The organism is Bifidobacterium sp. LH_424 (genome assembly GCF_056356895.1).
This window is the reverse complement of record NZ_JBKEVC010000014.1, coordinates 1-56,775: the sequence shown is the minus strand read 5'-3', so window position 1 is coordinate 56,775 and position 56,775 is coordinate 1. Positions and strand designations below refer to the sequence as shown.

The following is a 56,775-nucleotide window of genomic DNA, read 5'->3' as shown; positions in this document are numbered from 1 at the left end:
TCTCACGGCGGTGTTCAACATCGTCAACGAGTCCAGCCCCTGCGATCTCAACTTCCAGATGTTCGCGCAGACATACGTGGACCAGCTCTCCTCGCTCGACCGCCGTCTCGGCGTCTACGAGGAGGACGGCGTGGTCATGGGCTTCGTGGGCATCCTGTGCACCTGGCAGCTGCATGCGGGCGAACGCGTCGCCGAGACGAAGGAGCTCGTCGTCGCGAAGGCGCATCAGGACAAGGACATCCGCGACCAGCTGCTCGCCTGGGCGGAGAAGGTGGCCCGCGAGTTCGGCTGCGGCAAGATCACGATGTGCTCGCGCGTCGAGCACACGGACAGCCACCGCTTCTACGAGGAGAACGGCTACAAGAAGACCTACTACCGTTTCGACAAGTTCATCGAACTCGACTGACCCCGCATCCGTAGGCCCCCTCGTCAGAGGGGGCCTAATACCGACCTTCCCATAGCGGCACGCGGGAGACGAATTCGCGCCGCTCCCCTGTGACCGGGTCCGTGAATGCGAGGCGTCTCGCCACGAGCGCGAGCGGCTCGCTGAAATCATCGTAGGCGCGTTGGCGGATGCGCGGGTAGAAATCGTCGCCGGCGATCGGCAATCCGATCGCATTCATATGCACGCGCAACTGATGCGTCTTGCCGGTCCGCGGATGCAGCGTATACGTGCGCAACGCAGGGCGCGCCGACGACGTGCTCCGTGAGCGCGCCTCCGGTACCCCCAGCTCCACCACGGTCTCCGCGTTCACCGCGCCTGGCGTCTCGTACGCCTGCAGCACCCCGCGGTCCTTGACGATGCGGGAGCGCCGCCGCAGCGGGAACACGCGCGGCGGCTCCAACCGTTCGATCGTCCCGTACTGCGGCCGCGCGATCGGCGCGCACGGCGCGAGACATTCATACGTCTTCTCCGCGCGCCGCTCCTGGAACAGCATCTGGTATGCGCCGCGCAACGCAGGGTCCCTTACGAACACGACGATGCCGGCGGTCATCCGGTCGAGACGGTGCGCCGGCACGATCGCGTCGTCGCCGTACGCCTCACGCAGGCGCATCAGCGCGGTCTCGCGATACCACATGCCGCGCGGCGTGGTGGCGAGGAAATGCGGCTTGTCGACGACGATGATCCCCGCATCCTCATACACCACGTCCAGTTCGAACGGAATCCGCGGCTCCTCAATCACATACCGATGTCGCTTCGTCATCACTCCACGGTGACGGACTTGGCGAGGTTGCGCGGCTTGTCGACGTCGTAGCCCTTGAGCTTGGCCATGTCCATGGCGAACAGCTGCAGCGGGACCACGTCGACGAGCGGGCTCATCAGCGTCGGGCACTTCGGACGCCAGAACACGACGTCCGCATAATGCTCGACGTCCTTGTCGCCCTCTTCGGCCACGGCGATGATGTACGCGCCGCGCGCCTTCACCTCTTCGATGCCGGAGAGCACCTTGGCGTGCAGCACGTTGCGGCCGCGTTCCGGCGGCACGATGAACACGACCGGCTCGCCTTCGTCGACGAGCGCGATCGGGCCGTGCTTGAGCTCGCCGGCGGCGAAGCCTTCGGTGAACGTGTACGCGATCTCCTTGAGCTTCAACGCGCCTTCCATGGCGACCGGGTAGCCGACGTGGCGACCGAGGAACAGGAACGACTGCGCGTTGAGCATCTGCTTCGCGGCCTTCTCGATCGCGCCGGTCTGCGTGTCGAGCACCCACTGGATCTTGCGCGGCATGTCCTTGAGCGAGTCGATGGTCTGCTGGATCTCGTCGCGGAACATCGCGCCCTTCACCTGCGCGAGGTACAGGCCGAGCACGTAGGCGGCGGTGATCTGCGCGACGAACGCCTTGGTGGAGGCGACGGCGACCTCCGGACCGGCGTGCGTGTACAGCACGGCGTCGGATTCGCGCGGGATGGACGCGCCCTGCGTGTTGCAGATGGCGAGCACCTTGGAGCCCTGTTCGCGCGCGTGGCGCAGCGCCATGAGCGTGTCCATCGTCTCGCCGGACTGGGAGATGGCGACGACGAGCGTGCGCGGGGTGAGGATCGGGTCGCGGTAGCGGAACTCGTGCGCGAGCTCCACCTCGACGGGGATGCGCACCCAATGCTCGATCGCGTACTTGGCGACCATGCCCGCGTAGGCGGCGGTGCCGCATGCGATGACGATGATCTTGTCGATGGCCTTGAAGTCGTGTTCGTCGATGTGGATCTCGTCGAGCGTGACGTCGCCGTTCTTGTCGTAGCGGCCGAGGAGCGTGCGCTGCACGGCGGCGGGATCCTCGTGGATCTCCTTGTCCATGAACGAGTCCCATCCGCCCTTCTCGGCGGCGGAGGCGTCCCAGTCGATGGTGTAGGTCTTCGGGTTCTCGACCACGTTGCCCATGAAGTCGGTGACGATGACCTTGTCGGCGCTCACGCACACGGCCTGATCCTGGTCGACCTCCATGGCGCGCTTCGTGTACGCGACGAACGCGGCCACGTCGGAGCCGAGGAAGTTCTCGCCGTCGCCGAGGCCGACGACGAGCGGGGAGTCGTGGCGTGCGCCGACGACGATGTCCGGCTGGCGGCAGTCGGTGGCGAGGATCGTGAACGCGCCCTTGAGCATGCGGGCCATGCGCCGCACCGCCTTGAACAGGTCCGGTTTGCCTTCCTCGCGGATGATGGTGTCGACGATCTTGCCGAGCAGCTTGGCGGCGACCTCGGTGTCGGTGGCCGAGGTGAAACGGTAGCCTTCGGCCTGCAGGTCGAGGCGCAGCTGGGAGGCGTTCTCGATGATGCCGTTGTGGATGATGGCGACCTTGCCGTCCATGCTGGTGTGCGGGTGGGCGTTCACGTCGCTCGGCACGCCGTTCGTGGCCCAGCGCGTGTGGCCGATGCCGACGGTCGCCAGCGGCATCGGCTTCTTCTCGATGCTTTCGACGAGGTTGGCGAGGCGGCCCGCCTTCTTGCGCACCTCGACATGGTCCATGCCGGGCGCGGTCAGGGCCACGCCGGCCGAATCATAGCCACGGTATTCGAGTCGCTTCAGACCTTGGAGGCAGACCTCCAGCGGTTTGCCGCACGCGGTTTCGACATGTCCTGCATATCCAACGATTCCACACATAGCTCTCTACCTTACCAAGAGACGGCAACGCGACGGACCACTTCGCGCATAACGCAAGGCAGCCGCGAAACGAGCGATGGGCGCCGATATCCGCTGTATGACCGTAAAGACTTGGCCAGAGCGGCCCGGAGCGTGTCACTAAGCGGATATCGGCGCCCATCGCGGACACCTGAACTGCACGGAATGCTTACAACTACAGCACGTGCTGGAGGAAGTCCTTGAACCTCGGTTCGGTCGGATGGTCGATGATCTCGGGGCCTCCGGCCTCGACGACCACGCCGCCGTCCATGAACACGACCTGGTCGGCGACCTCGCGCGCGAATCCGATCTCGTGCGTGACGACGACCATCGTCATGCCCGCCTTGGCGAGCGAAAGCATGACGTTGAGGACCTCGCCGACGAGCTCGGGGTCGAGCGCGGACGTGGGCTCGTCGAACAGCATGATCTCCGGCTGCATGGCGAGGGCGCGCGCGATGGCGACGCGCTGCTGCTGACCGCCGGACAGTTCCGCCGGATAGTAGTTGAGGCGTTCGCCGAGTCCGACGCGCTCCAGCTCCTGGATGGCGAGCTGCTTGGCCTGCGCCTTGTTCATATGCTTGACGTGGACGGGCGCCTCCATCACGTTCTCCAGCGCGGTCATGTGCGGGAACAGGTTGAAGCGCTGGAAGACCATGCCGAGCTTGGAGCGCTGGGCGGCGATCTCCTTGTCGTTGAGGGTCTGGAGCATGTCCTGACCGTTCCTGGTCACGTGCTTGTAGCCGATGAGCTCGCCGTCGACCTCGATGGAGCCGCCGGTGATCGTCTCGAGCTGGTTGATGAGGCGCAGGAACGTGGACTTGCCGGAGCCGGAGGGGCCGAGGATCACGGTCACGGTGCCGGGCTGGACGGTCAGGTCGATGCCTTTGAGCACGTGCAGCGAGCCGAACGCCTTGTGCACCTGCGTGGCCTTGACGGCCGGCACGGCGGCGGTCGGCGTGGCGGGGATGTTCGCGGGGATGCTGGTCTGTGTCATCGTGTCTCTTCCTTCCCGCTCACGCCGTGAGCCCGCTGAACGTGGCGTCGTTGAGCTTGTCGACATTGTCCTTCGGCTCGCCTTCGGTCTTGCCGGGCAGCGGCGGCTGCTTGCCGCGCGCGCCGGCCGGGCGGGCGTCGAAGCCCTTGCCGAAGTGCTTTTCGAGACGGGACTGGATGACCATCAGGATGGACGTGATGAGCAGGTACCAGATGCAGGCCACGATGAGCAGCGGGATCGGTTTGTAGATGCGGTTGGCGATCGCGTTGGTCGCGAACTGCAGTTCCAGCGTGAACGGCACGGCGAGCACGAGGGACGTGGTCTTGAGCATGCCGATGGTCTCGTTGCCGGTGGGCGGGATGATGATGCGCATGGCCTGCGGCAGGATGATGCGGCGCATGATGAGCGTGCGGTTCATGCCGAGCGCCTGCGCCGCCTCGGTCTGGCCGGGGTCGACGGCTTCGAGGCCGGCGCGCACGATCTCGGACAGGTAGGCGGCCTCGTTGAGGGCGAGGCCGATCCATGCGGCGTTGAACGCGGTGATGACCACCGAGGAGTCGATGCTCCAGAACGAGATGTCGGTGAAGGGCACGCCGAGGCTGATCTTCGGGATGAGCACGGAGAACAGGCCCCAGAACACGAGCTGCGTGTACACAGGGGTGCCGCGGAAGAACCAGATGAAGAACCAGCTCACGCCGCGCAGCACCGGGTTGATGGATTTGCGCATGATCGCGAGGATCACCGAGAGGATGATCGCGACGACCATCGAGAGCACGGTGAGGATCAGCGTGTAGCCGATGCCTTCGAGCACGTTCTCGTTGAACAGGTACTTCCAGACGGTCGGCCAGTCCAGTCGCGGATTGGTGACGAGTCCTTGGATGAGCATCGCGGCGAGCAGCACGACGATCACGGCGGCCACGACGGGCCCCGGGCTCTTGACGGGCAGCGCCTTGATGCGGTTCGGGATGTTCAGCCCTTCGCCATCGACTTGTTTCTTTGCCATGTTCGGCTCCTTAGTGGTGCTTCGCTCAGCCTTCGACGTCCGGGTTGACCTCGGCGGTCTTCAGCGCGCCGGATTCGACGCCCCAGTGCTTGAGGATCTTGTCGTAGGTGCCGTCGTCCATCAGCTTCTGCATGGCCTTCTGCACGGCCTCGACGGTGCCCGTGTCGCCCTTCTTGATGGCGATGGCGTTCGGCACGGAGTCGAAGTCCTTGCCGAGCTGTTCAAGCTGGCCGTCGGTCTGGGCGATCGCATAGCCGACGACCGGGGAGTCGGCGAAGAACACGTCGGCCTTGCCGGTGACGACGGCGGTGGTGGCGTCGGTCTGCTGCTTGGAGGACTGGATCTCGATGTCCTTCTTGCCGTCGGCCTTGCACTGCTTGGCGGTCTCGTTGATGGCGGTCTCCTCGACGGTGCCGGTCTCGACGGCGACCTTGAGGCCGCACAGGTCCTTCTCGTCGACCTTGTTCGGGTTGCCGGTCTTGACGGCGTAGGCCATGCCGGAGGTGAAGTAGGAGACGAAGTCGACGGACTTCATGCGCTCGGGGGTGATGGTGAACGCGGCCATGCCGAGATCGTACTTGGAGCCGATGGCGGGGATGATCGTGTCGAAGTTGGAGGAGACGACCTCGGTCTTGAGGCCGAAGACGTTGCCGAGCGCGCGGGCGAGGTCCATGTCGTAGCCGATCTGCGTCTTGCCGTCGGCGTCGAGGAACTCGGCCGGGGCGTAGGACGGGTTGGTGCCGATGGTGAGCACGCCGTCCTTGGTGACGGATTCGGGCAGCAGCTTGGCGATCGCCTCGTCCTTCTTGACGCCGGAGACGTCGTAGCTGCCGATGGCGGCGGAGCTGGAGCCGCCGGTCGAGCCGTCGCCTTCGTCGGTGGTGCCGCATGCGGCGAGCGGCAGCAGCATGGCGACGCCGAGCGCGGCGGCCGTGATGGTCTTCATCCTGGTGGTGAACGACATGATGTCCTTCTTCTCTTGGTACTTCTTCTGGCGTTTCGGTCCTCGGAACGGAAAAACGGTGGCCGCCGCGATGATGCGTTCATCACGGCGGCCACTCTCCGCCCCGCCACATATGCATAAGTATACATAATCGCGTATAGATATGCAATATGATGTCGTCTCGCTGAGTCGCGATGATACCGGGCGGCTACTACGAACCGGTTAACGGCGGGGACTCAACGGCGGGATCAGCCCTCGACGTCGGTCGGGTTGATCTCGGCCTTGTCGATGGCGCCGGACTTGACACCCCAGTGGTCGAGCAGCTTCTCATACGTGCCGTCGTCCATCAGCTTCTGGATGGCCTTCTGCACGGCTTCGGCGGTGGCGGTGTCGCCCTTCTTGATGGCGACGCCCTGCTTGGCGACGCCGACGTCCTCGCCGTAGGATTCCAGCTGGTCGCCGGTCTGGCTGATCGCGTAGCCGGCGACGGGCGAGTCGGCGTAGAAGGCGACGGCCTTGCCGGTGACGACGTTGGTGGTCACGTCGGTCTGCAGCTTGTTGGAGAGGATGTCGATCTTCTTGTCGGCCGGGCACTTCTTGTCGGCGGCGGTGACCTCCTCCTCCTGCGTGGTGCCGGTCTGGACGGCGATCTTGAGGCCGCACAGGTTCGAGGAGTCGAACTTCTCGGGGTTGCCCTTCTTGACGACCCACGTGGAGCCGGCCTTGTAGTAGCTGACGAAGTCGACGGCCTGGGCGCGTTCCGGCGTGATCGTGAACGAGCTGATGCCGAGGTCGTACTTGGAGCCGACGGACGGGATGATCGAGTCGAACGTGCTGGTCACGTTCTCGGTCTTGAGGCCGAACACCTTGCCCAGCGCCTTGGTGAGGTCGACGTCGTAGCCGACCGGGGTCTTGCCATCCTCGGCGAGGAACTCGGCCGGGGCGTAGGAGGTGTCGGTGCCGACGGTGAGCACGCCGTCCTTGGTGACGGATTCGGGCAGCAGTTTGGCGATCGCCTCGTCCTTCTGGATGCCGGAGACGTCGAAGCTTTCGATCTTGGACGACGAATCGGACGAGCCGGAGCCGGACGCGGACGAGTCGGACGCGTCGGAGGTGCCGCAGGCGGCGGTGGCGAACAGCATCGCCGCGCACAACGCGGCGGCCGTGAAGGTCTTGATTCCCATGCTGGATGACATTGGATTTCCTCTCTCAGAGAATGTCGGTCGGGCGGGTATGTTTCCCGACTGATTCGCGAGAGTAGGTCCCCCATGCTACGAACCCGTAAATCTCACCCCCACGTCCCACAACGTGGACATGCGGGCTCAGTGCGAGCGCTTGTTGGCGTAGCGCATGGCGCGCAGGGCCTCGCGCTTGTCCTGCGCCTCGCGCAGCGCCTGGCGCTTGTCGAATTCGCGCTTGCCTCGCGCCAGCGCGATCTCTGCCTTGACGCGTCCGTCCTTGAAGTACAGGCTGATCGGCACGATCGTGTAGCCCTTCGCCTCGATCTGGCGGGCGAGTTTCAGGATCTCGCGTTCGTGCAGCAGCAGTTTGCGCTTGCGCTTGGGCGCGTGGTTGTTCCACGTGCCGTTCAGGTATTCGGGGATGTTCGCGCCTTCCAGCCAGATCTCGTTGCGCCGGTCGATACTGACGAACGCCTCGGCGAGCGAGGCGCGTCCCTCGCGCAGCGACTTCACCTCGGTGCCGGTGAGCACGACGCCGGCCTCGTATTTGTCCTCGATGACGTAGTCGTGACGCGCCTTCTTGTTCTGGACGATGAGCTTCGTCCCTTCCTCCTTGGCCATCGGGGACCTCCCTTCCTTGTCGTCGTTGCCCCGCGAACCACAACACGATAGCACGAAGCGCCGCCGGCCGAAGCCTGGCGGCGCTCCCCTATCGCGCAGCGCGTAGCCCGTTCGCTCCCCGCATGCGCGCGGATGCGATACGGCCCCACCAATCAGTAGTGCACGTACTGGTAGGCGCCCGCATTGGAGATGGTCTCCCATGCGGGGAAGGTGGCAAAGCCGGTGCCGCCTTCGGAGATGAGCACGGAGCCGTCGGAGTTGACGCGTTCGACGACGGCGACGTGGCCGTACTGCCAGTCGGCCGTCCAGTGGCCGCCGACGCTCTGGCCGGGCAGGAACACCATCGCGGCGCCGACGTGCGGCGTGTTGTTCACGTAGTAGCCGAGGCTCGCGCCGGTGGCCGCCCACTGGCCGCCGTTGCCCATGTACGAGCCGACCGGCAGGCTCAGCTGCGAACGGCGGATGTACGCCCACAGCGTGCACTGGCGGGCCGGGTAGGCGGAGCCGCCCACTGTGTTGCCGGTGTTGTGGCCGTAGCAGTAGCTGGAGCCTTCAGGGCAGTTGCCGGGCACGGCGTAGTCCATGCCGTTGGCGGTGCTGCCGCCTGAGTTGGAGCCGCTGTTGCTCGAGCCGCCGCCGTTGTTGGTGGTGCCGCCGGTCGTGGTGCCACCGGTCGAGCCGCCGGTCTGCTGCTGCGAGCCGGTGCCCGGCGTATAGCCGGCGTTGCTGTTGTTGTTGCTGGCTGCGGCGTTGGCCGCGGCCTGCGCCGCCAGGTCGGCCTGCATGGAGACGATCTCGGCCGCCTCCTTGGATTCCTGCGTGGTCAGGCTGCTCTTCTGCTCCTCAAGCGACTTGCGGGCGGCCGTGCCCTTCTCCTGCAGCGCCTCGAGCGACGCCTGCTTGGCGGCGGCGTCCTTGGCGGCGGATTGGGCGCTGGCGGCCTGCTTGTCGGCCTGGTCCTTGAGCTGGCTGATCTGGTCTTCGATGGCGGCCAGACGCTCCTTGCGGTTCATCGACGTGTTCATCGAGACGGCGGCGTCGTTGGCGGCGTTGGCCGCGGAACGCGTGGCCGCCGCGTCGGACTGCATCTGGTTGACGAAATCGTCGGTGGTGGTCGCGTTGGTGACGACGCTCATCACCGTGGAGGCCTGCGAGCCGTGGAAGCTGTCGCGCGCCGATTCGGCGACGGAGTCCTTCGCGTCGTCGTATTCGATGCCGGTGTCCTTGATCTTCTGCTCGAGGTCGGCCTTGTCCTTCTTGGCCGCGTTGAGGCGTTCGGTGGTGGCGTCGGCGAGGTCCTGCGCCTGCTGCGCGGCCTGCTGCGCCTTCGTGGCCGCCTCCTGGGCGGCCGGGATCTGATCGTTGGCGAGCGAGTCCAGTTCGAGGATCTGGTTGGCGAGGTCGGCGTTCACGCCGGCGAGCTTGGATTTGATGTCCGCGTGGCTGGCGACCTTCTGCTGGTACTCCTGGACGGAAACGGCCTTCGCCTCGGGCGCGTACGCCGCGGTCATGGCGATGCCGCACACCGCGGTCATCGCGGCCGACACGATGAGTCCGAGTCCTGCTTGCAACGTCTTGGAACGCTTCGACACTTCGGTCCTTCCTTCCGGATTGCTTCCGCACATTGTAACGGAGGTTGCTGAGACGGCAACCCGCCTACGCCTTGAGATAACGGCTCAGCGAGACCGCCGAGGCCACGACGGACAGCAGCACGGCGCCGGCGACGAGCGCGGGCGCGACGAGCCACACGGTGCCCTGCGTGACGAACGGCATCCAGCTGACGGACTTGGCGACGCCGTCGGTGATGAACACCTGCACGATCGCGGCGAGCGCGCCGGCGGCGAGCAGCGAGCCGACGAGCGAGGCGACCACGCCTTCGAGGATGAACGGCAGGCGGATCGTCCAGTTGGACGCGCCGACCAGTCGCATGATCTCCGTCTCGTTCTTGCGCGACGCGGCGGACATGCGGATCGTCGTGCCGGTCAGGAGGATCGCGACGACGACCATCACGACGGCGAGTACCACGGTGACGACGGTCGCCCGGTTGAGCACGGCGAACACGGGGTCGAAGATCTGCTTCTGGTCGACGACCTCCTCCACGCCGGTCTTGCCGTTGAGCACCTCGGCGACCATCTTGTACTTGGTCGGGTCCTTGAGCTTCAGCTGCAGCGAGTCCTGCATGTCGGCGGCGGTGAGCGTGCGGCCCTGGTATTCGCCGTTCGGGTACTGCTTGAGGAACGTGTTCTTGAAGAAGTCCTCACGGCTCACGTAGGAGATCTTCGAGACGTTGTCGCGCAGCTCCTGGTGGATGAAGTCCTCCAGTTCGACGATCTCCTGCTGCGTGGGGGCCTTGCCGGTCGCGCAGCTGGCCGCCTGGCTGGTGCCGTCCGGGCAGAGCCACACGATCACCTCGACCTTGTCGTACCATTCGCCCTTCGCGCGCGTCACCTGCGCCTGCATGAGCGCGGACGCGCCGATGAACACGAAGGAGATGAAGGTGACGAGCATGACCGAGACGATCATCGGCACGTTGCGCTTGAGGCTCGTCCAGGTCTCGGAAAGGATGAATCGCGCCCTCATCGGGTCTCCTCCTCGTTCGTCTTCTCATCGTCATCGTTTCGGCCGTCGGCCGCGGTTCCGGCGTCGTCGGTCACGTCACCGGTCGCGTCGTCGCCGTTCCCCGCCGTCGCGTCCGCCGCGGCCTGCGCCGTCGGCGGGACCGGCGGCGCGGGCGGCGTCAGCGGCGCGGATCCGGCGGGCGGCGCCGGCGGCTCGGTCTGTCCGGTCTGTCCGGTCTGTCCGGTCCGGTCCGTCGCCTCCGCCTGTTCCGCACGCCCGTGCCCGGCCTTCGCGGCGGGCGGCGCGGGCGGCGTCAGCAGGCTGCCGCCGGCCTGCGCCGCGGCCGCCTTGGGTTTGAACTTCGCGTCCGGATCGTCCGTCACGTCGTCGGTCGCGTCGACGGGCGCGACCACCGCGGTCGCCGCGTCGTCCGCCGGCGCGGACGCGGCGGTCCGCGCGGCGGGGGCGGGTGTCGCCGCCTCCCGCTCGCGGCGTTCCCGCTCGGCCTCCTCCTCGAGATTCAGTCCCTTGCCCCACGTGAGCGTCGTCTCGACGGGGGCGAACGCCTCGCCGTAACGTCCGGTGCGGCCGGAATGCACGGACTGGGCGAGACGGGCGATGCCCTCGTCGCCGTCCATCGCGCCGGCCGCGAGCGCGCCCGCCTCGATGGCGGCGTGTGCGTCCATGCGTTCGGTCGCGTCCGTGCTGTCCGCGCGGAACCGTTCGTCCGCGCCGATGGCGCGATGCGCCTTCGACGTGACTTCCGCGTCCGGGAAGTAGGTGGACGAATCGTAGGATCCGTGTTCCTCGTCGCGCACGATGTGACCGGTGTGCAGTTCGACGACGCGTTTGCGCATCGAGTTGACGATCTCCTCGTTGTGCGTCGCCATGACGACGGTGGTGCCGGTGCGGTTGATCGCGTCGAGCACCTCCATGATGCCGAGCGACGTGGTCGGATCGAGGTTGCCGGTCGGCTCGTCGGCGAGCAGGATCTGCGGATGGTTCACGTAGGCGCGGGCGATGGCCACGCGCTGCTGCTCGCCACCGGACAGCTCGTGCGGGTAGTTCTGCTCCTTGCCGGTGAGGCCGACGGTCTCCAGCACCTTCGGCACCATCGACTTGATGGCGGACCGGCGCGTGCCGATCACCTCGAGCGCGAACGCCACGTTCTGCCACACGGTCTTGTTGTTGAGCAGCTTGTAGTCCTGGAACACGAAGCCGATCGAACGACGGTACTGCGGAACCTGACGGTCGGAGATGCGGCGTAGGTCGTTGCCGGCCACGCGGATCTCGCCGTCCGTGGCCTCCTCCTCGCGCAGCAGCAGGCTCAGCAGCGTGGTCTTGCCGGAGCCGGACGCGCCCACGAGGAACACGAAGTCACCGCGGTCGATGTCGAGGTTGATGTCGTCGAGCGCGGGACGGGTGCCCTTCGGGTAGATCTTGCTGACATGCTCCAATGAGATGAGTGCCATTGATTCGCTTTCCTTGTGAAGCCTGGTAAGCCTTGTACGGCCTGTATGGCCGGTGCGGCCTTGCGGGGCCGGGGCCGGGTTAGGCCTCGGCCTCCTCCTTGGCGGCGCGGCGCTGCTCGTGGCGCCAGCGGATGCCCGCCTGGATGAAGCCGTCGAGGTCGCCGTCGAAGACGGCCTGGGTCTGGCTGGTCTCGTAGCCGGTGCGCAGGTCCTTGACCATCTGGTACGGGTGCAGCACGTAGGAGCGCATCTGGTCGCCCCAGCTGGCCTTGATGTCGCCGGCGAGCTCCTTCTTCTTCTTCGCCTCCTCCTCGTGGCGCAGCACGAGCAGTCGGGACTGGAGCACGGCCATGGCGGCGGCGCGGTTCTGGATCTGCGAGCGCTCGTCCTGCATCGTCACGACGAGGCCGGTGGGAAGGTGGGTGATGCGCACGGCCGAGTAGGTCGTGTTCACGCCCTGGCCGCCGGGGCCGGAGGAGCAGTACGTGTCGACGCGGATGTCGGTGTCCGGGATGTCGATGTGGTCGGTCGCCTCGACGAGCGGCACCACCTCGACGGCGGCGAAGCTGGTCTGGCGGCGGCCCTGGTTGTCGAACGGGGAGATGCGCACGAGGCGGTGCGTGCCGCCCTCGACGCTCAGACGGCCGTACGCATACGGCGCGTCCACCTGGAAGGTTGCGGACTTGATGCCCGCCTCCTCGGCGTACGAGGTGTCCATCACCTTCGCCTTGAAGCCCATGCGCTCGCAGTAGCGCAGGTACATGCGCAGCAGCATCTGCGCGAAGTCGGCCGCGTCCACGCCGCCCGCGCCGGAGCGGATCGTCACCACGGCGGAACGCTCGTCGTATTCGCCGTCGAGCAAGGTCTGGATCTCCATCGCGGCGAGGTCGTCGGCGATCGAGCCGAGCTCGGTCTTCGCCTCGTCGAGCGACTCCTGGTCCTCCTCCTCGCGGCCGAGCTCGACGAGCGTCTCGACGTCGTCGATGCGCGAGCCCGCGGAGGTGAGGCGCTTCAGCTGCGATTCGGCGGCGGAGAGCTTGCTCGTCACCTTCTGCGCGTTCTCGGGATCGTCCCACAGACCGGGGGCGGCCGCCTGCTGCTCGAGCTCGGCGATGTCCGCCTTCATGCGGTCCACGTCCAGCGCCTTGGCGATGGAGTCGTACTTGGCGCGCACGTCGGCGATCGCCTGGGAATAGTCAAATTCAGCCATCGTTGTCTACCTTATGTTTCGTACCTTTGAAAAACCTTGGGGTGCCGCCCGTCCTCGGGCCTCGTGCTCCCCTCCCCCGTCCGGCGGATGCGCGACGCGCCTTTCGCCGCATGCCCCGCGGCCGCGAACCTGCCGAGGGTGTGCGAGGCTGGACGTCACGCGGGGAACACGCGTGACGGGACGTCAAAGACCGGCGTAGATGGCGGGAACCACCAAGGAGATCAGCATGGCGGCGGCTATGACGATGCACACCGCGCGCACCATGGTGCGGCGGCGGCGCTCGCGATCGCCGCGTTCATCCTGCCGATAGTCATTCACGGTGCGCGATTGTACCCCATCGCTTGGTCAACGGCCCGGCGCGCTCGGCCGCGGGCGTAACGGGATGCGGCGCGCGCGTGAAACACCCCGTGGAACATCACGTGGGCACGGCACGCGCCCGACGAGCGCGCAGGCTAAGGTGGACATGGAAGCAACCTGTATCCCGATGTATGTAAGGAGCATTGCAGATGACTGATGAACGCACCGCGTACGGCTGGGGCCTGGCGAGCATCGACGCCGCCGGCAACACCCTGGACGTGTGGTATCCGAGCCTCGCGCTCGGCGCCGCCCCCGCCGAGGCGGACCGTCCGAACCATGATTTCGGCGTGCTCGCCCACGACGAGGCCGACGCGCGCGGCGTGCGCCGCGTGCCGGTGTTCACCGTGAGCGACCTGGACGCCCCGATCGCCAACGCCGAGGACGCCTACCTGAAGCTGCACCTGCTGAGCATGCGCCTCGCCAAGCCGAACACGCTCAACCTGGACGGCATCTTCGGCGCGCTCAACAACGTCGTGTGGACCAACTACGGCCCGTTCGCCGTCGAGGACTTCAACGCCCGCAAGGCCGACGTCGAGGCCGCCGCCACCGCGGCCGCCCAGTCGTTCGCCGCGAACGCCGGTCTGCCGGCCGCCGCCCCGGCCGCCTCGGTCAACGTGCTGGGCGTCGACAAGTTCCCGCGCATGATCGACTACGTCGTGCCGTCCGGCGTGCGCATCGGCGACGCCGACCGCGTGCGCCTGGGCGCCCACCTGTCCGAGGGCACCACCGTCATGCACGCCGGCTTCGTGAACTTCAACGCCGGCACGCTCGGCGTCTCGATGGTCGAGGGCCGCGTCTCGCAGGGCGTGGTCGTCGGAAACGGCTCCGACATCGGCGGCGGCGCCTCGATCATGGGCACCCTGTCCGGCGGCGGCAAGCTGCGCAATTCGATCGGCGAGCACTCGCTGCTCGGCGCGAACGCGGGCATCGGCATCTCCCTGGGCGACAACTGCGTCGTCGAGGCGGGCCTGTACGTGACCGCCGGCACCAAGGTCACCATCTGGGACAAGGCGAAGGCCGCCGCCGGCGAACCGCTCGAGGTCGTCAAGGGCGCGGACCTGTCCGGCAAGGACAACATCCTGTTCATCCGCAACTCGGTGAACGGCCGCATCGAGGCCCGCTACCGCAAGACCGGCATCGAACTCAACGCCAAACTCCACAAGAACTGACTCCCACTCGGCCCCCTCTGACGGGCTGAGCCGTGAAGCGGAGAGCCCGGTGGGCTCTCCGTAGGCGAAGGCGAGCGACAGCGAGCTTATGTGAGGTCAGCCGAAGGCTGTCCTTGATTGCGGTCGGGCTGTCCGCGTCAGCGGACTGGGGGAGAGACAGCGGCCGCAGGCCGCGAGGAAAGGAATCGGCCTTCGGCCGATGCGATGTTCCCGCGGCCTGCGGCTGACCTTCTATCAGCTCGCCTGTCGGCTCGCACATCGCCTACAAACGCCTCCGGCGTTTGCTTCACGACGATGTCCCGTCAGAGGGAGGCAAACCGCGTCGCCTACCGCTCTTCCAGCGGAATGTAATCACGCTTGACGGCGCCGGTGTACACCTGGCGCGGGCGGCCGATCTTGGTGGCCGGGTCGGCGAGCATCTCGCGGTACTGGGCGATCCATCCGGGGATGCGGCCCAGCGCGAACAGCGTGGTGAACATGGCCGGGTCGAATCCGATTGCCCGGTAGATCAGTCCCGTGTAGAAGTCGACGTTCGGGTAGAGGTGGCGCGAGACGAAGTAGTCGTCGTGCAGCGCGATGTCCTCGAGCTCGGTGGCCACGTCGAACAGGGCGCGTTCGTCGGCCGGCAGCTTCGACGTGTCCTCGCGGTCCATAATCTTCTCGAGATACGTCTTGGCGATGGCCGCACGCGGATCGTACGACTTGTAGACGCGGTGGCCGAGTCCGGAGATGCGGTGGCCGTCGCGCTTGGCGTCCTCGACGAACTCGCGCACCGACTTACCGGAATCGCGGATCGCCTTCAACTGACGCAGGACGGCCTCGTTCGCGCCGCCGTGCAACGGTCCGGACAGCGCGTTGACGCCGGCCGCGACCGCCGAATACAGGTTGGCGTGCGCGCTGCCGGCGATGCGCACGACCGACGTGGAGCAGTTCTGCTCGTGGTCGGCGTGGATGATGAGCAGGCGGCCGAGCGCGTGCACGTACAGCGGGTCGGATTCGAACGGCTCGTACGGCACGGCGAAGCACATGCGCAGGAAGTCGTCCACGTAGCCGCGCGCGTAGTCCGGGTACAGCATCGGCTCGTCACGGCGGCGGCGGAAGATGTACGACACGATGGTGCGCACCTTCGCCATGATGATGATCGCCGACTCGTCGAGCTGGTCGGAGTCGGTGATGTCGGTCGTGTCCGGGTAGAACGTGGCGAGCGCGTTGATCGCGGAGGCGAGCACGCTCATCGGATGCGCGGTGCGCGGGAACGAGCCCATGAACGTGCGGAAGTCCTCCCCCACCATCGTGCGATGGTTGATCGCGGAGACGAACTTCTCGTACTGCTCCTTGTTGGGCAGCTCGCCGTGGCGCAGCAGCCACGCGACCTCGAGGAAGTCGGAGTTCTCGCACAGTTGCTCGATCGGGTAGCCGCGGTAGCGCAGAATCGAGTGCTGCCCGTCGATGTACGTGATCTTCGATTCGCATTGCGCGGTGGTGAGGAAGCCGGGGTCGAGCGTCACCCAGCCGTCGTTGCGCAGTTTGGACACGACGATGCCGTCCGGCCCGGCGGTGGCCTCGACGACAGGCAGCGTGTACTTGCTATCGTCGACGTTCAGCTGTGCTGTTGCCATGGGTGACCCTTCCTGTTCGATGTTGCCGGCCACCATAGCCGCCCCATGTTTCCACAAGGCCCCATTGCCCAATACCCGGAACACAAAAGGAATGCACCCCGCAAAACGGAATGCGCACTCCTCGCGCATACCACTTTCTTTGCCCCCCCTCTCAGGGGGAGCTGTCGGCCAAAAGCCGACTGAGGGGGGTACCCCGTCCACAACCAGACGCAGCACCCCCTCAGGCCCGCTCCGCGGACCAGCTCCCCCTAAAGGGGGCGCGTACCGCGGAAGACCCGTATCGCCCTACTCCCTCGTGGTGAGGATCACCGGGCCGTTCTCGGTGATGGCGATGGTGTGCTCGCTGTGGGCGCCGCGGGAGCCGTCCTCGGAGCGCAGGGTCCAGCCGTCCTTCGGGTCCTGGTAGATCTCGTCGGTGCTCTTGAGGAACCACGGCTCGATGGCGATGACGAGGCCCGGACGCAGCTTGTAGCCGTGGCGCGCCTTGCCGTCGTTCGGCACGTGCGGATCGCCGTGCATGATGTGCCCGACGCCGTGGCCGCCGAACTCGAGGTTGATCGGGTAGCCGTATTCGCGCGCGATGTCGCCGATCGTGCTGGACACGTCGCCGAGTCGGTTGCCCGGCTGGGCCGCTTCGATGCCGGCGGCGAGCGCCTCCTCGGTGCACTTGATGAGGCGCAGGTCCTCCGGGTCCTTGTCCTTGCCGACCACGAAGCTGATGGCCGAGTCGCCCACCCAGCCGTCGACGCTGATCGCGAGGTCGAGGGAGACGAGGTCGCCGTCCTTGAGGTTGTAGTCGTAGGGCACGCCGTGGAGCACCGCGTCGTTGACGGAGGTGCAGATGTAGTGGGCGAACGGGCCGGTGCCGAAGTCGGGCGCGTAGTCCACGTAGCAGGATTCGGCGCCCTTGCGGTCGACGATCTTCTTGTGCACGAATTCGTCGATGTCGAGCAGGTTGGTGCCGACCTTCGTGTATTCCTTGAGTTCGCGCAGGATGGAGCCGACGAAGCGGCCGGCGGGCTTCATCTCCTCGATTTCGCGAGGGGTCTTCAGTTCGATCATGAGACTTCCAGAATCTTTCTACCTATGTCCGATGGGCGGAACGCCCTGTCGTCAATGGCTCTCACGATAGTGCGCCGCCTCGTCAATCCACAACCCTTCCCCTTGCGCCCCCTTCAGGGGAGCTGTTCACACCCCTCTCCCTCTGCTCCCCCTTCAGGGGGAGCTGTCGCGCAAAGCGCGACTGAGGGGGTTCACGCGCCTCCCCATTACCCAGCACACGATTTACAATGAAGAAAGACGGGAGCTCATCATGCGGATATACGATTATTATGAGACGGGCGATGGCACGCGCGTCACACATTCCGATGTCCAGCCCGACGGCAGCGTGCTCGTATTCTTCGACAACGGGGACAAGCACGCCGAAATCAAGATTCCGGACGGCACGATTCCAGCCAATACGGGATTCAGTCAACGGGAGACCAACGGATTTCTCGTCAGCACCGTCCGCGGCATGAAATCAATCATGCGCTATGCACGCGAAGGCGGTATCCAACATGCCTGGGCTGTATAGAATCCGAGGATTCCTTGTCTACTTCTGGGCGAATGAAAGCAACGAGCCGATTCACGTCCACGTCGCCAGAGGCAAGCAGTCGCCATCATCCGCGAAATTCTGGATTCTGCAGGACGGCACGGTACGAATCGCCAAGCAAAGTCCTGATATGACGACGAAGGAGCAGCAGGGAATCATCGAGTTCCTTGAATCGGTCGCTCCGGAAATCATCGTGGCTTGGCAGGAGATGTTCGGATATGTCCGATTCCATGACTGAATTGCGAAATATCGGCGACTATCGCGGCTATACACTGCTGTTCAATCCGTGCAACCGCAGAATCATCGCCGAAAGGAAAACGGACCTCGCCACAGCGTTGTTCGACTGCGAACCATTTGCCTTGGTCCATCAATGGGGGTGCTCCGCCGATGACATCCGGGCGTTGACGGACCATCTGGAAACAATCGCCCACAAGCAACTCGCGATCGCGTAGTCTTGGCCGTACAAAGCATGGCCAAGACTACGGGAGTCATCGAACTATCACCTCACCGCTTCGGGAGGCGGCCGAAGGTGAAGGCGCGCACCAGGGCGGAGACGCCCATGACCACCAAGGCGCAGCCGGCGAAGACGACGAGCCAGACGGTGGAGCTCACCGGGGACATGAGCACGACGAAGCCGGCGATGATGGAGACGATCGCGTACAGCACGGCCCATCCGGAGCTGGGCAGCCTCCACGATTCGACGAGCGCCATGAAGCCTTCGAGCATCCAGCCGATGCCGACGGTCATCGTGGCGAGCAGGGCGAGCGCCTGCCCGGAGACGGCCGCGTTCTTGAGCATGAGCAGGCCGCCGATGGTGAGCAGCACGCCGACGAGGATGTCGAGCACGCGCCATCCGCTCGGCAGTCCGAGTTCGACGATGGCGACGACGACGCGCACGAGTCCGGAGACCACGAGGTAGACGCCGAGCAGGACGGCCGCGACTTTCAGCGTGATGCCGGGCCAGAGCAGCAGGGCCGCGCCGAGCACGATGGCGGCCACGCCGATCACGCCGTAGAATCCGCGCACCCAGTTCTTCGCGTGCTGCGGCAGCATGGTTTCGATGAGTTTGAACGGATCGACCGGCCGCCCGTTCCAGCCGCCAGCCGAGCCTGTGCCGCCGGCGGGCCCACCCTGCCCCGCGTAGGGATTGTTCGACTGGTCCGCATACGGATTGGCGTACGGGTCGCCGCCCTGTCCCGCGCGCGGCGCGCCGTAGGGGCCGTCGCCCGCGTTCACATTCGCGTTCGGATCCGGATTCCGGTTGTCGTTCGTCATGATGACCTCCTTGCGATGACGCTGACTTCATGCTAGACAATCTGTCTAATTCCCACCACCATCACAATTGGTCATGTTGTCCAATAAAACGCCACGACGCCACCGGCCGTTCACCCGACCACTGTCCAATGTTCGGATTGGACGCTAGACTGGTGGATTAGTGAGCGCCGCGCACGCTGTGCCGACCACCGCGTGGCGCCTCGAATATTTAAGGAGCAATATGGCGAATCATCGCAAGAAGACGCCCACCCTGAAGTCCCTGAGCAAGCGCCAGTGGACGCGTATCGCGGCCATCGTCGCGGCGGTGGGCATGCTTGCGGGTGCCGGCGTCGTGTCCAGGAACTTCTACCAGCAGGCGAACAAGCCCGCCGCCGTCACCGAATTCTCCGCCACGGACAGCAACGCGCTCGGCGTGTCCCGTGGAGGCGCGCGAGGCGACCTCAACGGCAACACGTCCTACGTGACCGTCAAGATCAACGGCAAGTCGCGTACCGTCCTCGGCGACGATTTCACCGACGTGAAGTCCGTGCTCGAAGCCGGCGACATCGTCCTCGACCCGGATGACACGGTCTCCCCCTCGCTGAACACGAAGGTCACCGAATCCACCGTCATCACCATCGAGCGCGCGGGCGCCACGCTGGAGACCAGCGACAGCGACATCGCGTTCAACACGGTGAAGAAGGAGACCGACGCGCTGCCGAAGGGCCAGGAGAAGGTCCAGCAGGAAGGCAAGGTCGGCACGATGGAGACCACGAGCCTCGTCACCCGCGCGGGCGGCAAGATCGTCTCCTCGAACGTGTTCGCCTCCTATGTGAAGGAGGCCCCGACCGACAAGATCGTGCTCGTCGGCACCGGCTCCACCAGCACCGGTTCCTCGTCGAGCTCCGGTGATTCCTCGTCTTCCAACTCGCTCGGCACCACGGTGCCGGCCTCGGAGATGCAGACCTGGGCGCATGACTGGCTGCTGTCGAACGGCTACACCGAGGCCGACTTCACGGCCGCCGTGTACATCATCAACCACGAGTCCGGCTGGAACCCACACGCCACGAACGCCTCCTCCGGCGCGTACGGCCTGCCACAGGCCCTGCCCGGCTCGAAGATGGCCTCCGTCGGCTCCGATTGGGCCGACAACTACCAGACCCAGTTCAAGTGGTTCGTGAGCTACTGCAACGGCCGCTACGGCGGCATCACCGGCGCCTACACCTACTGGCAGTCCCACCACAGCTACTGATCGCGCAAGCGCCTTGGCCCCCTCTGACGAGGGGGCCTATTACGTTACGCCTTCTTCCACCCGAGCGCACGCGCCACGCGTCCTGCGCGCCAGCGCAGCGCCTTCCAGCAGTGCCGTAGCGGCCACAGGGCCAGCCACGTGCGCCAATACACGCCATACCAGTGCGACTCGCGAGCCCCATCGCACACCACGTGCCGCGCGCCCCTGTAGAACTCCTCCAGCCGCCCGAGCACCTGCTCGTCGCGCACGTGTTCGGTGGTGATGCAGTTGTCGCCGCGAATCGCGTACCAGCCGTCGTGCACGCCGACCACGCGGTGCAACACGTATCGTCCGCCGGCCCGGTAGAGCGGCACGTCGCCGACGCGCAGCCGCTCGCCGGCCGCCAAGGGCCGCACGACGATGGTGTCGCGCCGGTTGCGCAGCATCGGCAGCATGCTCACGCCCACCGTGGTGCTCACGAACACGCCCTCGCGCCGCAGTACACCCTCGATGTCCGTATCGACGGCCACGCCCGTCATATCCGTCATCTGCGTCATTCGTCGAGGAAGCCGTTGGCGCGCATCTGGTCGACGAACGCGTTCACGTCGGCGGTGGCGGTCTCGCGGTCGATCGCGTATTCGCCCGTCACCTTGTCGACGATGCCGGCGACGTCGAGTCCGTCCGCGAGTCCCTGCCAGACGGTCTTGCCGGTCCCATTCACGCGGATCATGCCCTGGAACGTCTTCGAGGCCTCCCCCGTCGCGATGATGACGGTCTGTCCGGCCACGTCACGCATGACGAATCCTTGTTTGATGCGCATATGATTGTCCCTTTCGACGCCTGAAACCCTTATGCACCCTTAGTGCAACGCCCTCATTATACGAAAAATCCCCCGCCCCGTGAGGAGCGGAGGATTTGCGGAGAATTCTCCGGTCAATCGCGATGAATCACGAATCGCAATCCGTCATCTATCGCGCCGATCCATCTACCCGATTCAGCGGGCGTTGCCCTTGCGCACGGCGAACAGGGCGACGCCGGCGGCGACCATCAGGCCGAGGGCGATGATGTACGGCATGACGACGGTGCCGGTCTGGGCGGTGGTGCGACGGGAGGAGCCGGCGGTGCCGGAGACGGCGACGTTCTTGTTGGAACCGGTGGTGCAGGTGTTCGCGAAGGACACGGTCTTGGTCTGGAGCGTGACGTCATCGCCGTCCGAAGCATCCTTGGAGCCAAGCACGGAAATCTTGGCGTCCTTGCAGTTCAGCGTGGCGACCTTGTAGGTCTTGACGAAGTTGGAGCCGTCCTTCGAGAACGTGGACGTGACCTCTTCCCAGTTCGTGTGCACGTAGGCGGCCGCGGTCACGGAGGAGATCTGCGTGTTGTCGTAGGCGATGGCGACGTACGGGTACTTCTGCGCGGTGGCCTCGTCGATGGTCACGGTGATGGTGGCGACGCCTTCGGAGGTGCCCGGAGTGATGGTCGCGGAGTAGTCGGCGGCCATGGCGGTCGGTGCGAGGGCGAACACGGAGAGCAGCATTGCGGCGAACGCCGTGACGATGGCGGTAATCTTCTTCATCTCTGTTTTCCTTCCAGTGCGCAAATCCCCTTTGCGCATTACATCTTCAAGTCTTCTGTTATCGGATGGGAGATCGTCTCGTTCCTTCTCCCACTGGTTGCCACCCTAGCACGCGGGTTGACAAAACGGTATGGGTTCAGGTTAACAACCGGGTAACATGATGGAAGCGAACCCCGCAGGCGCGTCAGCACAACGCCTGCACAGGGTTTTCGAATAATGAGATTTTTGATACCGGTTTCAGCCGATGCCGAAACGGAGACCGGAACCACCGATAATTCGGCAAGGAGCATCGATGTCCGACGAGACGAAATCAGCCGCGAATGTGACGGACCGCACAGACACCCCAGACACCAGCATCATCGACCTCGAGGCCATCGACGAGAGTGTGCCGCTGACGGCCGTCGAAGCCCCGAAGGAGCATCATCACGGCAAGCGCATGAGCAAGGAGCATATCCAGCGGATCAGGCGCCGTCACCGTCGCGAACGGTTCCTGTTCCGTCTGGACATGGTCCTGCTCATCATCGTCTGCCTCGGCGGCGCGGGTACGCTCCTCGCCCTGGAGGCCCTCCAGTAGGCAGCCAGCCGGAAGCCGGCCCGCGCCGGTACTCCCCTACTTCACCAGCGGCGTCTGCCGCACCACGGTCTGGCCGGAGACCGAACCCGGCGCGGTCACCACGGTCGCGGTGATCGTGGTGCTCTCCCCCGGCGCGAGACTCACCTGCTTGCCGATCACGGTGAGCCCGTCGTGCAGCGCGTAGACGTCGCCCTTGGCCTTGTCGGAGCCGGCCGCATAGGAGGGGATGCCGCCGCCGGCAGGCGCGTACAGGTAGGTGATGAACTGGATGTGCCCCTTCTCGGCGCCGTTCTCCAGCGAGCCGATCACATAGGAGGGCAGCGAATCCACCTGCGAGGCGTCGAGCGTGTTGGTCATCGTGATTGTGATCTCATGCTCCTCGCTGCCGTTCTCATAGGTCTTGACGAGCTTGTCCTTCACGTCGCGACGGAGGTACCAGTCCATCTTCGAGGCCATCGCGTCGTTGTAGTACACGCCGATCACCTGCTTCGGCGCCGCGCCCTCGATGTCGAGGTACGAACCGGAGTCCTTGGTGACGAGCGTGCCGCCCACCGTGGTCCCGGCGAGCAGCTTCTGTTCGTCCTTGTCCGCGCTCCACACGTACAGATGCCCGTCGTTCGCCGCCGTGACGGCCTGCTTGGCGAGCGCGACGGCGTTCGTGCCGGACGAGTGCATCACCTTGCCGAACGCCGCTTTGGCGGCGTCGGAGAAGAACGCGTCCTGGTCGTCGCCATCGTGCAGATTGCGGTAGACGTCGCTCAGGAGGATGGACACGGTGTGCGTCCCGTCGAGCGTGGCCTTGTAGTCGCCGCGCGAGACCTCCACCGAACCGGTGACGGAGAGCAGTTTCTGCAGGAGCACCGGATCGACGGCGATGACGCCGTCCACCTGGTCGCCGTACTTGTCCTTCCACATGGCGGCCGAAAGTTCGCCCACACGCGCGAAGTCGGGGGTGAAGTTCACGTCCTGCATGAACTCGCCGAGACGGTCGCCGTAGACCCTCTTCTCGTCGTCGGTGAGGCTCACGATCGGGTCCTTGCGCGAGTCGAATTCGGAGGCGGGCACGAAGTCGTGCATCGTGATGGCGCCGTCGCGCACGGTCACGAGTCCCAGCGAGCCGGCGATGCCACCGGTGGCGCGGATCTCCGCGTTGTTCTGCGCGAGAATCAGATAGTTGCGCGAGCCGCCATCGCCGGAACCGGAGCCGGAGTCGCCGGAACCCAGCATGCCGGACAGGACCTGCGCGCCGCGCGCCAGGGAATCGCTGATTTTCGCGAACGAGAGGAACGATTCGCGCGCCGGGTCCAGCTGGTGTTGCAGCGCGCCCAGCGTCACGCCGTCGATGGACTGGAGCTCGCTGTTCGCTTTGAGCACGTAGCCGTTCGCCTTGGCGAGCTTCGGCGCGGCCGTGTCGAGCCCGGGCACGCTGATCTTGCCGTCGGCCACGCTGACCGTGCCCGGGTTCACGTCGTCCGCCGCGTCGGCGAGGAGCGGCAGCGCGTCGTCGGCGACGGTGTGCAGCGCGTCCACGGTGGAGCGGATGGCCTGGACGTCGCCGCCGTAACGCGGCAGGTGCGCCATCATCGCCCAGATCGGGTTCGACGTGTGCGCGTAGGCGGCGTCCACGTGCCGTTGCAGTTCGTCGACGGCGCCGTCGAGCTTCGACGCGGCGCCATCCTCGGCGATGTTCAGGCCGCGCACGTCGGACACGCTGGCGGCGGCCGATTTCACTTCCTTGGCGACGATGGCCGCGGAGACGGCGAAATACGCGCCGACGAGGATGATCGCGGACAGCACGACCGCCACGATGACGAGCAGTGTGTCACGCAGGACACGCTTCTCGCGGTGCTTCAGATAGCGGGGATTATGGTGTTCGGCGTCGCGCGCCTCATCGTCGCGCCCATGCTCCGGGTCGATGCTCAGTTCGTCGATTTCAGTCACAACGCCACTGTATCGTGAGGCTCACCCGTGGCGGGTACGTGCTCATTGCCACGGTATTGTCCCGACTACGCTCCTACGATGGATTCCATGCGTATTCTGTTCGTCTGCACCGGCAATGTCTCGCGTTCGGCGATGGCCGAACTGCTCGCGCCGCATTTCCTCACCGACCCTTCGCTCGAATTCGCATCGGCCGGCACGCGTGGTCTGCACGATCACGTGTTGTCGCGTGATGCGGCCGATCTGATGCGTCGCGACCATATCGACGAGGATCGGATCGCCACGTTCCGTTCCCGCCGCATCTCGCCGCAGATCGCGGGTGCCGCCGACCTGATCCTGTGCTTCGAGGAACGCCAACGCGGCGACATCGCGCTGGAGGCGCCGGTGAAGGCGCGCCGCACGTTCCTGATCACCGATTTCGCGAACCTGTGCGAGGCGGCCCAAAAAGAAGGCTGGATCGAAGGCGGGACGTTCGAGGAGCGGGCCGAGTCGGTGGTCGCCAACGCGGGCCTGCTGCGTCCGCAGCTGCCGAAGGCCGGCGACGTCGCCGATCCGCAGGGACAGGGCCTTGCGGCGTTCGTGGAGGCGCACAACATGATTGTGCGCCTGTTGAAGCGCATCGCCGCCGCGTTGGATTGATCATCATCAGGCCATCCCACGTGGCCGCGCGGTCCGAATATGAATATGACTGAGGGGTTGGAATCCTGGTTCGGATTCCAACCCCTCAGTCGTCATCAGCCATTATCGGCGCGAACCGCTCACTTGCGCTTCGGCTGGCGCGCCTGCCTGTCGTGGGCCTGCTTGGCGGGCGAAGCCGGCTGCTGGTCGGCGAGCGGCTCGGACAGCGGCTGCACGAGAATCGGCTTGGATTCGGCCGACTCCTTCTTGCCCTTCCTGCGCTTCTTGCCCTTCTTCCCGTCGTCGCCATAGCCGTAGCCGTACTGGCCGTAGCGGTAGTAGGAGCCGTAGTAGTAGTACGTGCCGTAGCCGCCGTTCTTCTTGCGGTCGGCGAGGTTGAACACGAAGCCGAGGATCGGCACGTCGAGTTCGCCGAGCTCGGTGATGGTGCCGCGCAGGGCTCGCTTGACGGCGACGCCCTTGCCGGAGACAAGCACGACGCCATTGCCCTGCTGGCCGAACACGGCGGCGTCGTTGGCGACGCTCATCGGCGAGGTGTCGATGATCACGTAATCGTACTGCTGCACGGCCTGCTTGATGAGATCGTGCATGATGGCGGAGTTGAGCAGCACGGAGGCGTTCTGGATACGCGGGCCGGCGGGCAGGACGTGCAGGTTCGGCTTCCAGTAGCGCTGGACCACGTCCCTGACGGTCGCCTGGTTGGACAGCACGTGGGCGAGGCCCACGTTGCCTTCGAGACCGAGTCGCTTGGCGACGGTCGGGCGTCGCAGGTCGGCGTCGATGAGCAGCACGGCGGCGCCGTTCTCAGCGAGCGTGGCGGCGAGGTTGCACGAGACGGTCGTCTTGCCTTCGGACGGCATGGACGAGGTGACGACGATGAGGCGGCCCTTGTCGCCGGACTTCGACGTGGTGAACGAGAGATTGGTGCGGATGCGGCGGAACTCCTCGGCGATCGCGCCGTCCGGCTTGGTCACGACGATCGGCTTCGTCTCGTTGAGGGATTCGTCCTTCGGAATCACGCCGACGACGGTCACGTCCTGCGCGACGGCCTGGAGATCGGAGATGTCCTGGATGCGGCGGGCGAGCAGGTCACGCAGCACGGCGGCGATGAGGGCGAGCACCAGACCGATGACGGCACCGGCGGCGAGGTTCAGCTTGGTGTTCGGCGAACTCGGAGCGCCCGGCACGTTGGCACGCTGCACGACCGACAATTTGACGATGGAATTGTCGCCGGAGGAGTACAGCTCGGAGGCGACCACATCGGACAGGGATTTGGCCACGCCGTTGGCGAGAGTGGCGGCCTGCTGCGGATCGGCACTGGTGACGGACACACTCAGCATGTAGGTGTCCTCCGGGTTGTTGGCGGACACCATGCCGGACAGACGACCGACGCTCAGTGAATCGTCATGCTGCGCGTCGACGACCGGCTGCAGCACCGCACCGGTCTTCACGAGGTTCGGGTAGCTCTTGAGCTGGCTGGCAATATAGGTGCCGGCCGTGGACTGCACGCCCACGTTGTTGAGGTTGGCGTCCGCGGCGATGCTGTTGTAGCTGGCGAACAGCTGGGCGGTGGCCGTGTACATCTTCGTGCGGGTGAACGTGTAGCCCGCGACGGCGCCCACGGTGATCACGAAGACGAGCACGGCGACGAACCAGTGCTTGCGGATCGCCCGCAAGAGGTCGAGGATGGTCATGCCGGAGTTCTGGATCGTGCTTCCGTGACCGGCGGTGTTGTCCACGGCCGGGCGCTGTTCCGCCACGGCCACTTCATTCTGTTCGAGGGTATCCGATGTCACGGTCTCTCCTACTTCGTACTTCCTATTGTCCCGCTTCCAGACGGCCACAGAGACCGTAAGCGCGGATTGACGTCGCATTCATGTGAACCTTCAAGGCAGTATAACCGCAGGGGCGAACGCTAATCCTTCCTGCGCCATATCGCGCCCAGTTCACGCCGCAGGCTTCCCGGATGCCCGCGCAGGTTCTTGCGCAGGCGATGGAACACCGGCAGGAATCCGGTCAATCCGTTTCGGCATCGCGGATAGCGCTTCCTCGGTCAGCGCCTGGAAGGTCATGGCCTGCACCGAATGGCGCACGACCAGCCGGTACACGTCAAATCACGGTACCGTATCGGGTTTCGCATCGGCGTGGGCCCATGCAGTGCTGCCGCCATCAATGCAACGACGTATCGTCTCACCTCGTCGTGCTGCTGATTCGTGTTTTCCGGCATATCGGCGATCTGCAATTCACCTGCAACATTGCTATATGAATTATCAGGAAATAGGTGATTAATCCCATTCTTATTCGCTACAATATGAGACGATAACCAAATCATCATCGGTTTTTATCTGAATGAATTAAGGAGATCATATGGCATCCGTTCTTCAGGGTTTTGAGGAAGTCCAGCTGGTCAAGCCGGTCGGCAAGATCACGATGACGGTCACCGCCAATGCGGTGCGCTTCAACAAGGCCACTGCCCAGGTGCTCGGCTTCCCGGCGCACGTCAAGGTGCTCGTCAACGAGAAGACGAAGCAGGTGGCGATCGTCCCCACCACCGCCAAGGCGGACAACGCGGTGAAGTTCAGCAAGCCGGAAGGCAAGCAGACCGCGTCCGTGAACGTGAAGGACAAGGCCCCGCTCGCCGCGGTCTCCGCGTTCTTCGAACTGCCCGAGGCCCCAGAAGGCGAGGTCGCCTACCAGCAGGTCGTCGGCGAGTTCTACCCGAACGACAAGGCCGCCGTCTTCGACGCCGCCAAGGCCGTCGCCGGCACGATGAAGCGCCGCGGCCGCAAAAAGGCCGCCTGAGCGACTGTGCAGGTCCGGTAAACCTGTGCTATTGTCCCAAAACCGCGTTTTGGGACAATAGCCCTCCGGAATCCGCGTCGGAAACGCCGTCTATTGTCCCAACGGGACATTACGGATGAGCCGGATCCTCTCCACCATCGCCTTGCAGATCGCGTCGATGACGACCGGTGACATTCTCACGTTCGTGGCGAGCTGGTCACGGATGAGGTCCGGCACCGTGTCCAGCGCGGTCAGATCGTATCTATCCCAATTGCGGATCGATTCCAATTGCCGGTATGCGTTGGGTCTGTCACCCCAATCGTCGATCCAGAATGGTTTCGCGACGTAGTCGTCGTTCGACATCGACTCAGGCTCCATGCCATTCCAGAGGCTATCCCCACTGTCGAAGATGGGGGCCGGCCGTATCGCGAACGTCTCGACGTCGCGGATGAGGCCGAAATTGTTGTAATGCCGGTCAGTGTTGCGCAACAGAAAATCGAGGAACAGGAAATCGTCGGTGGCATGCTCTTCGGTCTCACGCGATACTCCAAGCCGCTCGCATGTGTCAAGCCAGATGGTCTTCCGCTCGTCATTGCGCCCCTCACGGAAGATATTCCTGATCTGTCCGCCGGCGATAAGCTCCTCGCTGTCGGAGAGCATTTCGTCGCAGACCGATACGCGTCTGCCCTCCGCTCGTCCGACGCGGTATTCGATGTGGTCGATGCCCAGCAGCGACGCCACCTCGTATGCGATGCGTTCGTTGTCCGGCTCCTGCCCGGTACGCCCCGCCTTGACCAGCTGCCTGACACCGTCGTCGCCGATGACCCATCGTTTCGGCAGGTCGCCGGCGCTGGTGATGTCCGGCGTGTTCACGTCGCCGATGCGCGACGAATGGCCGAGAAACAGGGCTTTGCCGAGCCGTTCGTCAAAATCGTTGTGGAAGAAGTTCACGTCCGACCATGCGAGATCGTCACGTCCGTCGGGCCTTACCCAGTATTGGTCGGACAGACTCAGTCCCATCGAACGGTCCAGCATGTCACCCGTGGGCTCGATGCCGCCGACGGCCAGCAGGGAGCGAAGACCGTCACGCGTCACGGGAATGCCGCGTCCCCGCCACCACGAGGTGATCGATTCGCCGTCCGGCTCCGGCCTGCCGTCGACGTACATGCCCAAGGGGACGCGTCGCTCGTCGAACACCTCCACCGCACGCAGCGCGTAGCCGCCGGTCTCGAAATACTCGTATTCCAGGACCGGATGGTCGCGGCACATCAGCACCCGATACCTGTCCGCCATGCTGCGCCTCCATTCATCACGGATCTGGTTCCATCCTAGCGAAGCCAAGACTCCCCTCCGTCTTGGGACCGTCGCATGATGGCGGGTGTGTTTGACAGTCATGGCATCAATCTGAAACTCCCGGCCTTCGTCCGCCGGCTCGATGTGGCCGACCGTTCCGATTACGTGTTCTATGCGGCGATCGCGCTGCTGCCGGTGGATGGCACGGTGGTCGGCGGCTATATGCCGTTCTGGACGCCGATCAGCCCGTGGCTGTTCCTGCTGTATGCGGCGTTGAACTGGAAGCTGATTCCGCAGGCGTACCGCAGGTTCCGCGTGTTCTTCCTGTTCCCGCTGTTCCTGATCGTCCTGTCGCTGGTGGGGTGGCTGACGATTGCGTTCCATCCGTTGCCGACGGCGTGGTCGCTGCTCGGCGTCTGCGGCGCGTTGGCTTGTCTGACGTCGCTGGAGATCGCCGTGCGCGTCAAACGGCTGGACTGGCGGCCGATGATCCATCTGCTCATCGCCGCCTACTGGGTGGCGTTCGCCGTGGGAGTCGTGCAGTTCCTCGCCATCCAGTTGGACGTCACGCCCGCCCGCGCGCTGTTCAGCCATGTGATGGCGCGGCAGTATATCACCGCCGATTCGCCGTGGGGAGGGAACCGCCCGCAGTTCCTGTTCGCCGAGCCGAGCTATATCGGCATGCACCTGTATGGCGTGCTGCTGCCGCTCATGTGGATGATGCGCGGCCGTGACCGCGTCTATGTCACGCGTCTGCGCGATCTCATCATCGTGTTCGCGCTCGGCAGCATCCTCATGCACGCGGGCGTGCGCATCATCATCGACACGGGCGTGGCCCTGATCGTCGCCATCGTCGAATCCACGGATTTCTGCGACAAGACGCAGGCCAGACGCGCATGGGGCATGTTTGCCGCGATAATCATCGTGGGAATGACGGTAGCGCTGGCGAACGGGCGCATCCGTTCGATACTCGTGCAGGGCCCAGTGGCCGGCGACGCCTCCTCATCCGCCCGGCTGTCGCAATCATTGTCGCCGCTCATCGCGCTGCTCCAGCATCCTGTCAATCTATTCACCGGCTTCGGCGCGGGCAATATCGCCGAAGCGAGCCGCATGGGCGTGACCGCCTCGTATGCGTTGCTCAACGGTCCTGACGCGAAGGTCCCCTGGTGGGTGTGGAAGAACTGGAGCCCGAACGACACCTCCACGATGAGCGCCTACACGAGTTTCCTCACCGAATTCGGCCTCATCGGGTTCGCCTCCCTCATCTGGCTCGTCATCCGCCACGTCACCCGTCTCCACGTCTGGAGCAAGACCACGATCTGCTGGCTCGTGCTGACCGCCTACCTCTACATCCAATTCGAAGGCTACGCGTTCTACGCCCTGCCCCTGCTCGTCTGGGTTGCCACAGGAGATCGTGTTATGGAGGGGTCGCGAGTCTATGAACTCATTCACACAAGGACGCCGTTCTAAACCGCACAACTCTCCGAATTCGTAGCGAATCATCGGCGCGAATGGAGACTCCACGCATGTACGGTTGTCTTAATCTCCTCCCACGTTCTTTGTGGATATTTGATTACGCCACGGAACATACGATAGAAAACAAGCATCGTACGAGTGAGCACATTACGGGACCATTGCGGAAAGTACTCTTCCACCCATGCCTTGGATGGGAACAATCGTCCACGCCAGTATTGGAACAAGGATTTTCTCTCCCCTTGACGTTTAAGTGCCTGGCTGAATCGGTGCTCGAATGAGCCGTAAGTGCCTCCAGCCAATACGTCCTCGAACAAGGACAGCCCATCAGCAGAGACCAACCGGTCCCATGAATCAGGCTGGTCCATAAGCGCGATGGACAGCTCACGAACGTCACGCTCAAAATCAGTCAGTCCAAGAGCCGCCAACTTGTCATGCGTTCTCGGCGAATTGACAACCTCTGCGAATTTCACACAGTAAAGGTACTGGTCCGCGAGAAATCGTAATCCAAATCCCGAATTGCGATAATGCTTGAGCATGTGTTCCAAGTGAAAAATATACTCTTCATCGGGCGTCAGTACGAACTCGTTTTGAGAGTTCTTCACCTGCTGTACCAACCTCCACGGATTGGCATAATGATTGATTTCTGTCTCATGCGCGCCGTAGCTCATTTCCGCAGCCGAAATCAACGTCCTATGCAACTCGAAATGCAGTGGCGTTTTGGCGAATGAACCATCCGGAATGGTGTGATACCCATGGTCGAACATGATTCGACCGGCAACGTCCTGTGCTTTATCTCTCCAATGCTTACGCTGTTTCCCCGTTTCCCCTCGAGCTGTCCAGCCACCATGGGCATCCGTTTCAACATACCCGATTAGCAAATCCTGATCCGACATCGATCTCATGCCCGGTTGCGGATAGTACCTTGTCACGATGATGCCTTTAAGTGGAATCCAAGAGAGTCCTGCTTTAGCAAAATCGGCGAGGATTGCCTCTCGATCCACGTCATAGCTGACCTGCTGGAACAAAGACATGTCCGCGTCGTTACGCCACCGTGCGGCAATATCATGTGGCATGTCATCCAGCATGTCTTCGGACAAGGCGGGGAATGTCAATGATTGGATGGAGTGCCGGACCGTTAATTGATAGATCTGTTCCCATGGTGCATCCGACGGTTTGGGGTCGGCTCTGCGCTCATGCAACGCAGCGGCCATCAGCGTGATAACGTACCGCTCTACCGCCCCGAACCGGGGTTCTTTCTTCTGCTCCGGCATAGTACAGAGTCTATCGCACACTTTGCTCGATCTGCGCATTCGGCAAGGTCCGGCCTTTGCCGGAAAGCAAAGTGCTTCCTGTCAGTTCAGGAAGCACCGGGCCCCTGATCGCGCGGAACCGTATCAGACGTGACCGAATTTATGGAATCCGATCGGCTGATTCAGGTGGCTGGATATGAGTGGAGCGGGCGAACTGCCCGCTCCTCATATCCAGCCACCGTCGCCGCCGGCTCTTTGCGTTACTTGCGCTTGACGAGCATCGATTTCACCTTGCCGAAGACCGAACGGCATGCGAAGACCTGCAGACCGCAAATCACGACGGTGAACACGGCGGAGACGACCAGATACGAATCCCAATGGATGACGCTGACGACCGACTGCGCGATCAGCAACACCATCGTCAGAATCACCACCGGCCAATCCACCTTGAAGGCGAGGATCTTCTTCGCAGTAATCACGCGCAGCACGAGGACCAGCGCGTTGCTGATGACCATCGCGACGCCGGCACCGTAGATGCCGGCGACGGGGATCAGCAACCATGTGCACAGCACGCTGCTCACGGCTCCGGCCACGGTGGTGGTCATCAGATGCTTCGTCTTCATCGCGGACGTGTAGACCGTGCCGTAGTACGCGTTGAGAATGTTGAAGTAGAAGGCGAGGATCATGATGGAAATCATCGGCCACGCATAGTAGAAGTCCTTCTGCAGCATGAAGGACGCGAACCACTGCGCGAGGACGATGATGACCGTGCTGACCACGGCGATGCCGCTGTGGTACAGCTTGAACACCGTGGCGAAGAAGCCCGAGATGTCCTTCTTCTTGAACTCCTGGAACGCCGACAGCTGCCACGCCTGCTGGAAGATGCCCGAGAAGGTGTTCAGCAGGTTCGGGATCTTCTGCGCTGCGGCGAACAGGCCCGACGCGCCGATGCCGATCATGCCGGTGATGAAGAATCGATTGATGCTGACGCCGATCCACCAGAACAATGCATTGGGGATCATCGGGATCGAATACGCGAGCATCTTCTTGAGCAGTTCGACGTCCGCCTTATGGAAGATCAGCCGGACGTGCTTGAACTGCCTGCCGAGCAGGATGAAGGTCAAGGCACCGCACAAGTTGCCGATGATCAGCGACCAGAAGAAGCCTTCCGTCGCGTAGCCCATCTTCGCAATCAGCAGGACGGCGAGGCCGCCGGTGACGAGCGTCGAGACGATCGAGGCGACGGGGATGAGCTTCAGTTCGTTCAGCGCACGGGCGAGCAGACCGAAGAAGTACTGGGCGGCGCTTACCACGTAGCACAGTAGGAAAAGAAGCTTGTAGTCGCCTAGGCCTCCGAAGAACGGCAAGTCGAGCAACGGGAGCAATGCCGCCACCACGATGACGCTGAGGATAATCAGCCCGACGCCGAGGGAAATGTATCGGTCCTGATGCTGACGGTCATCGATTGCGAATCGAAGCACCGCGTCCGAGGCCGACAGCGTGGCCAATGGCAACAGCAGCGCAACGACCGTGGACGACATATCCGTCACACCGAACTGCTCCGTCGTCATGTAGTACGTGTACAGCGGTACCAGGAAGAACGTGATGAGCTTGGTGGCGAACTGGCTGAACGCGAACAGGCCGGTGTTGAGCAGGAGATTCTTGTACTTGTTCAATACCGTCACTCCCCCTGCGCCTGCATGTGCAGCCCGGTGAATTCGGCGATGCTCCGGGCCATGTCGTCATAGGTTTGCTGCAGCAGCTGTCGGTTGGTCGGGAAGCTCGAGGTGTCGAATCGGACGAGCTCGCTGATGAGATCGCCAGTGACGGCCTCAGGGACCGTCAGCCTCACGTAGTCCAGATCCTTGATCCACTGGTTCACGCCTTCGACCTTGCCGTTGATGTTGTTGAAGGCGATGCACGGCGTGTGCGTGATCGCGCAGAACACCATCGCGTGGAGACGGTCGGTGATGACGAGCTGCGAGCTCTTGAACTCGCGGAGCTTGTCGCGGACCTCGTCCTCGCGCTGCGTGAGCGGGAACGAGTGGTCGGCGACCGTGTCCGTGTAGTGGTGGGACAGTCCCCGTTCGTCGAGAAGCGCGACGATATGCTTCAGCGAGGCGTCGTCGGAGACCTTCTCCTCGTCGTGGCGGAAGCACAGGGTCACACCGTCGCGTTCCCGCTGCTCGATGGGGTCGTCCAGGAACAGCGCGATGTCGGGCGTGTAGATCGTCCGACGCTCGGCGAAGCCGAACTCCTTATGCATGAAATCGTAGCTGCGACGGTCTCGCATGCAGAAGAAGGTGTTGTCGTGCGCCTGGTAGAACTCCTGCCGCCCCTTCAGGCTGGCGGCCGCCGAGTCGCCCGCGTAGAACACGGTCTGGGGGAAGTAGACGCACGGGAGGTCTCCGGCATGGGCGATCTGGCTCATGGCGTTGTCCTCCTCGTTGCCGCCCCAGAGGGTTCCCATGTAGCCGCCGCCGTGGAGGAACACCGCTTCGACGTTCGGCATGGCGGCCTTGATGTCCAGACCGTTCATGTCGCGCCACTGGGGCGCCGTGATCTCGATGATCCGGTACCCGGGGAAGTAGTGGTCGAAGAACGCGTACTCTCCCATCGTGATGGCGTGGTCGCCGAGGTTCCTGTATGCGGCGGTGTTCGCCAGGAGAATCGCCGGCTTGCTCTCGTCGTTGTGCAGGGAGGACAGGAACTCCTTGCGGTTGCGAGGCGCCTGCACGGCGTTGAGTGATCGCTTGATCAGTGATTTCGCTCCGGAAAGCACGGACATGTTACTTCCTTTCCTCTGTCTCCCCCAGCAGGCCGAGGATGGCCGAGGGGTATCGTTTCACTGCCTCGTCGAATTGCGCGTCGGTCCACTGCTGGTCAGCGCCGCGCTCCGTATCGGATGCCGCGAACTTTCTTTTCGCAACGCGGGCAACGCCCCTGAGGATGGCATCCACCTTAATACGGCTGATGTTTCCGTCCCGGTAATGGTGAATCACGCCGTTGGCGGCCTTGGTGTACTCCGCGCGAGGCTGCAGCACGTCATCGCGCACCGCGTTGTCGGCGAGCGTCTTGTCGATGTCCGCGCGGGACATCCCCGCGCGTGCGGCCGCGTCGAAGAAATCGACGATGGTGCCGCTGAGCATCTCGTAGGCCTTGTTCACGGCCGCGGGATCGTCGCCGTGGGCCTTGTGCCATGCGGGCAGCTTGGAGTATTCGGCGAGACGGACCGCGCGCATCTTCATCTGGTTCCAGTTGTTGGTGATCTGGCTGCCGCTGGCCCTGCGGATCTCGATGAACCCCTGGTTGCAGAACATGACGCGGTTCGCCAGATACGCGCACTGGTGGCGGAAGATCGATTCCATCTCCGGGCGCGTGGTGGCGAAGGTGATGTCGTTGCGCAGCACCAGATCGGCCGAATAGATGTTGGTCGCCAGCTCGTAGGGGATTTTCCAGGAGACCTGGTCATGGGTGGGGAACACGCCGTTGGTCGGGATGCGGTCGAAACGGAGGTCGCCGAGCTGCTCGTTGCCGCGCACCCGGGAGTTGACGATCATCTCGACGCCCGCGGATTCGCACTGTTCCAGGGCATGGTGCAGCTCCTCGGTGTACACGCCGGGGAACATCACATCGTCGTGGTCGAGGAAGATGATCCACTTGCCTCGCACATGAGGGTAGCCGAGATTGCGGTTCTGGCCGAGTCCGACGTTCTCGTGGGTGAAGAAGCGCACCCGGTCGTCCTGTGCGGCGTACGCCTCGCCGATCTCGCGGGTGCGGTCCTTCGAGCCGTCGTCGAGGATCAGCACCTCGAAGTCGCGGCACGGCTGGCTCAGGACGGAGTCCACCGCCTGCTTGAGGAAGTTCTCTCCGTTGTACACGGGGACCATCACCGTCACATACGGCCGGTCTTGCACGTTATCGTTCATCTTCCGTTTCCTGTCTCTTGCTGCTCTTTCACTGCTCAGGCCCGATGGTCGCCACGCTCGCTGAGGAAGGCGTCTAGCGCGGCGAACTGGCCCTGAGCGGCGGCGATCACGTCGTGCACGTCGAAGGCGACCGCGTCGCGCACGGGTGACACGGCGGCGAGTTCGTCGTCGGTGGTGCGCTTCAGGTCGACCGCGTCGGCCATGTCGAAACCGATGTCGGTGAGGACGTGCTTCGTCTTGTCGCTGTACATGATGGGCAACACGCGCGCACCGGCGACGAGTCCCAGGATCGTGGCGTGGAAGCGGGTACCGACGACGATCTCGGAGGCCGCCAGTTCCGCAAGAAGCTCATTCATATTATCCGTGTAGAACAATGAACGCACATTAACGCCCCGTCGTGAGGATTCCTCAGCCAATCGTCTCACGGCATTGTCGTCCCCTTCAGGAGCGGAGAATGAGGCCAAGACGACATCATAGCCCGCCTGCGAACACTCTCTTATGGAGCGAAGCAACCAATCCTCGTACTGGCCTTTACGGCCACATAATGCGCCGAACTTACCTTTATTCTCCAAGTCGACAACCGAAAAGAGGACCTGCTTGTGCTTGGTCGCAACCGGAAGAGCTGCGGTGAACAACACATCCGGAGCGCTCCGCACGCACTTGACGTCCGGGAACAACGCCGCGGAATAAGTTTCACGGAAACATACATCATCGCAGTACGAGTCAAAAAACCTACGATATGAATCTAAATAATGATGAGAATAATAGGGGCCAAAATTCGCGCCAAGAATAAAATAATGCCCGGCCGCTTTCGCATAAGAAATATCCTTATGCGAACGGTACAGCCTCTGCAGGGCATCTTTAATCCCTTTCTGCCTCGACTCCATATAAATGGATCCGCCAATAGTTACCATGGCATCGGCAGATGCAATCAGGCCAAGCCGCCTGTTCATCGACTCACGCGCAAGTTTAGCCTTCGCAAGAGTGCCCCCCTGGCCGTTGGCCGCACTGTCGGGAGTAATCAATTTCAGATTAGGGAAGCGTTCAATGAGATACCGATACGACGAATCAGCATAAACCTGAAAACATACATCAGGATAACGCGATAACAGAGTAAAAAGAAATAAATCATCCCCTAGATTGTGCGAGAGGAAACAATCAACGAATACAGTCTTCTTTTGCATACACACCTCAAATAATCATTATCGTACAATGGATCGAATAATGCTTCTTACACGAGTGACCATATGTAGCCCTCTATGAAGAATAGAATAAAGAATATAATGACCATCAATAATAAGACGGTACTTCAGCTGGGAAGCAGCTACCCGCTGATAATATGGGTTATCTTCCCATGAAGGGAATTTTTCCTTCATATATTCAATTAGTTTCGGTATCGCAGGAGAATGCAATCCTTCCCAATCCAGAGCTCGGACGATTCCAGCGTACCTGACCTGTTTTATTGCCTGATATTCGATTTCATCATGATATTGCGATATCGAATCGCCAGCATGCAACAGGACAAAATCCATAGCCTCCGTAATGTCCAGCAACATCTCCGGATGTGGAACATGCGTGATGCTTGAATCATGGTCGATGAAGTAGTACAAATCCACATCGAGCGCCGCAGCATTCTCCGCCGCCACCGTTAAAGAAAGAATGGAGGCGAAATCTTCGCCAATGTGGATTCCTTCGCACAGATCGATTCCGCTGGTCTCGAACAGTTCACGTTTCACCAGCTGCGCCCACATTGCGGCGCATTCCGTCATGATCTCACGTTTGTCGATCTCCCGATACTCACCGGTCCCGTGCTTCGGCGGCCAAAAATACACACCGGCTTCGGTCATACCCACGACGTTGATCTGCAGGATATCGGGCTTATGCTCTCCCAATACTTCCAGAACCCGTTGCTGAGCGTCCCAGTCCACGTAATCGTCACTATCGACGAATTCGATGTACTCTCCCCGGGCCTCTGCTATTCCACGGTTACGAGCCGAGCTTTGTCCACCGTTGGTCTTGTGAATCACACGCACCGCGTTGGGGCATCCGGCGGCGATCTCATCCAATAGGTTCGCCGTTTTGACATGTGAACCATCATCGACTGCCACGATTTCCAAGCGAGCATCTTTCGCCTGCGACAACGAGTCGAAACAAGTACGAAGGTCATCCGGCCTGGTGTTGTATACAGGAATGACCACACTCACCAAAGGTTTACTTGGACCGGTCAACTCATCTCCATTCCGTCCGATTTCGTATTCCACCATGATATCCAGCTTCCGAATGCTTACTTTCCCTGAGGCCGAATGTTCTCGTCATACAGTTTCATGAACTGTCGCACCTTATAATCCGTGGACAACGTCTTGCGGTACGTCTTGCAACGCTCCACGAAGTCATCCAGATGGGCGTCCAGTGCTGCCAAATCATCCTCGTTCCACCCATCCTTGACGATGCCGAGTTCATGACTGCGTATTTCCTCAGCATTCAATGGCACTGAGGTAGTGATCACGGGGGTGGCGCTGGCAATCGATTCCACGATAGACAGCATGCTGTTGTCTTTCGCGGTATTGACCAACATTGCCTTAGCCTCGCTCAGGTAACGTTGCAACTTGTCATGTTCCAATTGCCCCATGAATTCGATATGGTCATCCAATCCGAGCGACCGTGACAGCTTCTCCAAGTCCGCACGACGATTGCCGTCACCGATGATATACAGCTTGCAACCTGCATTATAGCGACGTACATAAGCATCGAAAGCCCTGATGATGCCGTCAATGCGTTTGCGATCAATGAGCTGGGAGACTACACAGAACGTATTCGTCTTGCGCGAAGCCGTACGGAATACGTCAAGGTTGACGCCGTGTCCGATTACGGTCTCGCTGACTCGTCGACAATAACGGGAGATGAAAGTCCGAGCTTCCTTGCTTCGTCCAACCACCAGTACCTTGCGCATGAATAATTTGGGAATCACGTTGTACCAGAATCGAGACAACATGCCACCACCCATACGGTTATGTTTGGCCATTTCATGCCAAATGATGGTTTTTTTCTTCGCGAAAATCGAGCAAATCAATGAATCGATGGAAAAGACTTCGCTAGTGATGACAAGATCGGCATCACTATGCTTCAGATAGCGGATCAAGCCAAGATTGACAGGAATACGATGAATGGGAAAGAACTTTTTCCAATAGCTCTTCAACCATACAACATCAAAAGGGAAAATAGTCTGTTTAGTCGGCTTCCACTCATCGGCGGCGACCAGAGTCATATCTATTCCGGCACGCTGGAAAGCGAGACAGAGGTCATAACTCATTGTGCTGGTGATGGTGTCGACCTTAGGAATAGAAGCATTCTCAGGCGTGTAAACAATAGGATTGACAAACAGAACTTTCATCGGACACCATTACTTTCTGCTATCTTGATATTGATACTTCTAACCAACGATTTGATGGCTTAAGAACGCCTACGCCACAAAGACCAAGCGTAGTCGATGGCTTTCTTTGCCAGAAGTGCAAAACAGGTTACACCCACGATTACTAGAGCAAGGGTCATAAGATAGTCAATTGCTGGGTTTCCCGTGAGATGTGTAAGATGCAACATATTGAGCACTTGGAAGATAAACAAGTGCGAGAGATAGATTTCGAAGCTGATTCCACTGAAGAATTTTGCAATCCGATTACTGAAAATCTTATGGTCGGATGCAATTGCGAACACCATCCAAGGAACCCACAGTACAAGTTGCTTAAGATTGGACGTCCACGCAGGACCACTGACGTACAGCAGAGGCAAAGCGGCAAGAGCAATCACCAGAGTGAAGATTCTTGCCGGCCTGCTCATTGATTCGATACGATCCTTGTAGAGGAACAGCAGTCCACCGGCGACAAAGAACATCGCTTGATAGATGAATCGGCGGTCATCCAGATTGCCGTTGGTCTTGTGGAAATAGAACACACAGGAGAGACTGAGCGCAATGGAGATGGCGAATGTTGCCCACGCACGTCGCTTGGTGCTGATGGTGTATACGAAGAACGGGAACAAGAAGTAGAAAAGGAATATGACACCAAGCGCCCAGCCTACACCGATGACTTCGATATTCAAATCGGGCAGCAGGTTAAATACCATGGTCACATCGGCGAAGGCTTCCCAGAGGGAGTCTTTCCCGCCTGTACCAATGATATCCAGCAGCACGAGAAGCGCAAAGAACGGTAAAAGCTTGGCTATTCTTTTAGTATAGAAACGTTCAGGAGTGATTTCAGCGTTCTTGATTCGATTGTAGTATCCGCAGCATAGGCCAAAACCGCTGATGATGAAGAACAATGTGACAAAAGTTCCCAGAGGATTCACGAAAGCCTGGATGACGGACATAATATCGTTTCCGTTGCTGGAATCGATACGGTACTGTCCACGAAGCATGACATGCATGATGACAATTGCGAACGCGGCAATAGATCGGAAACCGTCCAAATCGTTATAATGTCTGCTCACAGATTTTTGCGGTGAAATCATCTGTTCATGTTTCGCCATAATATTATCTTTCTTCTCTTTCTCCGTCAAATAATCTGGTATATATACTACCTAGATAATTATCTTCCAATATAGGCAAAGTAACAAGCAAGCTTCCAAAGACGATAATTACGAGTGCGTAAAGCCTTCTCTATATCCTGCCATACGAGAGATCTCTTTGTGGATAAACCGGAGAACTCGGGAGCGGAATTGATAAGATTGGAGCAAGCAAGGAAGAAGGTCCTACGATCAGCTTCGCTCCATCCCGTGATGCGGCTCGCCGCCAGGGCTCCAAACTGCCCGATAGTCTGCTCGTACAGTGTCTGACCTATATGCAATCCCAACATACGACATTGCTCTAGAGTCGCTTCGACCACCCAATAGGCATCCGCCGACTTACTCTGTTTCGCGGTATCATGCGATGCGGAGTCCTTCCGAATCCGATAGAGTGTCTGGGCGAGAGGCTGTCGTTGCTCAGAGTAAAAGGGAACTATGCAATACGCCTGCAACGTATCTTCAAACCAGTACCCCTCAAGAAAACGAAGGTTACGCCATACGGAGGCACGATACATACGACCCCAAGGCATGCCGCAACTTCCAATTTGGTACGGCTTTGAAATCGTCTTGCCCGATTCGTTTACCCTGATGTAGGACCCGGACACATAATCGGCTCCCGATGAATCAATGGCTTTCATCAACAGATCAATAGCGTTCGGCGCAAGCATATCGTCCGGGTCCAGGAACATGACATTACGGCCATGTATATGATTCAATCCCGTATTTCGTGCAGATGCCGCCCCACCATTGATTTGGCTGATGACGATAAGATTGTCATGGAGATTTTTCCAATTATTCAATTTCTCATGAGTATCATCAGTGGAACCATCATCAACGGCAATAACCTCTACCGAATAATCCGTAATTTGATTAAAAACCGATGACAAACATTCATCAATATACTTTCCAATGTTGTAGCAAGGCACCACTAAGGACACATCGTAGCTTACAGTTCGATCTCCATGATCGGAAGTGTCGGGAACATACGAAGAACGTGGATGAATACTCGACAACTTCTCGCGCACCGCAGCATCATAAGGCAGAGGAGAGGAATGGGCCGCCCCGTTCCTCATAATGCGATACAACAATCCATTTCCCGGAATACGCGGAAGCAAACGAGGCAGAACTTTTTGCATAGAAAACATAATTCAATCCACCACACATTCAAATGCTTAATTCCGCTCAAGCTTCTTAAATTCTCTTACAATAGAGAACTCCGCAAAAGAGAACCAACGAATCGCCCGCAACAGAATGTGGACGTAATCGCTAGTCGTATAATTCCAAGGCTTCACCTTACCCACAAAGTGCACAACATAAATCTCCTTTGGGGACTTTAGGTATCCTTTCCTTAGATACTCCGGAATAAGGCTAATGAACTGATTGTACGTTTCAGGAAGATGAAGATTATCCTGGTTCTTCCAATCTTTGAAGTAGTGATTGATGATATCCTGATCACCAATGCCCTGACCATTGAGCATATCGGAAGAAGGCTTTCCTTCTATGAGATTTACGAGATCACGCTCCAAGTAGCTAGAAGGTTTGAATACCATAAGGCCAGAGTTCAACTGATTCCATGACGAATTGAAATGATGGCCCGCCGCCACTGCGCTCATATGGGGTTTATCGAACAGATGATCGATATTCCTCAATACAATCATATCCGAGTCAAGATACACCAGAGTATCAAATTGAGTTAGACCGAAAATCCTGAGCTTGAAGAACGTATTACTCCAATTAGGAGAACCATTCTTGATATTGAGCTCACGAATATACTCACTTGGAACAATATCTTTAGCCGTCAATATCTGAATGGACTCGCTTCGCAGCGCTTGGACCCCTGATTCGGACATGTTAGCTGTAGTCAGCACAATAAGGGGATATGCAGACCTGACCGACTGCAATGATCGATTTAGCGCTACCACACCCGGCAAATATTTATCATCCGTACAGATTGTGATGAATGCCTTTTGAATCTTGCTTGCTCCTGTATTCATAACAAATTTCCTATCTCGTTGTGTTGTTGAATGCTTTGAAACACACAGTAATTAATAATCACGTTGCCATCGTGCAAACAATTTGGACCGTTTTGCTTCTTCAACCGATTCTCCTCTGGCGTATAGCACCATTCCAATGAAAATGTAGCAAACAGCCCAAGCGAACATTGCACTGATGGAGTCAGCCGTAGTAAGATTAAGAAAATTAAAAATCATTAACAGCGAGCAATACAGGTTCCGGCCCGTTATATTCCAATAATTATTAATGAAAAGAAGAACTGCAATCGGGCTTAGCTCGAAAGTCATACGAACAAACGCCATTTCCAAACTATGACCCAATGTTCCTTCTACTGATCCAAATCCAAAGGTTTGATAACCGTCATTCAGCAGGCTGGCAAGGAAGTCCGACCGCCCCATCGTCATTTCCGAAATGTCCAAGTGCAAAGCTGACTGCAAAGACGTTGAAGTGGGAAGCATCAGATAAAAGTAAAACATTGCAATAGCGAAAAATACTATTTTAGCAATCGGACTAAACCACTTTGGCAGACGCGCATCACGATTAAATAGTACCGGAAAGAAAAACGCTATTATCGCAAAAATGATGGCAGTTCGTTTAAACGTCGCAATGGCGAACAGTGTAGACAACACCGTAATCCACTGGCTACTTCTGTAATAGCAGAAAAAGAAGCAGAGCATGATTGCAATAGCGGAAAAATCATTAGATTCCAGTGGGGAACTGGAATCGGAGAAATTGGAAGCAAAAATATCGCTGAATGTAACGCCGCGCAATACCAGCTGCGTGATATATCCGATAACAGAGAAAATCAACGCAATCTTCATTCCATGAAACAGCTGTTCAAACGATAAGACATTCAATACGATATACGCGAATATCATAGGCGTAATAAGATTGAGAATGTCTCTTATTTGCCATTGAACGAAATGGTCTTTAGCAATAACCAAGACCAACGTGGCCATCATGAAACATAGGGCAACAGTAATCAGCTTACGGAATTCGTTCCAAAAGACACGATTCTTTTTATGCTGTATCATGTAGATGAGACCAAAAAAGATAGTAGCTCCCATAGTCAGGTACTTACTATCAGTAATCGCACCCTTCATTCCCTGTGTGACAAAAAACCCGTCAGTAAGAGCTTTCAACACAAAGGTAATGATAAAGAACGCAAATGTTGATTTCTCAAAAATATCCGCATTTCGCAGCTTCGCCTTCACATGCTGTGAAGGTATTGACGCTGAATCTACAGTCGACATCGTCATGTTTGTCACCAAATCCAGATTTTATTCGCTCTTGATATCGTTATACAGGCGGACAAGAGTCCTGATGTAATCATTCTGCTGACAACGCTCATCGACGTATTGACCACATTTTCGCTGCATATCCTGATATCGTGCGGCATTCACCTGTGCGGACTTCACCAGCGCCGCGCTCAGGTCGTCGCGGTCGCCGCTTTCGAAGCGGAATCCGGTATCGCCTTCGACGACGAGCTCGGGGATGCCGCCGATGTTCGCGCCGATCACCGGAGTCTGCGCGGCCAGCGATTCCAAGCCGGAGTACGGCATGTTCTCGCGCCATTCGGAGCACAGCACGCTGAAGCGGGCGTTGCCGACCTCGCGCTGGAGGTCCTCGCCGGTCTTGTAGCCGAGCAGCTTGATGCGGCTCTCCGCCTCCGGTCCGGCCTGCCTGACGAGGTTCTCGATGGTGGCGCGCTCGGGGCCGTCGCCCACGATGTGGAGTTTCCAGTTCCCGGGGATGGTCTGGACCCCCTCAGTCCCGTTTTGCGGGACAGCTCCCCCTGACAGGGGGCGCAGGCCGGCTGCCTGTAGGAAGGCCTTCACCAAGGTGAGGATGCCTTTCTCCTGGGAGAGGCGGCCGAAGAACAGGAAGTACGGTTCGACCGTGTCGAACTTGCCGGTGTTCGTCACCTTGTGGGCCATCGCCATCTGGCTCTCGGTCAGGAAGTTCTGGAAGGCCACGGTGCGGCCGGCGTAGCCGCCCTCGTCAAGCTTGCTCTTCATGAACTCGCTCGGCGCGATGATCTTGTCGATCTTGTCGTAGCTGTGGTGCATCTTCAGGAACTCGGCTTCGAGAAACGCGAGGCCGCTCTTCGCCTTCGAGCCCTTCACGCACGTGTTCTCCACCGCGTGGAAGAAACGGCGGTCCAGGCACCGGTCGCACACCTTGCCGTGGCCGTCGACCATCGTGTAGGCGGGGCACAGCAGGATGTAGTCGTGCGCCGTGTACACGACCGGCACATGGTGCTTCTTCAGGTACGGGGCGTCGAGGATGGACAGCGTCAGCTGGCGATGCACGTTGTTCATGTGGATGACGTCCGGCTTGAACTCCTCGAGCAGCGCCTCGAACTTGCGCTTCGACTCGAAGGAGTAGACGAGCGTGGCCGCCTCCTTCGCCTGCTGGAACGCGGAGATCTTGCCCACGTAGTCCTTCTCGGAGACGAAGTACTTGCTCCAGTAGCTCGGCTCGTTGTTCGGATGCCGCATGGAGAAGAACGCGACCTCGTGGCCGAGCGCCTTCAGGCCTTCGGCGAGCGCGAAGAAGTACGTTTCGGCACCGCCCTTGCGGTAGAAGTACTTGTTGACAAGCAGAATCCTCATCGCTTCTCCTCCCCACGGTACAGGGCGAGGGTCTGGTCGACCACCTTGTCCCAGCTGTACTTGCCGGTGATGTAGTCGGCCGCGCCGGCCTTGAACCCGACCACGCGATCCGGGTGCGCGATGAGGTCGCCGAGCTTGTCGGCCAGATCGTCCGTGTCGCCCTTGCGGAACGTCACCGCATGGTCGCCGACCACTTCCGCGCACTCCGGGATGTCGGAGGTCAGGCAGCAGTTGCCGTAGCTCATCGCCTCGAGGAGGCTCATCGGCATGCCTTCCAGATCGGAGGGCAGCACGTACACGTAGGCGTTGCTGTAGAGCTCCGCCAGTTCCTCGCCCTGCGTGAATCCGGTGAGCACGATGCGCGAATCGGCGGCAGCGGCGGCCTTGATGGACTCGTAGTATTCGGCGGAATCGGACGCGCCGCCGGCGATGACCAGCTTCTTGTCCGTGTCGAGGCGCCTGAACGCGTCGATCAGGTAGTGCACGCCCTTCTCCGGCACGATGCGGCCGAGGAACAGCACGTAGCCGTCCTTCTCGAGACCGTACTTGCGCGTGATCGCGTCCGCCGGGACCTGCTCGTTGCGCTCGATGCCGTTCGGCACGAACCGCACGTCGCGACCGTACGTGTCCTTGAAGTACTGTTGCACGTTGCGGCTGAGCACGATCACCTCATCGGCGCATTTCGCGGCCGTGCGCTCGCCCAACTTCAGATACGTGGATGCGAATTTGCCCCACTTCGCACGCTGCCAGTCGAGGCCGTGGATCGTCGCGACCGTGCGGATGCCGAACCAGTGCGCGAGGCGCAGCGGCACGCACGGGCCCTCCGCATGGTAGTGAATCACGTCGGGGCGCGCCTTGATTGCCTTGAGCGTGGCGAAGAACGACGACGTGAGCGCCGCCAGACCCTTCGCGTCGATCGTCGTGACGGGGATGACCTTCACGCCCTTGTACACATACGGCTTGTCGCTTTCGTTCGACTGGTTGTCGAACTCCTCGCCGGCCACGTTGTGGCCCTTGCGGTTGTACACGACGACCTGTTCGCCGCGTGCCGCCATACGGGTGGACAGCTCGTCCACCACGATCTCAATGCCACCCTCGCGCGATGGGATGCGCTTATGGCCGATCATCGCAATTCGCATACCGAAATCCTTGGAAACACTCACGCCGCGGTGAAGAAACCGGCATGACGGCCGCTGAAGCCCGGACCACTGCTCTTCACTCGCTCCTCCTGCCTGTGGACGCGCCCAAACGGGCACGCGACATCACAAACCGTTTCCGACTATATCGCAAGGGGGCTACCCGCTCCCCGTCATGCCCGCCCCCGTCACATCCGCTCCCCCACCTGCGCCCACCAGCCAACGGTCCCCGGCTTCGCCGTTGCCTTGCGCTGTCTTTCAGCGGCCCAAACCGAGTGCGCGCATCAGATGCGCCATGGACGAAGAGGGATTATTCTCAGGAAAACGGTTGACACCCTCATGCTGTTGGTCCAGCTTCAAGGCGTGCCGGCATGCCGTCTCCGCATGCTCGACATACCAATCACCGTCATAACGAGTCTTCCCTACCACGCCGTCAAGGCTTTTGCCTTTGCTGCCGTCGAGCCGGTGCCGCTCATCTTCGGCTTCCTCATTGAGCAATGCCCGTCGTTCAAGCTTATGATGCAGAATCAGCCATAGCTCGAAGGTAGGGTTCGATACCGCGCATTCGATGCCCGGCCAGTCATCGGCCTCCTTCAGGACAGCCTCCAACTTGGGATGATGCGCCTTCGGATTGCTTTTCGGCCATTCCACGTCGAACACGCACCAGCACTGATCCACCTCCTTATCGGCGCGCTTCATGCGGATGGCCGCCTTCATCAGTTTGCTTGGAGCCCCATGGAGGTCTTCGATGTCCAGTCGGAAACGCTCACGGATGGCGGGGAGTCTCCTGACCGCGTTGAAGTATTCGACCTCGGTCACCTCGCCTTCAGTGAATAACGCGATTACGGTCTTCTCCTTTCGGGTTCCCCTGCTTCGCTTCAGGCTCTTTGGCTGGTCATGACGCCCCATCAGGCGATCACCCCTTTGCTACGCAGGAAATCAGCCAAATCGAGTTCCGGGATTCCTCCAAAACGACCATGCCTGTAACCGGATTCCAAGTCAATGGAATCCTTCACCCTCTGACTGTCGAAAGATGTCAACGGGTATAGCGTCGTGGCTCCATCGTGCTTTTCCGTCAGCCAAATCTCATCACTTTTCAGATACTGCATAAGACTCGTATCGTGGGACGTGAACACCAACTGGGCACCATGAGGATTCGTATCCTCATCTTGGAAGAAACGCAGCAGCTGCGCCGCCAGCACCGGATGCAGACTCGCATCCAACTCATCGAACACTAGGGGCGCTCCAGCATCCAGCGCTGCAATGGTCGGGCCGATCAATCTGAACCATGCTCTCGTACCTTCGGACTCCTGTCTGAAATCCAACGGGGAGTCACCGTGGGGAGAAGCATGCAGCAGTTCCACTTTTTTGCGTTTGCGTCTCGAAACCGTAGTATCCTCGACGACCCGCACATCGCGAATACCCAAATCCGCCATGCGCAACCATGCCAAAGCACGCTCGCGCTGCTCCGTACCGTTCGTGTCGAACTCGGGAGAATCGAAGTCGAACAACGAGGGCTGCACAATCAGGCTGTCATCGAACAGGTCACGCGTGTTTGCATCTGTAATCAGCATGGACATGGTGGCATATCGTGCGGAGGATTCTCCAAGGAACTGCATGGACTGAATGGCCCCCAGCAGGCCGGAGAGAGAGACTTCATCGTATCGCCGCGCGATGGACATCACCAGCGTTCTCGGCGTCAACAACTCTTCAATCGCGGTCTTCCGCTGGACGCTGTCATCGAATCGTAGGATATCCTCTTCCCTCTCGAACAGGCAGATCCGATTCCCCTCACGTGTCGCATACACGGACTCATAGTGAATGCACTCACGATTCGCCTCCAGATAGTATTCATAGTGAACACCATCTACCAGCATCTCCAATTCAAAAGCACTGGGATGACCGTCGTCGCTGGAAAAAGCGAATGGGTCAAGGGGGATGCTGTCATCCCAGAATTGCAATGAGGTCATTACGGCATACTTCAGCCACTGGAGCGAAAGCAGCACATTCGACTTGCCCGAGGCGTTGGCACCGTATATGGCCGCCTCCGGCAGAAGTCCCACACCCAAAGACTTCTGATACAGCGGGGATTCGGCGTTCTCGTCGGCCGAAACCATGGACAGCTCCATGCGCTCGTCTATGGACCGGAAATTCGAAACCGCGAATCTGATAAGCATGCCATCACTCTACGTCACGGCTCATACCGGTGCGATTGGCGAAGGTTCCCGAGGGCTCTGTCCACATTGCCGGTACGGGTTGCGGCGCGGCGGCGTGGCTCCATACGGTGGCTCCATGGACACCATCATCGACGATATGAATCCGACGGCCGCACCGCGCACCCCGGCCACACCGGAAGCACCGCACGCGCCGAGCATGCGCGAGACGCTGGCGCAACGCAGGCAGGAGACGCTGCGCCGCTGTCTTACGGAGACCGAACGACGTGGCAAACCGCTCCTGTTCGGCATGACCACCGCGCTCCAACTCCACGCCATCCCCCTGCCGGACCATTGCGGGCTCGACGTCGCGAAACTCCACACCGTCGCCCCCACCCGCAACGGACGCACACGGCCGAACGATCCGAACGTGCAATCGCATGTGTGGAAGCACACCTCGCGTTCCATCCCGTTCGGCAACCAGGTGATGGCGCTCCATCCGTTCCATGCGTGGGCGCAGCTGTCGCCGCACCTGTCGCTGGAATCGCTGATCGTCCTCGGCGATGCCGTCGTCACCGCCATGCATCGCACGCCGTTCCTCGCGCGCGGACGCGATGCCGCGACGATCCTCGACGGATTCCGCACATACATCCCGAAAATCACCCGGTTCCGAGGCCGGGCACGCGCCATGCTCGCACTCCCGCTGATCATGGCGAACGTGGACTCGCCCACGGAATCCCGGCAACGGCTGTCGCTGATGGCGCACGGCATCCCCGCGCCGGTGCCCAATCACGTCGTGCCGGACGTGACGTTCGCCTCGGGTGCGGCCATGACGCTGGACATGGCGTGGCCGGAATACCACGTCGCCGTGGAATACGACGGCGACCATCACCGCACAGACAGACGGCAGTGGCGGCGCGATCAGGAGAAACGCAACGCGCTGCGAAGCCGGTCGTGGGTCATTCTCGAGGCGACCGCGAACAGTCTCGCTGGGGAGGAGGCGCGCGCGGAGTTCGCGTTCCGCGTGGGACGCGAACTCGCGAAACGCGGCGCGGACATGTCGTTCTCGCTCACCGCGCGCCCGCTCGAGCGGCTCGCGCGATAACCGCGTTACGCGCGGACGCGCATTACGCGGGTGCGGGGCACGGACGCGCGGTAGCGTGCCACATAAGCACGCGCGGAGTGAAGTGTGGCACGCAGGGTGCGTCACGTAACGCGGCAAAGTGGCTGCGACGCTGTTGCGTGGCACGATTTCGCGCGTTTCCCGCGCGATTCCGTGCCACGCAATGCGAATCCTCATGATTTCGCGCGATTGTGGCGTAACGTCGTGCCACACTTACGCGATTCGACCCCGCAATCACGTTGCGTGGCACGATTCCCTGCCACGCAACGCGGATTATCGAGGATTACGGGGTTGCGTGGCACAGAACCGTGCCACACAACCCGACGCAACCGAGTTGTGGCACTTGCTATGGCCTGCGACCATGCGCGCACGCCGCGCCACGCGCATATCACGGTTCCGTACGCGCATAATCACGCGCGACATGCCGCATGCCACGCGCAACGCGCCCGCACATAAACGAACGTGGGCGGCCCGAACGGACCGCCCACGCACACGCACTCTACGCTTCACGCGCACTATACGCGCGATACTTACTCAGTACGCGCCCTTGTGGCTGAGCACGGCGCCCACCGTGCGGAACATGAGCACGATGTCGCCCAGAATCGACCAGTTCTGCACATACGCCACGTCGAGCGCCTCGCTCTCCTCGGCGGTCAGGTCGGAACGGCCGGACACCTGCCACGGGCCGGTGATGCCGGGCTTGACGAGCATGCGCGTCGCGTACAGCTTGTTGTAGCGCTCGTACTCCTCGGGCAGCGGCGGGCGCGGGCCCACGACGGACATGTCGCCCCTGAACACGTTGAGGAACTGCGGCAGCTCGTCGATCGAGAAGCGGCGGATGAAATGGCCCACCTTGGTGATGCGCGGATCGTCCTTCATCTTGAAGATGAAGCGGTCCTCCTGGCCGCTTTCCTCGGCGAGCTTCGCCTTGAGCTCATCGGCGTTGGTCACCATGGAGCGGAACTTGAGCATGCGGAACGGCTTGCCGCGCAAGCCGATGCGCTCCTGCGAGTAGAACACGGGGCCGCCGTCGGTCACCTTGATGGCGATCGCGACGGGCAACGTGATGATGAGCGAGCACAGGATCGCGAGCGTCGAGACGATCAGGTCGAACGCGCGCTTGACGATCGTGGTGGCCGGACCGTACTGGGCGAGGCGTTGCGTGATGATCGTCGTGCCCTGGATGGAACGCACCTGGATCTCGTGGTTGGTGGTGTCGGCGGCGGAGGCGACGAGCGCGGTCTCGAGGCCGAGCGATTCCATGCGCACGGAGAAGATGTTGAAGTTGTCGGAGAATCGGCGCAGCACGTCGGTCACCATCACGGTCTGCGCGTTCATGCCGACCATGCGCTCGGCGAGCGAGTGGTCGTCGTATTCGAGCACGGGCAGGCGGGAGCCCCAGTTGGCGAACACCTCGCGGTCGATCGCCTCGTGGTCGTGGTCGGGGAGGATGGTGCCGGTCTCCTTGTCGAGGAGGATCGGGCACACGGCGACGGGCCGGTAGTTGAGCTGTTCCCTCTTGGCGAGGAACCGGAGCATACGGCCGATGCCGTGCGGCGAGCCGACGATCACGGTGCCGTACGCGTAGCCGCCCTTCTGCCTGCTGCGCGTGATGAACAGTCGCGCGATGTAGCGTTCGATCATCGCGAACACCCACACGGGCAGGAGCAGCACGAGCGTGGTGCTGAACCACACGTCCACGTCGAGCACGTAGTTAATCGCGCACAGAATCACCCATGCCTGGATGGTGCCGAGGAACAGCAACGAGTTGAGCTGGTAGCCGTCGCCCATCACGTGGCGGTGGTAGACGCCCATCGTATTGAGGCAGCTGACGTAGACGATCGCCGCGATGATGAGGTACACGGTCAGGTTGACGTCGAAGCCGAAGCGGTCGGACACGAATCCGTCGGTCGGTTGCCACAGCATGATCACGGTGGTGGCGACGACGAGGAACACGGCCGCGTCGACGAGCGCCAATGCCAAGTTGACGAAGAAGCGCCAGTACAGGACGCGCGTCAGCTGCAGCTGGCGGGTATCGGCGAGCTGTACCGGGCCTCCGGCCGCTGGGGCGGCACTGGTTCCCACACCTGTTTGACCTGACAACACCACTGTCCGAACCTCGTTTTCCTTGTTCTCTCCCGGCACGACTCCGTCAGGAGATGCCACTGACGCTCAGCTTACCAGCACCATCTACCCAGATTCCACACATCCCGTAATACGGGCGGGGCCGGGAAACGCCGGTGCCAAGTGTTCGCGGAACGTTCGCTGGACGTTCATTTTCCGGCGATGTCCCCGCCGTCTCCCGCCCCGAGCTCCACCACCGCGTCGCAGTACTCCAGCACCTCGGCCCTGTGCGTGACGATGAGCACGGTGCGGTCGCGCAGCGCGCGGATGCGTTCGAGCATCGCGTGCTCGGTGGCGACGTCCAACGCGGACGTGGATTCGTCGAGGAGCAGCACGGGCGCGCCGCTGTAGAGCGCACGTGCGACGGCGATGCGCTGCATCTGCCCTTCGGACAGTCCCGTGCCGTGCTCGCCGAGCAGGGTCTCGTAGCCGTCCGGCAGGTTCTCGACGAATCCCGCGGCGTCGGCGATCCGGCACGCCTCGTACACGCGGTCGTCGTCGATGTGCGCCGGGTCGGGGTCGCGGTCGGCGAACGCGACGACCTCGCGGATCGTTCCGGACATCAGGTTGTTGCCTTGCGGCACGTACGCGAAGAAGCCGTGCGGCACGTCGCCGGGCGCGACGAGCGCTCCCGTATCGTCGCGCACGCCAATCGCGCCCTGCTGCGGCGCGTAGGCACCGAGCAGGAGCTTCATCACCGTGCTTTTGCCGATGCCGGAACGTCCGGTGAACGCCACGAAGTCACCTTTGCGGATGAGACAGGAGAAGTCGCGGAGCACCTGGTTGCGCCCGTACGTGAAGTCGACGTGGTCGAAGCTGAGGCCGCGTGCGCGCGCGTACAGTGCGCGCGCGTCGCCGGCCTCGCGCGGCGCCGGTGCGTGCGCACCGTGCGCGTCGCGCGTCGCGAGGCCGGTCGCGTCGCGCGCCGCGTCATCGCCGACTTCGATGAGCCGTTCCGCGCTGGCGAGCATCGCCGCGTGCTGCGGGAACATGCCGCCCATCATCGCGAACGGCGATTGGATCTGTCCGATAAGCTGGATGACGGCCATCATCGTGCCGTAGCTCAACGTGCCGTGCAGGATGCCGAAACCGCACCAGACGAATCCGATGAGATAGCCGAGGTTCATCGCGGATGACAGGCCGGTGCTCGCCACGGCGGTGACGGTGACGCGGCGCATGCGCGCACGCCGGTGCGCGTCCATGCGCCGCCCGGCGAGCGTTTCCACTTTGCCGCCGACGCCGAACGCACGGATCACGAGCAGGGATTCGAGCGCCTCCTGCATGTACGAGCGGACGCGGCCGCCCGCCTCCTGCACGCGCTTGTGGAGACGCTTGAGCAGGCCGCGCAGCAGGAAGGACGCGGACGCCATCACGCATCCGGCGACGAGGAACAGCGCGGTGAGCAGCGGCGCGAGCACGATCATCACGGCGACGACGCCGACGATGCGGATCGTCATCGACACCGCGTTGGGCACGAGCGACGTCACCGCGCCGGAGACGACGGTCACGTCGGAGGTGAGACGGTTCATGAGCTCGCCGGAATGGTATTGCTGCGTGCGGGCGAGCGGTGCGTCGAGGATGCCGGCGAACACATGCGCGCGCATGCGGTTGTCCATCGTGGCGCGGGCGCGTTCGGCGACCATGACGTTGGCGGCGCGCAGCGTGATCTGGATGATGATGGCGACGCCGAACGTCAGCGCCTCGCGGATGAACGCGGATTCGTCATGGGCGACGGCCGCATCGATCGCGCCGCGCATCATCAGCGCATATCCGACGGCGATGGCCGCCATCGCGGCCTGGAGCACGCATAGCGCGGCGACGAGGAGCGATGAGCGGCCGTAGACGCCGAGCAACCAGCGGTAGATGCGCCACGTGGGGGTGCTGGCGGGGTTCGCCTTGTGACGGGCCATGTGCGGGATCAGTAGTCGCCGGTCCATCCGCCGTCTCCGCCGTCGGTGGTGCCGGACGAGCCGGAGGTGCCGTTGTTCGTGCCGCTTCCGCTGGTACCGTTGTCGCCGAACAGCTGGGACGTGTCGGCGGAGTTGTCCTCCCCCGCGTCCGGGTCGGCGGTGGAGCCGTTGCCGCCCGTGGTGGAGCTGCCGTTGCCGGAACCAGTGCTGCTGGAACCGGCACCACCGTTGGTGCCGCTGGTGTTGCCGGAGCCATCGGTAGTGGTGGTGTTCTTGGACTTCGACGTGGAGTCGGTGCCGGACTGCTGGCTCGTGCCGTTCGAGACGGTGGTCACGTCGCCGGGGCGACCGGCGTGCGAGGTCGCGAAGGCGAACAGTCCTCCCGCAATGGCGACGGCGCAGACGGCGACGATCGCCAGCACGATCACACGTTTGCGGGAGCCGTGCGCGGCGTGCTCCGCCTTCTCGTGGGATTTCCCGGAATCATGTGTTCCGGATTCGGGTTGCGTCATCGTTGCTCTCCTTGATGATTGATGGCGATTAGCACGGGACATGCGAAAGGCGGGGAGCACGAGCCATGCTCATGCTCCCCGCCTCATCGGACGTCAGTCGTCACGCGGTGGGCGTGACGGACGGGTCGACGGCCGTCGGATCGGTCTGCGTCGTCGTGCAGTTGGTCGGGTCGAACGGGTTGCAGCCCTTGTTGTCGCTCGTGGTGATGACGTCAAGGCCGTTGAACATCGTGGCGCGCAGCCACGGCTTCTCGTATTGCATCTTTTCCATGATCATGCCTCACTTAGTCGCGTTGGTGGCTTCCTTGTACGCATCCTGAAGGGCCTGAGCGTAGGCCTTGTCCGTCCGGGACGCGTTCTGGTCGGAGAGGATGGCGTTGATTACCATGTTGACCGAACGGTACTGGACACCGTCCTCCACGCGGGCGGTGGTGCCGTCCGCGGTCTTGAACTGGACATAGAACCGGGAGACCACCTGGTCATTGTAGTTCTTCGCCGGGATGGAGGGCAGCAGCAGGCTGGTGGCGTACGAACCGTCATCGGACTCGATGTACTTGCTGCCGGCAAGGGTCAGCGGGAGACGCTTCGAAGCGTCATAGGTCGCGCCGGTACCGTAGTCCCAGCCCCACGCATAGTCGCTGAAGCCGTCGACCTTGGTCAGGCGGTAACGGAAGCGAAGTTCGGTGGTCGCGGCGTTGCCGTTGTTCGAGTTGCGCAGAGAGGCGCCGTTGAACGCGAAGAAGTCGGACGACTGCGGGACGACCACGAACTTGGAGGTGCTGACGCTGCCGGCATCGGTCACGGCATTGACGGACTGGTAGCCGTCCTTCACGTAGGACTTCGTGCCCCACTTGTCGCCATTCGCCGGGTTGGCGTACGCCGTGTTGGCCCAGCCGGTGCCGTCGAACGTGCCGCCGGAAACGGAGTAGCGGACGATGCCCTTGGCGGTATCCGCATCGTTCTGGTCGAGCAGACGCTTGGAGCTCGCATCCTTGGCGCTGTCGCCGATGCCGAAGATGCCGCCCTTGATGGTCACCTGGACGTCGCTGTTGTTCTCGGTGGCATCGTCGACCTTGATGGCGTAGGCGACGCTTTCATCGGTCTTGGCGGCGTTCTTCCACGTCGTCAGACCGTCGAAGTTGCCGCTTTCGATGGTCAGCTTCGCGGTATCGTTCACCTGAACCGCCGGACCACCGGTGACGGTGCCTGTCTTCTTGGCGGACGTGTCCTTGATGGTCAGGGCGCCATTCGCACCGCCGACGGCGAGCGCCGGGGTCTCCGCGGGCGCGGTGATGCTGTATCCGTTGAGATCCAGATCGATGGCCTTGTTGTTCAGATAGACTTGGTCCGTCTCGACGCTCTTCTGCAACGTAACGGTGGAGTTGCCACCCCATGCCGCGGAGACGGCTTCCTGCAACGTACCGTAGCTGCCGATCTCGTCACCGTTGTCGTTGCGGGTGACCGTAGCCACAGTTCCAGCGGCATTGTCGTCATCCGCGGCGTAGGCGGCCGGGGGCGGCGGCAAACAGGGCCGCTACCATGGCGAGGCCAGCTACCGCGCCGATTCCCTTCTTCATGTTCTTCACTGTCATCTTTCACCTTCGTTCTCGGTCAGTCATTCTGCCGATTCATCGTGGGAATCACGGTGCATGTCCTACACTGCACGGACGTTCATCGTTCTTCCTCTACCGGGGAGTCTAACACCCACCCGTTAACAAGGGAACAGTCATGCATGCGAATCGTCCACAGGCTGACATCGTTCGCAAACCTGTGTCGTCCGTCGGCTACGTCGCGCGACGGCCGTCACTCGCCGCCGAGGAGAGCGGTCGAGCTGGCACGGACGGCGGCGTCGCTGATTGTGCAGGAGAGGCGGTAGACGGGCACGGCGGCGAGCAGCGCGTCGAGCAGTCCGAGCGTGCCGAGCGCGGCCGCCGGGTCGGCGGGCATGTAGGTCTGTCGCGCGACGAGCGGCAGCGAGGCGGCGGTATCGAGACGGACGCACGTGTTCGCCACACCGTCGTCGTCGAGGAAACGGACCGGCGTGGCGTCGACGGGCATCGCCGCCGCGCCGCGGTCCGCCTCGTTCACCGGGCCGCCGCCGGTGGCGCGCGTTACGACGCAGATGCCGGCGAGCGGCGCGCCTACGTTACGTTGCCAGCCTTCCTTGCCCGCCCACGGCGTGCCGTACGCGATGACGCGCGGCGTCGCGGTGCCGGCGTCACCGGCCGCGGTGCCGTTCGCGCCGTTTCGCGCGTTCCGTTCGATGCGCAGAATCGGCTTGTCGCCGTTGACGATCTGCACGCGGTCGCCGAACACGCGTCGCCACAGGCTGATGTGCGTGCTTTTGCCGGTGCCGCTGGGCGCGGTGAAGATGTAGGCGCGTCCGTCCATCGCGATGGTCGCGCCATGGAAGACGAGCCGATCGTGCAGGGGCGCGTATTCGGCGATCCTGCGGAATACGGCGAGGGTTTCGAGATAGTCGTCGCGCCAGTCGCCGGGGTCGCCGACGGTGCGCTCATGGTCGATGTCCGATTGCGTGGTGACGATGGCGAGGTCGGCCGACGCGGCGTCGCGTTCGAATCCGTGCGATTCGATGAGATAGTCGGTGGCCTGACGGCGAATCCGATCGTGCATGGACCGCACCGCCACCGTCACCCCAGCCACCCGCATACAAAATTCACTCACCCCCGCATTCTACGGCACCACAGCCTCAAATACACAAAGGCCCCTCTGACTGAACTGCGCCCCGATTGCTGGACGTGGTTTATTAAGGGTACCTGATCAGGCTGTGGGGGACATGTTCCGGAATTCCTCCGGGGTGTGTCCCCCGAGTCGTTTCTGGCGTCGTTTGGTGTTC

General features: G+C 61.6%; 53 protein-coding genes (1 of these 53 only partly in view). 11 read left to right on the top strand and 42 right to left on the bottom strand.

The window, feature by feature from the left end; genetic code table 11:
- Positions 1-406: the 3' portion of a GNAT family N-acetyltransferase gene (locus AC1AYP_RS10170; protein ID WP_476502429.1), read on the top strand. Its footprint begins 26 nt before the window's first position; the window shows 406 of its 432 coding nt (coding positions 27-432); the start codon falls outside the window, past its left edge; its stop codon occupies positions 404-406.
- Positions 407-440: 34 nt separating this feature from the next.
- On the opposite strand, the gene AC1AYP_RS10165 is transcribed toward AC1AYP_RS10170, so the two are convergent.
- The 12 genes from AC1AYP_RS10165 to AC1AYP_RS10110 all read right to left on the bottom strand — a co-directional run bounded on the left by AC1AYP_RS10165 (position 441) and on the right by AC1AYP_RS10110 (position 13,416).
- Complete coding sequence (locus AC1AYP_RS10165; protein ID WP_476547786.1) at positions 441-1,205, bottom strand: pseudouridine synthase; 765 nt, start codon at positions 1,203-1,205, stop codon at positions 441-443.
- A complete protein-coding gene (gene glmS / locus AC1AYP_RS10160) occupies positions 1,205-3,097 on the bottom strand; it encodes a glutamine--fructose-6-phosphate transaminase (isomerizing) (protein ID WP_476547783.1) in 1,893 nt (630 codons plus the stop codon). The genes AC1AYP_RS10165 and glmS overlap by 1 nt, the downstream gene beginning before the upstream one ends.
- 193 nt (positions 3,098-3,290) lie before the next feature.
- Complete coding sequence (locus AC1AYP_RS10155; protein ID WP_476502432.1) at positions 3,291-4,109, bottom strand: amino acid ABC transporter ATP-binding protein; 819 nt, start codon at positions 4,107-4,109, stop codon at positions 3,291-3,293.
- A 19-nt stretch (positions 4,110-4,128) separates the two neighbouring features.
- On the bottom strand, positions 4,129-5,112 hold the full coding sequence (locus tag AC1AYP_RS10150; protein WP_476502433.1) for an amino acid ABC transporter permease: 984 nt from the start codon (positions 5,110-5,112) through the stop codon (positions 4,129-4,131).
- 25 nt (positions 5,113-5,137) lie between these two features.
- Entirely contained in the window at positions 5,138-6,076 is a 939-nt protein-coding gene (locus tag AC1AYP_RS10145) for an ABC transporter substrate-binding protein (RefSeq protein ID WP_476502434.1), read from the bottom strand.
- Positions 6,077-6,303: 227 nt separating this feature from the next.
- On the bottom strand, positions 6,304-7,251 hold the full coding sequence (locus tag AC1AYP_RS10140; protein WP_476531529.1) for an ABC transporter substrate-binding protein: 948 nt from the start codon (positions 7,249-7,251) through the stop codon (positions 6,304-6,306).
- 126 nt (positions 7,252-7,377) lie between these two features.
- Positions 7,378-7,857, bottom strand: coding sequence for an SsrA-binding protein SmpB (smpB, locus tag AC1AYP_RS10135; protein WP_476531527.1), 480 nt, complete (start codon positions 7,855-7,857; stop codon positions 7,378-7,380).
- A 152-nt stretch (positions 7,858-8,009) separates the two neighbouring features.
- Positions 8,010-9,392 carry a CHAP domain-containing protein gene (locus AC1AYP_RS10130; RefSeq protein WP_476547796.1) on the bottom strand — a complete coding sequence of 461 codons (1,383 nt, stop codon included), beginning with the start codon at positions 9,390-9,392 and terminating at the stop codon, positions 8,010-8,012.
- Positions 9,393-9,513: 121 nt separating this feature from the next.
- Positions 9,514-10,437, bottom strand: coding sequence for a permease-like cell division protein FtsX (ftsX, locus tag AC1AYP_RS10125; protein ID WP_476547781.1), 924 nt, complete (start codon positions 10,435-10,437; stop codon positions 9,514-9,516).
- A complete protein-coding gene (gene ftsE / locus AC1AYP_RS10120) occupies positions 10,434-11,888 on the bottom strand; it encodes a cell division ATP-binding protein FtsE (protein WP_476547778.1) in 1,455 nt (484 codons plus the stop codon). Before ftsE ends, ftsX begins: the two co-directional genes overlap by 4 nt.
- 79 nt (positions 11,889-11,967) lie before the next feature.
- Complete coding sequence (gene prfB / locus AC1AYP_RS10115; RefSeq protein ID WP_476502439.1) at positions 11,968-13,098, bottom strand: peptide chain release factor 2; 1,131 nt, start codon at positions 13,096-13,098, stop codon at positions 11,968-11,970.
- 183 nt (positions 13,099-13,281) lie between these two features.
- The gene (locus AC1AYP_RS10110; protein WP_476502440.1) at positions 13,282-13,416 is read right to left on the bottom strand and encodes a hypothetical protein; all 135 of its coding nucleotides are present in this window, start codon (positions 13,414-13,416) and stop codon (positions 13,282-13,284) included.
- 188 nt (positions 13,417-13,604) lie between these two features.
- Between AC1AYP_RS10110 and dapD the strand changes: the two genes are divergently transcribed.
- Complete coding sequence (dapD, locus tag AC1AYP_RS10105; RefSeq protein WP_476502441.1) at positions 13,605-14,624, top strand: 2,3,4,5-tetrahydropyridine-2,6-dicarboxylate N-succinyltransferase; 1,020 nt, start codon at positions 13,605-13,607, stop codon at positions 14,622-14,624.
- A gap of 326 nt (positions 14,625-14,950) precedes the next feature.
- On the opposite strand, the gene AC1AYP_RS10100 is transcribed toward dapD, so the two are convergent.
- Both AC1AYP_RS10100 and map read right to left on the bottom strand, forming a co-directional pair.
- Complete coding sequence (locus tag AC1AYP_RS10100; protein ID WP_476531519.1) at positions 14,951-16,243, bottom strand: citrate synthase; 1,293 nt, start codon at positions 16,241-16,243, stop codon at positions 14,951-14,953.
- 285 nt (positions 16,244-16,528) lie between these two features.
- Positions 16,529-17,305: a type I methionyl aminopeptidase gene (gene map / locus AC1AYP_RS10095; protein ID WP_476531517.1), complete on the bottom strand. Its 777-nt coding sequence runs from the start codon at positions 17,303-17,305 to the stop codon at positions 16,529-16,531.
- A 250-nt stretch (positions 17,306-17,555) separates the two neighbouring features.
- Here map and AC1AYP_RS10090 point away from each other — a divergent pair, with 250 nt between their 5' ends.
- From AC1AYP_RS10090 to AC1AYP_RS10080, 3 genes are read left to right on the top strand one after another with little or no spacing between them, the layout of a single operon-like run.
- The gene (locus tag AC1AYP_RS10090; protein WP_476502444.1) at positions 17,556-17,816 is read left to right on the top strand and encodes a hypothetical protein; all 261 of its coding nucleotides are present in this window, start codon (positions 17,556-17,558) and stop codon (positions 17,814-17,816) included.
- Entirely contained in the window at positions 17,800-18,072 is a 273-nt protein-coding gene (locus AC1AYP_RS10085; protein ID WP_476502445.1) for a DUF4160 domain-containing protein, read from the top strand. Before AC1AYP_RS10090 ends, AC1AYP_RS10085 begins: the two co-directional genes overlap by 17 nt.
- Positions 18,053-18,286 carry a hypothetical protein gene (locus tag AC1AYP_RS10080; protein ID WP_476547775.1) on the top strand — a complete coding sequence of 78 codons (234 nt, stop codon included), beginning with the start codon at positions 18,053-18,055 and terminating at the stop codon, positions 18,284-18,286. Before AC1AYP_RS10085 ends, AC1AYP_RS10080 begins: the two co-directional genes overlap by 20 nt.
- Before the next feature lie 52 nt (positions 18,287-18,338).
- Here the strand turns inward: AC1AYP_RS10080 and AC1AYP_RS10075 are convergent, their stop codons facing one another.
- Positions 18,339-19,109 (bottom strand): HdeD family acid-resistance protein, encoded by a 771-nt coding sequence (locus tag AC1AYP_RS10075; RefSeq protein WP_476531513.1) that lies wholly within the window; start codon positions 19,107-19,109, stop codon positions 18,339-18,341.
- A gap of 220 nt (positions 19,110-19,329) precedes the next feature.
- Between AC1AYP_RS10075 and AC1AYP_RS10070 the strand changes: the two genes are divergently transcribed.
- Entirely contained in the window at positions 19,330-20,340 is a 1,011-nt protein-coding gene (locus AC1AYP_RS10070; RefSeq protein WP_476547773.1) for an aggregation-promoting factor C-terminal-like domain-containing protein, read from the top strand.
- A gap of 44 nt (positions 20,341-20,384) precedes the next feature.
- Here the strand turns inward: AC1AYP_RS10070 and AC1AYP_RS10065 are convergent, their stop codons facing one another.
- The 3 genes from AC1AYP_RS10065 to AC1AYP_RS10055 form a co-directional block, all read right to left on the bottom strand.
- On the bottom strand, positions 20,385-20,867 hold the full coding sequence (locus AC1AYP_RS10065) for a S24/S26 family peptidase (protein WP_476547771.1): 483 nt from the start codon (positions 20,865-20,867) through the stop codon (positions 20,385-20,387).
- A gap of 5 nt (positions 20,868-20,872) precedes the next feature.
- On the bottom strand, positions 20,873-21,139 hold the full coding sequence (locus AC1AYP_RS10060) for a PqqD family protein (RefSeq protein WP_476502450.1): 267 nt from the start codon (positions 21,137-21,139) through the stop codon (positions 20,873-20,875).
- Between the two features lie 174 nt (positions 21,140-21,313).
- Positions 21,314-21,895 carry a hypothetical protein gene (locus tag AC1AYP_RS10055; RefSeq protein ID WP_476502451.1) on the bottom strand — a complete coding sequence of 194 codons (582 nt, stop codon included), beginning with the start codon at positions 21,893-21,895 and terminating at the stop codon, positions 21,314-21,316.
- Between the two features lie 292 nt (positions 21,896-22,187).
- On the opposite strand from AC1AYP_RS10055, the gene AC1AYP_RS10050 reads away from it, so the two are divergent.
- Positions 22,188-22,469, top strand: a complete 282-nt coding sequence (locus AC1AYP_RS10050) for a hypothetical protein (protein WP_476502452.1) — start codon at positions 22,188-22,190, stop codon at positions 22,467-22,469.
- 36 nt (positions 22,470-22,505) lie between these two features.
- On the opposite strand, the gene AC1AYP_RS10045 is transcribed toward AC1AYP_RS10050, so the two are convergent.
- Positions 22,506-24,410 (bottom strand): DUF4012 domain-containing protein, encoded by a 1,905-nt coding sequence (locus AC1AYP_RS10045; RefSeq protein ID WP_476502453.1) that lies wholly within the window; start codon positions 24,408-24,410, stop codon positions 22,506-22,508.
- Positions 24,411-24,497: 87 nt separating this feature from the next.
- Here AC1AYP_RS10045 and AC1AYP_RS10040 point away from each other — a divergent pair, with 87 nt between their 5' ends.
- Positions 24,498-25,046 carry an arsenate reductase/protein-tyrosine-phosphatase family protein gene (locus AC1AYP_RS10040; protein ID WP_476502454.1) on the top strand — a complete coding sequence of 183 codons (549 nt, stop codon included), beginning with the start codon at positions 24,498-24,500 and terminating at the stop codon, positions 25,044-25,046.
- Positions 25,047-25,165: 119 nt separating this feature from the next.
- On the opposite strand, the gene AC1AYP_RS10035 is transcribed toward AC1AYP_RS10040, so the two are convergent.
- Entirely contained in the window at positions 25,166-26,842 is a 1,677-nt protein-coding gene (locus tag AC1AYP_RS10035) for a tyrosine-protein kinase domain-containing protein (RefSeq protein WP_476547769.1), read from the bottom strand.
- A 571-nt stretch (positions 26,843-27,413) separates the two neighbouring features.
- On the opposite strand from AC1AYP_RS10035, the gene AC1AYP_RS10030 reads away from it, so the two are divergent.
- A complete protein-coding gene (locus tag AC1AYP_RS10030) occupies positions 27,414-27,848 on the top strand; it encodes a hypothetical protein (protein WP_476502456.1) in 435 nt (144 codons plus the stop codon).
- A gap of 90 nt (positions 27,849-27,938) precedes the next feature.
- Here AC1AYP_RS10030 and AC1AYP_RS10025 read toward each other — a convergent pair whose 3' ends face one another.
- Positions 27,939-29,120: a hypothetical protein gene (locus AC1AYP_RS10025; RefSeq protein ID WP_476502457.1), complete on the bottom strand. Its 1,182-nt coding sequence runs from the start codon at positions 29,118-29,120 to the stop codon at positions 27,939-27,941.
- Between the two features lie 87 nt (positions 29,121-29,207).
- On the opposite strand from AC1AYP_RS10025, the gene AC1AYP_RS10020 reads away from it, so the two are divergent.
- Positions 29,208-30,590 carry a hypothetical protein gene (locus AC1AYP_RS10020; protein ID WP_476502458.1) on the top strand — a complete coding sequence of 461 codons (1,383 nt, stop codon included), beginning with the start codon at positions 29,208-29,210 and terminating at the stop codon, positions 30,588-30,590.
- A 29-nt stretch (positions 30,591-30,619) separates the two neighbouring features.
- On the opposite strand, the gene AC1AYP_RS10015 is transcribed toward AC1AYP_RS10020, so the two are convergent.
- From AC1AYP_RS10015 to AC1AYP_RS09945, 15 genes are all read right to left on the bottom strand, one after another.
- Positions 30,620-31,867 carry a nucleotidyltransferase family protein gene (locus tag AC1AYP_RS10015; protein ID WP_476502459.1) on the bottom strand — a complete coding sequence of 416 codons (1,248 nt, stop codon included), beginning with the start codon at positions 31,865-31,867 and terminating at the stop codon, positions 30,620-30,622.
- A gap of 239 nt (positions 31,868-32,106) precedes the next feature.
- Positions 32,107-33,531 carry an oligosaccharide flippase family protein gene (locus tag AC1AYP_RS10010; protein ID WP_476502460.1) on the bottom strand — a complete coding sequence of 475 codons (1,425 nt, stop codon included), beginning with the start codon at positions 33,529-33,531 and terminating at the stop codon, positions 32,107-32,109.
- Entirely contained in the window at positions 33,528-34,634 is a 1,107-nt protein-coding gene (locus tag AC1AYP_RS10005; protein ID WP_476502461.1) for a polysaccharide pyruvyl transferase family protein, read from the bottom strand. Before AC1AYP_RS10005 ends, AC1AYP_RS10010 begins: the two co-directional genes overlap by 4 nt.
- 1 nt (position 34,635) lies before the next feature.
- Positions 34,636-35,775 (bottom strand): glycosyltransferase family 2 protein, encoded by a 1,140-nt coding sequence (locus AC1AYP_RS10000; RefSeq protein ID WP_476502462.1) that lies wholly within the window; start codon positions 35,773-35,775, stop codon positions 34,636-34,638.
- Between the two features lie 35 nt (positions 35,776-35,810).
- Positions 35,811-36,959 (bottom strand): polysaccharide pyruvyl transferase family protein, encoded by a 1,149-nt coding sequence (locus AC1AYP_RS09995; RefSeq protein ID WP_476502463.1) that lies wholly within the window; start codon positions 36,957-36,959, stop codon positions 35,811-35,813.
- Between the two features lie 18 nt (positions 36,960-36,977).
- Positions 36,978-38,039 carry a glycosyltransferase family 2 protein gene (locus AC1AYP_RS09990; protein WP_476502464.1) on the bottom strand — a complete coding sequence of 354 codons (1,062 nt, stop codon included), beginning with the start codon at positions 38,037-38,039 and terminating at the stop codon, positions 36,978-36,980.
- 20 nt (positions 38,040-38,059) lie between these two features.
- Positions 38,060-39,166 (bottom strand): glycosyltransferase family 4 protein, encoded by a 1,107-nt coding sequence (locus AC1AYP_RS09985; protein WP_476502465.1) that lies wholly within the window; start codon positions 39,164-39,166, stop codon positions 38,060-38,062.
- Between the two features lie 59 nt (positions 39,167-39,225).
- Positions 39,226-40,296 (bottom strand): acyltransferase family protein, encoded by a 1,071-nt coding sequence (locus tag AC1AYP_RS09980; RefSeq protein WP_476502466.1) that lies wholly within the window; start codon positions 40,294-40,296, stop codon positions 39,226-39,228.
- A 59-nt stretch (positions 40,297-40,355) separates the two neighbouring features.
- On the bottom strand, positions 40,356-41,477 hold the full coding sequence (locus tag AC1AYP_RS09975; protein WP_476547767.1) for a glycosyltransferase family 2 protein: 1,122 nt from the start codon (positions 41,475-41,477) through the stop codon (positions 40,356-40,358).
- A 27-nt stretch (positions 41,478-41,504) separates the two neighbouring features.
- The gene (locus tag AC1AYP_RS09970) at positions 41,505-42,326 is read right to left on the bottom strand and encodes a glycosyltransferase family 8 protein (RefSeq protein WP_476502468.1); all 822 of its coding nucleotides are present in this window, start codon (positions 42,324-42,326) and stop codon (positions 41,505-41,507) included.
- A gap of 51 nt (positions 42,327-42,377) precedes the next feature.
- Positions 42,378-43,604, bottom strand: a complete 1,227-nt coding sequence (locus tag AC1AYP_RS09965) for a hypothetical protein (protein ID WP_476502469.1) — start codon at positions 43,602-43,604, stop codon at positions 42,378-42,380.
- 21 nt (positions 43,605-43,625) lie between these two features.
- Positions 43,626-44,960 carry a glycosyltransferase gene (locus AC1AYP_RS09960; RefSeq protein ID WP_476547765.1) on the bottom strand — a complete coding sequence of 445 codons (1,335 nt, stop codon included), beginning with the start codon at positions 44,958-44,960 and terminating at the stop codon, positions 43,626-43,628.
- The gene (locus AC1AYP_RS09955) at positions 44,957-46,099 is read right to left on the bottom strand and encodes a glycosyltransferase family 4 protein (protein WP_476502471.1); all 1,143 of its coding nucleotides are present in this window, start codon (positions 46,097-46,099) and stop codon (positions 44,957-44,959) included. The genes AC1AYP_RS09960 and AC1AYP_RS09955 overlap by 4 nt, the downstream gene beginning before the upstream one ends.
- A 255-nt stretch (positions 46,100-46,354) precedes the next feature.
- On the bottom strand, positions 46,355-47,005 hold the full coding sequence (locus AC1AYP_RS09950; RefSeq protein WP_476547761.1) for an RloB family protein: 651 nt from the start codon (positions 47,003-47,005) through the stop codon (positions 46,355-46,357).
- Complete coding sequence (locus tag AC1AYP_RS09945; RefSeq protein WP_476547759.1) at positions 47,005-48,213, bottom strand: AAA family ATPase; 1,209 nt, start codon at positions 48,211-48,213, stop codon at positions 47,005-47,007. Before AC1AYP_RS09945 ends, AC1AYP_RS09950 begins: the two co-directional genes overlap by 1 nt.
- A gap of 175 nt (positions 48,214-48,388) precedes the next feature.
- On the opposite strand from AC1AYP_RS09945, the gene AC1AYP_RS09940 reads away from it, so the two are divergent.
- Positions 48,389-49,354 (top strand): hypothetical protein, encoded by a 966-nt coding sequence (locus tag AC1AYP_RS09940; RefSeq protein ID WP_476547757.1) that lies wholly within the window; start codon positions 48,389-48,391, stop codon positions 49,352-49,354.
- A 552-nt stretch (positions 49,355-49,906) separates the two neighbouring features.
- Here AC1AYP_RS09940 and AC1AYP_RS09935 read toward each other — a convergent pair.
- From AC1AYP_RS09935 to AC1AYP_RS09910, 6 genes are all read right to left on the bottom strand, one after another.
- Positions 49,907-51,457 (bottom strand): sugar transferase, encoded by a 1,551-nt coding sequence (locus AC1AYP_RS09935; RefSeq protein WP_476547753.1) that lies wholly within the window; start codon positions 51,455-51,457, stop codon positions 49,907-49,909.
- A gap of 188 nt (positions 51,458-51,645) precedes the next feature.
- Positions 51,646-53,406, bottom strand: coding sequence for an ABC transporter ATP-binding protein (locus AC1AYP_RS09930; RefSeq protein ID WP_476547752.1), 1,761 nt, complete (start codon positions 53,404-53,406; stop codon positions 51,646-51,648).
- A gap of 8 nt (positions 53,407-53,414) precedes the next feature.
- Positions 53,415-53,918 carry a hypothetical protein gene (locus AC1AYP_RS09925; protein ID WP_476502478.1) on the bottom strand — a complete coding sequence of 168 codons (504 nt, stop codon included), beginning with the start codon at positions 53,916-53,918 and terminating at the stop codon, positions 53,415-53,417.
- 100 nt (positions 53,919-54,018) lie between these two features.
- The gene (locus AC1AYP_RS09920; protein ID WP_476547751.1) at positions 54,019-54,189 is read right to left on the bottom strand and encodes a hypothetical protein; all 171 of its coding nucleotides are present in this window, start codon (positions 54,187-54,189) and stop codon (positions 54,019-54,021) included.
- A gap of 9 nt (positions 54,190-54,198) precedes the next feature.
- Entirely contained in the window at positions 54,199-55,389 is a 1,191-nt protein-coding gene (locus AC1AYP_RS09915) for a hypothetical protein (protein ID WP_476547750.1), read from the bottom strand.
- A 332-nt stretch (positions 55,390-55,721) separates the two neighbouring features.
- Positions 55,722-56,552 carry a hypothetical protein gene (locus AC1AYP_RS09910; protein WP_476547749.1) on the bottom strand — a complete coding sequence of 277 codons (831 nt, stop codon included), beginning with the start codon at positions 56,550-56,552 and terminating at the stop codon, positions 55,722-55,724.
- Between the last annotated feature and the right edge of the window lie 223 nt (positions 56,553-56,775).

Excerpts from the sequence above, each read along its gene's own strand:
- glmS (WP_476547783.1), bottom strand. The coding sequence starts at position 3,097 with ATGTGTGGAATCGTTGGATATGCAGGACATGTCGAAACCGCGTGCGGC.
- AC1AYP_RS10005 (WP_476502461.1), bottom strand. The coding sequence starts at position 34,634 with ATGTCCGTGCTTTCCGGAGCGAAATCACTGATCAAGCGATCACTCAAC.
- AC1AYP_RS10030 (WP_476502456.1), top strand. The coding sequence starts at position 27,414 with ATGGCATCCGTTCTTCAGGGTTTTGAGGAAGTCCAGCTGGTCAAGCCG.
- AC1AYP_RS09985 (WP_476502465.1), bottom strand. The coding sequence starts at position 39,166 with ATGAAAGTTCTGTTTGTCAATCCTATTGTTTACACGCCTGAGAATGCT.
- AC1AYP_RS10155 (WP_476502432.1), bottom strand. The coding sequence starts at position 4,109 with ATGACACAGACCAGCATCCCCGCGAACATCCCCGCCACGCCGACCGCC.
- AC1AYP_RS10090 (WP_476502444.1), top strand. The coding sequence starts at position 17,556 with ATGCGGATATACGATTATTATGAGACGGGCGATGGCACGCGCGTCACA.
- AC1AYP_RS09980 (WP_476502466.1), bottom strand. The coding sequence starts at position 40,296 with ATGGCGAAACATGAACAGATGATTTCACCGCAAAAATCTGTGAGCAGA.
- AC1AYP_RS10060 (WP_476502450.1), bottom strand. The coding sequence starts at position 21,139 with ATGCGCATCAAACAAGGATTCGTCATGCGTGACGTGGCCGGACAGACC.
- AC1AYP_RS09960 (WP_476547765.1), bottom strand. The coding sequence starts at position 44,960 with ATGAGGATTCTGCTTGTCAACAAGTACTTCTACCGCAAGGGCGGTGCC.
- AC1AYP_RS10075 (WP_476531513.1), bottom strand. The coding sequence starts at position 19,109 with ATGACGAACGACAACCGGAATCCGGATCCGAACGCGAATGTGAACGCG.
- AC1AYP_RS10150 (WP_476502433.1), bottom strand. The coding sequence starts at position 5,112 with ATGGCAAAGAAACAAGTCGATGGCGAAGGGCTGAACATCCCGAACCGC.
- AC1AYP_RS09975 (WP_476547767.1), bottom strand. The coding sequence starts at position 41,477 with ATGTTTTCTATGCAAAAAGTTCTGCCTCGTTTGCTTCCGCGTATTCCG.
- AC1AYP_RS09930 (WP_476547752.1), bottom strand. The coding sequence starts at position 53,406 with ATGGCCCGTCACAAGGCGAACCCCGCCAGCACCCCCACGTGGCGCATC.
- ftsE (WP_476547778.1), bottom strand. The coding sequence starts at position 11,888 with ATGGCACTCATCTCATTGGAGCATGTCAGCAAGATCTACCCGAAGGGC.
- dapD (WP_476502441.1), top strand. The coding sequence starts at position 13,605 with ATGACTGATGAACGCACCGCGTACGGCTGGGGCCTGGCGAGCATCGAC.
- AC1AYP_RS10015 (WP_476502459.1), bottom strand. The coding sequence starts at position 31,867 with ATGCCGGAGCAGAAGAAAGAACCCCGGTTCGGGGCGGTAGAGCGGTAC.
- AC1AYP_RS09925 (WP_476502478.1), bottom strand. The coding sequence starts at position 53,918 with ATGACGCAACCCGAATCCGGAACACATGATTCCGGGAAATCCCACGAG.
- AC1AYP_RS10070 (WP_476547773.1), top strand. The coding sequence starts at position 19,330 with ATGGCGAATCATCGCAAGAAGACGCCCACCCTGAAGTCCCTGAGCAAG.
- AC1AYP_RS09995 (WP_476502463.1), bottom strand. The coding sequence starts at position 36,959 with ATGCAAAAGAAGACTGTATTCGTTGATTGTTTCCTCTCGCACAATCTA.
- AC1AYP_RS10085 (WP_476502445.1), top strand. The coding sequence starts at position 17,800 with ATGCCTGGGCTGTATAGAATCCGAGGATTCCTTGTCTACTTCTGGGCG.
- AC1AYP_RS09955 (WP_476502471.1), bottom strand. The coding sequence starts at position 46,099 with ATGCGAATTGCGATGATCGGCCATAAGCGCATCCCATCGCGCGAGGGT.
- smpB (WP_476531527.1), bottom strand. The coding sequence starts at position 7,857 with ATGGCCAAGGAGGAAGGGACGAAGCTCATCGTCCAGAACAAGAAGGCG.
- AC1AYP_RS10025 (WP_476502457.1), bottom strand. The coding sequence starts at position 29,120 with ATGGCGGACAGGTATCGGGTGCTGATGTGCCGCGACCATCCGGTCCTG.
- AC1AYP_RS10165 (WP_476547786.1), bottom strand. The coding sequence starts at position 1,205 with ATGACGAAGCGACATCGGTATGTGATTGAGGAGCCGCGGATTCCGTTC.
- AC1AYP_RS09970 (WP_476502468.1), bottom strand. The coding sequence starts at position 42,326 with ATGAATACAGGAGCAAGCAAGATTCAAAAGGCATTCATCACAATCTGT.
- AC1AYP_RS09965 (WP_476502469.1), bottom strand. The coding sequence starts at position 43,604 with ATGACGATGTCGACTGTAGATTCAGCGTCAATACCTTCACAGCATGTG.
- AC1AYP_RS09945 (WP_476547759.1), bottom strand. The coding sequence starts at position 48,213 with ATGGTTTCGGCCGACGAGAACGCCGAATCCCCGCTGTATCAGAAGTCT.
- AC1AYP_RS10080 (WP_476547775.1), top strand. The coding sequence starts at position 18,053 with ATGTCCGATTCCATGACTGAATTGCGAAATATCGGCGACTATCGCGGC.
- AC1AYP_RS10055 (WP_476502451.1), bottom strand. The coding sequence starts at position 21,895 with ATGAAGAAGATTACCGCCATCGTCACGGCGTTCGCCGCAATGCTGCTC.
- AC1AYP_RS10040 (WP_476502454.1), top strand. The coding sequence starts at position 24,498 with ATGCGTATTCTGTTCGTCTGCACCGGCAATGTCTCGCGTTCGGCGATG.
- AC1AYP_RS09940 (WP_476547757.1), top strand. The coding sequence starts at position 48,389 with ATGGACACCATCATCGACGATATGAATCCGACGGCCGCACCGCGCACC.
- map (WP_476531517.1), bottom strand. The coding sequence starts at position 17,305 with ATGATCGAACTGAAGACCCCTCGCGAAATCGAGGAGATGAAGCCCGCC.
- AC1AYP_RS10130 (WP_476547796.1), bottom strand. The coding sequence starts at position 9,392 with ATGACCGCGGTGTGCGGCATCGCCATGACCGCGGCGTACGCGCCCGAG.
- ftsX (WP_476547781.1), bottom strand. The coding sequence starts at position 10,437 with ATGAGGGCGCGATTCATCCTTTCCGAGACCTGGACGAGCCTCAAGCGC.
- AC1AYP_RS09910 (WP_476547749.1), bottom strand. The coding sequence starts at position 56,552 with ATGCACGATCGGATTCGCCGTCAGGCCACCGACTATCTCATCGAATCG.
- AC1AYP_RS09990 (WP_476502464.1), bottom strand. The coding sequence starts at position 38,039 with ATGGTGGAATACGAAATCGGACGGAATGGAGATGAGTTGACCGGTCCA.
- AC1AYP_RS09920 (WP_476547751.1), bottom strand. The coding sequence starts at position 54,189 with ATGGAAAAGATGCAATACGAGAAGCCGTGGCTGCGCGCCACGATGTTC.
- AC1AYP_RS10100 (WP_476531519.1), bottom strand. The coding sequence starts at position 16,243 with ATGGCAACAGCACAGCTGAACGTCGACGATAGCAAGTACACGCTGCCT.
- AC1AYP_RS10050 (WP_476502452.1), top strand. The coding sequence starts at position 22,188 with ATGTCCGACGAGACGAAATCAGCCGCGAATGTGACGGACCGCACAGAC.
- AC1AYP_RS10140 (WP_476531529.1), bottom strand. The coding sequence starts at position 7,251 with ATGTCATCCAGCATGGGAATCAAGACCTTCACGGCCGCCGCGTTGTGC.
- prfB (WP_476502439.1), bottom strand. The coding sequence starts at position 13,098 with ATGGCTGAATTTGACTATTCCCAGGCGATCGCCGACGTGCGCGCCAAG.
- AC1AYP_RS10145 (WP_476502434.1), bottom strand. The coding sequence starts at position 6,076 with ATGTCGTTCACCACCAGGATGAAGACCATCACGGCCGCCGCGCTCGGC.
- AC1AYP_RS09950 (WP_476547761.1), bottom strand. The coding sequence starts at position 47,005 with ATGGGGCGTCATGACCAGCCAAAGAGCCTGAAGCGAAGCAGGGGAACC.
- AC1AYP_RS10000 (WP_476502462.1), bottom strand. The coding sequence starts at position 35,775 with ATGAACGATAACGTGCAAGACCGGCCGTATGTGACGGTGATGGTCCCC.
- AC1AYP_RS10065 (WP_476547771.1), bottom strand. The coding sequence starts at position 20,867 with ATGACGGATATGACGGGCGTGGCCGTCGATACGGACATCGAGGGTGTA.